The sequence below is a fragment of the uncultured Pseudoalteromonas sp. genome (assembly GCF_963922945.1).
Lineage (GTDB): Bacteria > Pseudomonadota > Gammaproteobacteria > Enterobacterales > Alteromonadaceae > Pseudoalteromonas.
The window spans coordinates 57672-98140 of record NZ_CAWUKC010000004.1; the positions used below are offsets into that span (position 1 = coordinate 57672).

Genomic DNA, 40469 nt, shown 5'->3' on the forward strand with positions numbered 1-40469 from the left:
TTATACCTCAATTTATGCTCAGAAAATCCCCTGTATATGCATTAAAATCTCTTTTAATATTCTCATTATTTTAGGCGAGATTTTATGACTGCATTAAACAACCAGAATTTACTGCAACTTCGTTTTATTAACCAAGCAAATATTGATTTAGTTAAGCCTTCTTTTGATAACCTACCTGCTAATCCTTATGCAGATGGTGAATTTCGTAAGCGTCGTTACTCGGTAATTAAGTTTCAAAATGGTGAGCTAAAACTTCAAGCTACCAAGGCGTTTGTTCAAGACGATTCAATTAATACTTTTCAAGGTAATGTTGAGCGTACTTATGAAAACTTAGAGCAAAGCTTACTTGAGTCTCAAGGTATGAAAAGCATTGTAAGTGAGTTTTGTGAGCTTACCGGTATTGATGAAGACCGCGATATTGAAATTCACCAATTTAGAATGCTAGCCATTGATAGTGATACGCCTGCGGCACCTGAAGGTGTTCATCAAGATGGCTTTGACCATGTATGTGTATGTGGTGTTTCTCACGAAAACCTTGAGGGCGGCGAACTGCTAGTATACGAAAACAAGCAAGCTGAACCATGTTTCAAGATGGAAATCAAAGACGGTATGTTTGCATTAATAAACGACCGTCAAGTTTGGCACAACGCCACACCAATGAATAAAGTCGATACTAGCAAGCCAGGTTACTTGGATTGCTTTGTACTTACATCTTAAGGAGTGGGTATGAACATAGCGCAATTACGTGAGCAGTTTCCTGCACTAACACAAACCGTTGATGGTAAATCGCCGGTATTTTTAGATGGCCCAGGTGGCTCTCAAGTGCCGCAGTCAGTGCTTAATGCAATGACTGCTTATTTAGGGCACTACAACTCCAACCTAGGTGGTGCGTTTTTTTCAAGTGATAAAACCGTAGAGCTAATGGCAAATTCGCGCCAAGCAGCAGCCGACTTACTGAACGCGCCAAGTGCACAAAATATTGTTTTTGGCCCAAATATGACCAGTCTGACCTTTAGCTTTAGCCGTGCTATTTCGCGCGATTGGCAAGCGGGTGATGAAATCATTGTGACTAACGCTGATCACTTCTCAAACGTATCATCTTGGCAGCAAGCCGCAGAAGATAAAGGCGTTAAAGTTAATACGGCTTTAATTAAAGAGTCTGATTGCAGCTTAGATATGGCGCAATTTGAAAGCTTGCTTAACAGCAACACTAAACTGGTTGCTGTTACGTATGCTTCAAACACCACTGGTTCTATAAACGATATAAAACGAATTGTAGAGCTAGCTCATACTGTAGGCGCTCTTGTTTATGTTGATGCCGTACATTATGCACCGCATGAGCTGGTTGACGTGCAAGCACTTGATTGCGACTTTTTAGCCTGCTCTGCATATAAGTTTTTTGGCCCACATTTAGGTATGGTTTATGGTAAACAGCAGCACCTTGAAGGGTTTACTCCTTATAAAGTAGAACCTGCTAAAGATGTAGCACCAGGTCGATGGGAAACAGGCACGCAAAGCTTCGAGGCCTTAGCTGGTTTTGTTGCCGCTGTTGATTACATTGCTGCAATTAGTGAGCTTGATGACAGTCACACTCGACGCGAAAAATTAAGCGTGGCTTTTACTAAGACCAAGCAGCATGAAATGGCGCTTAGTGAGTACTTTTTAACACGTTTAGTTAATTACCCGCGTATTAAGCTATTTGGCATTGATGATCTTGAGCGCTTAAACGAGCGTACGCCAACGTTTGCTCTAACCTTTGAAGGACTTGAACCTCGTGAGGTGTCTGAATTTTTAGGCAAACAGCACATTTGTGTGTGGGATGGTAACTTTTATGCTCAAGGTTTATGTGAGCAATTAGGCGTACTTGATAAGGGCGGTGTAGTGCGTATTGGTTGTATGCATTACAACACTACCGAAGAGCTAGATACGTTATTTGATTTGTTTGATGAGTTACTAGGTTAAAGTCATACCCATTCAGCACTTTAAAAGCCATAAGTAAAAAACTTATGGCTTTTTTATTGGCTGATTATTCAGGAGTTAGCCCTTAGGTGTACCGTATATTTGTTCAGCTCGGTTAAATAGCACCCATGAGGTTAATATATATTTATCGTTTGATACCGGCTTATTACCTCGATGGGTATGCGTAAAGTAGCCTGGGGCTATCACCATGGTGCCTTTTTGAGGCGCTATTTTACGTTTTTGATAGTAAAACTCTGTTTCGCCACCTTCCTCTACATCGTTTAAATAAAACATAAATAATAATACACGGTGCAGTGCTTCATTGTGTTGTAACTGTGGGTATACTTCACTATGCCAGTAAGGGTAGCCACCTTTATTTACTTCGTACTTTTGCGCCTGAATGTTCCCAAGTCTAAATATTTGCTGCACCAACACAGAGAGCTGTGGCTTGCCTACTTCATCAAAATTATCCTGCGTTAAATCCACCACATCACCTGTTTTTGGGTGGTAAACCTTTAAGCCAAATGCGCCAATTAACATAAAAAAGTGCGCTTCCACATAGTTAAAAACATGCTGTGCAGTGGTTTGCTGAATATGCTTTAATTGTTGGGCGTATTCTGGGTAACTGTTTAACTGTAGGTCGTGGCTGTCTTTCTTTTTTAAGTCCACACCACCGGAGGTTACTCCTTGTTTTACATACGGGCTGTTAGAAAATGTGGTAATAAAGTTATCGCAAAATTCATCGCTTAACGCGTTATCAATAACGTGGATAAAGTCCGTCATGATTTACCTTTTTATTTAGTTATTATTTGGATTTTTATGTTTATTGAAAAAGTGATGCCGCGCTTTAGCGAAACAGATGCACTCGGACACATCAACAATACCGTACTACCAGTATGGTTTGAAGCCGCACGTGTCCCTATTTTTAAATTTTTTACTCCCGATCTAAACCCACACGACTGGAAACTGATCATCGCTAAAATAGAAGCATCGTTTGTAGGGGAGTTATTTTATGGCCACGAAGTCACTGTCAAAACCTCTGTAGAGCATATAGGAAATAGCTCTTTTACCATTAAGCAAGAGGCGTGGCAGCAAGGTAAATGCTGTGTTGTGGGTAAAACGGTATTAGTGCGTTATAACTTTAAAAACAAAGCTAAGCAAAATTTAAGTGAGGCAGAAGTCGTAGCACTTAACGAGCACCTAATTTAACTAGGTGTATGTACTCCACGCAACGAGGAGCGGTTATGTAAACCACAAGCGACAGCTGTAAATTTTTATAGCTGTTTTTTTAACGTAATTTGATTGAGTTACGCTCCTCACTTATATACTATTTATATTATATATTGTTGCACCGCTATAACAGGTACTGTTGAGCAGGTAGTTTATGGAGAATGAATGTGGCATCTACAACTGGCAATAAACCGTTAGAGGTGATAACGCTTAGCGATGGTAAAAGCTTAACTGCAGAAATATTGCCATTTGGCGCTACTATCAAAAGCATAAAGTTTAATAACCAAGAGATGACGCTCGCAGTGAGCGACCCACAGTATTATTTAGAAAACCCATTTTATTTAGGTGCAACAGTCGGGCGTTACGCAAATCGTATTGAAAACGCACATTTTGTATTATCAGGCACAGAGTACCAACTTAAAGCAAATAATGGCCCAAATAGCTTACACGGCGGTGAAAAAGGCTTTAATAAAGTACTGTGGCAAGTCACTAAACAAAACAGTAATAAAGTGGAGCTTTATTATTGCGCGGCAGATGGTGAAGAAGGCTTTCCTGGCCAATTACACGTTTGGCAAACTATAACCGCTTGCAACGGTGAGCTTATACTTTCTTATAAAGCCAAAACCGATAAAGAAACCCTCGTTAACTTTACCAACCACTGCTATTTTAATCTTGAAGGCAGTGAGAGCATTAACGATCATGTGCTGCAAATAAACACCGCAAACTATTTACCTATAGATAGCAACAGTATACCGCTTGCTCATCATGAAGATGGCGCGGGCAGTTGTTTTGATTTTACTAACCCTAAGCGCGTTGGCGATGCACTTTACCAGCAGCATGCGCAGCTTGATGCTGGCAATGGGTTTGATCACTGCTATATTTTTAATGATAACAGCAGCTTAAAAACAATGGCTACATTAACCTCGCCACACACGGGTGTTAATTTAACTCTAAAAAGTACCCAGCCAGGCATGCAGTTATACACCGCAAACTTTGTAGGGGCGCCTTTTAAAGCACGTCAAGCACTGTGCTTAGAAGCGCAAAATTGGCCTAATGCTGCAAACAGAACCGACTTTCCAAAAGCTAATTTATTACCCGGTGAAGAATACAACCAGCAAATAATTTTTGCTTTTTCGCAATAACATACTAATTTCGCTGTTAAATTAAAGAAAACAAAAAGAAAATTATAAGTAACAAAAAGATAGCCATAATTAAGGAAAAGGTTGCACTTTTGCTCAATTTAAAGTATTTATATTATAAATAGTATTTGAAGCTATACACACCATACAACGACAAAATGACTACACACAATCAGGAGTTTTTAAAAAATGATAATTAACAATAAGTTATCGTTCAACAAGAAAACCGCGCTCAGTATTGCTATTACAGGTATATTGGCAAGCGGCCATGTTGCAGCTCAAGGCGCTGAAGGTGACACACCGACAGTAGATAAAGATGTTGAGGTTATCGCAGTAACGGGTATTCGCAGCAGCTTACGTTCATCAATGTTAGATAAAAAAGCTTCTAACGTTGTAACCGATGGGATTAAAGCAGAAGATCTTGGTAAATTTCCTGATTTAAACGTAGCAGAATCTTTGCAACGTATAACAGGTGTAGCCATTGACCGTAGTGGCGGTGAAGGGCAGGCAGTAACAATTCGTGGTTTTGGCCCACAATTTAATACCGTACTTGTAAATGGTCGTCAAATTGCGACAGACAGCGCAGGGCGTGAATTTAATTTTGATGTTCTAGCAGCAGATCAAATCACTGGTGCTGACATTTATAAAAGTAATAGTGCAACACTTCAAGAAGGCGGCATTGGTGGTACGGTTAACGTAACCACGGCTCGTCCTTTTGACTTTGGTGGTTTACATGTGATCGGTTCAGTTAAAGGTATGTACGAAAGCCTTTCTGAAGAAGTATCGCCATCGGCTTCATTTTTAGTAAGTAATACCTTTAATGATGACAAGCTCGGTGTGCTTTTTGCTATTACTAATCAGCAACGAAAACTGCAAAATAACCAAATTTTAACGGCTGGTTGGCGCGGTGGCCAAACAATTTCTAACCCTCAAGACGGCGTACTGTATGACAATGCATACATTCCGCGTAACTGGGACCAAGTTGTTGATGAGCAAGATCGTGAGCGTACCAATGCAAGCTTAGTACTACAATATGCGCCGTCTGACGATATCACTATTACTGTAGATGGTTTAATTTCAAAATTTGAGGTTGATTCGACGGTACGTGATTTAGCTTCTTGGTTTGAACCAGACCGCGTAGGTAGCGCAACAATCGACCCAGAAACAGGCACCTTACTTACCTTTACGCAAGAAGTAGGCTTAGGTAACGCCAGTGGCAACCCTGCAACCGACTTTGTATCACACACACGTAACTCGCGTGATGTAACTAACAAAGCTTATGGTGTTAACGTTGACTGGCAGGTCAATGAGTCATTAAAAGCAAAACTTGACGTATCTCGCTCAACAGCTGAAAACGACCGTGCTGGTAATGACCGCTTTAACGTAGTGGGTATTATTAACAGCTACAGCTTTGATGGCACCGGTAGCGTTCCTACCGTACAGCATGATGGCTTTGAAAATGGCTCACTGCCAGATGCAAACCTTGCGCGCCTACATTATAACGAAATTGGTAATCAGTTTACTGATGAAGATGAAATCACCGAGATTAAAGCCGATTTTGAATACGTGCCAGACAAAGGACCAGTGGATCGCATTAACTTTGGTGCGTATCGCCAAGAGCGTGAAAAATCAAGCTTCCAAATTTTTGGTAGCCAATGTCAATTTTGTGGTTACGGTACTGAAGCACCACTTGATGCAATTGATTTTGAAGCTTACTCAGCAAGTAACTACTTCCCAGGTTTAATCGATACATTTTATAGCTACGATGGCGACAAAATGCTTGATTACCTAGCTGCCCAAGGTTTCCCTGTAGAGCCAACATTACAAAATAACCGTTACACAATTAACGAAGATATCACTAGCCTGTACATGGACTTTACCATTGGTTTTGACCTAGCTGATATGCCAGTTACGGTTAACATGGGTGCACGTTACTCAGAAACAGATATCGAAGTAGCTGCAGTACAAAGCTTTATCAGTGATGTTATTCCTACCTCTGATGCAACCTTATTCCAAAACGTATTTGGTCCAGCAACAGATATTAAAGAAGGCACAAGTTACTCAAACTTACTTCCATCATTTAACGTTAAGCTTGAACTGCAAGACAACATGATTTTACGCTTTGCAGCGTACGACAGTATTACGCGTCCTACCATGTCTCAGCTCTCTCCTGCGACAACGTTTAACGAGCCGCGTCGTCAAAACCTAACAGCAAGTGGTGGTAACCCTGCTCTTAAGCCGTTCCAGTCTGAAAACTGGGATATCTCTTACGAGTGGTACTACAACGACGCTAACTTATTTAGCTTTGCCGTATTTAGTAAAGAAGTGGATGATTTCATTGTTACTTTAACAGGCGAAGAAACATACGACATGACCGACCGTACAGGTCCTGACTTTGCGTGTACAACCTGTACTGACCAAACCGATGCTGAGCTTAATGGTAGTTCAGAAATTTACACTGTGAGCCGCCCGCAAAATGGTGAGTCTGCAACGGTAACAGGTTACGAGATTGGTGTAACTCACATGTTTGAAAATGGCTTTGGCTTTATTGCTAATGCCACAGTAGTAGATAGCGACATTAGCGTAGGTTCTGATACTTCACAAACATTTGCACTTGAAGGCTTAGGTGATTCGCAAAACTTAGTATTGTTTTACGAGCAAGATCACTGGCAAGCACGTATTGCATTTAATAACCGCGAAGGCTTTTTACGTTTAGTTGATAACGGCTTTAATGGCGAGCCTGTGAACGTAGAAACTTACGGTCAATGGGATATCAGTGCAAGCTACGACATCAACGAAAACTTCACTATTTTTGCAGAAGGCATCAATATTACTGAAGAAGAGTTAGTGCAAACGGGCCGTTTTGCAAATCAAATCTACTCTGTAGAAGATAATGGCTCACGTTACGCGTTTGGTATTCGCGGCACGTTTTAATTGATAACAGAGGCAAACACTGCCTCTTAGTTTTCATTGCAGTGCATTATAACGACTGTTATTAATATACTCAGTCGCTATTTTGTACAACATGAGACTAATTTAAACAAATGCCCGAAAGGGCATTTGTTGTCTCACTGGTTATCAATAAAATACTCAAAGAGTAGTCCGTTATGAATAAAGCAGTAAAAACAATCGCCGTTATTGGCGGTGGCACAGCAGGCTGGTTGAGCGCTGCAATTATTGCCTCGTATCACCGAGGTAATAAGGGTGATGGCTTAAACGTGATGTTGGTAGAATCATCTGATATTCCAACAATTGGTGTAGGCGAGGGGACGTGGCCCACCATGAAAAACACGCTTCAGCAAATTGGTTTGCGTGAAGTCGATGTATTTAGAGCTTGTAATGCGACCTTTAAACAAGGCGGTAAATTTGTAAACTGGACACATGGCACCAACGATTTTTACTACCACCCCTTTACAGTGCCGCTAGGTTACGGCCGTATAGATTTAGCCCCTTATTTAGATAATGTTGAAAACTTTGCTCAGCAAGCTAACTTTCAACATGATATATGCGAAGCCAGTCTTGCTCCACGTGGTATTTCGCAAGGTGAATACCAAGCTAACTGTAATTATGCTTATCACTTAGATGCTGGTGCCTTTGCCGAGTTATTGAAACAGCATTGCAAGAGCAAGCTAGGTGTTGAGCATGTTATTGGTACTGTCGAGCATACCAAGCTTGATGAAAATGGTGCAATAGACACCCTTACCTTAAAAGATCAAACTCGTACCATAAACGCCGATTTATACATAGACTGCACAGGTTTTTCATCGCTGTTATTAGGCCAAGCCCTTGGCGTGCCATTTAAAAAAATGGATCACGTTTTATTTAACGACAGCGCCCTAGCGATGCAAGTCCCCTACGAAGACGGCGATGAATCGCTTGCCAGCCATACGATTGCCACCGCACAAAATGCCGGATGGATTTGGGATATTGGCTTAACACATCGCCGAGGTGTGGGGCATGTGTATTCAAGTAAATTTTTATCCGATGAAGAAGCAGAGCAAAACCTACGCAATTATTTAGGCGATGCTGCTAAAGATTTAACCGCCCGAAAAATAAGTTTTGAGTCAGGTTACAGAGAAAAGTTTTGGCACAAAAACTGTGTTGCAGTGGGGATGTCGGCAGGGTTTGTAGAGCCCCTTGAAGCAACCGCCATTATGTTGGTTGAGATTTCGTCTCGCTTTGTAGCAGAGCACATGCCAGCCGATACCCAAGTAATGCCCATTGTCGCTAAGCGTTTTAATGAGCAAATGGATTACCGCTGGCAGCGTATTATCGACTTTTTAAAGCTGCACTATATGCTTACTAAACGGCCTGAACCATATTGGCAAGCGCATGTGCAGCCTGAATCTATTCCACAAAGTTTACAAGAAGACTTATTACTTTGGGAGACTCGTGGCCCACTTATCCAAGATTTTCATGGTGCATTAGAGCTATTTCCTGCCGCCAGTTACCAGTATGTTTTATACGGTATGGGCTTTAAGCCCGATTTTTCTAAGCAAGCGTACTTGTATTCACACAATACACACGCTAACCAAATTATTGAACGTAACAGCCAGCTTACACAGCAGATGTTGCAAAACTTGCCGCCTCACCGCGCTTACATCGAGCAGTGGCTTGCGGCTAACCCAGTTTAAGGATGTGTAACTATGGCAATAAGTGAACTATCTAATACCCAACACCAAGCAATAAAAATTAACCCTAATGCGGGTGTTGAGTACGCAAAAACACAGCACTTAGTTAATTTACGAGCAAACGAAGTGGCAAAAGCAGCCTGCGATTTACCTATTTTTTTAGCGCGTAATGCGCATAACGGCAGCTACACCATTTCGGGCTTAACTAGCTTTAGTGCAGGGCAAAGTTTATTTGCTGATAACAATCAATGGCAAGCCTTGTATACGCCTGTATGTATACAAACCCAGCCACTCTATTTGCTCACTCGCGAAGCAAATAGCAGTGATTACTTTATTGCGATTGATGAGCAAAGCCCGGCTGTTAATACCCAGCAAGGCGAGTCGCTATTTGATGCCAAAGGCAACCCAAGCCTGTATTTAAGTGCGCAGCAAAAATTACTCGAAAGCGATTTAAAAAATGATTACCAAACGTATCAATTTACTCAAGAAATTGCCCGATTAGGGCTTATAAAAAACATAGATATTGTTTTGCAGTTTGAGCAAGGCGAGGCGCAAACTATTCAAGGTTTGAGCACCGTTGATGAAGACAAATTGCAAGCTTTAGACAGCGATACCATTGCTAATTTACACAAACAAGGTTACCTGAGTGTGCTTAACAGTATGCTTATTTCGTTGTTTCAGTTAAATGCGTTAGTAAAGCGTCATAACCTGCATCCTGAACTTATGCCTTTAAAGCAAATTAAGTTAGAACTAAGTCGAGATGCACACGCACTGTAAAGTGCAATTTATTATTTAGCCCACAAAGGCTAATACGTTCACATAGACAGACATTGCGTTTAACGCGCTGGAGACACACATGTCAGACAACATTTTGCAGTTGGTGGTTTTCTTCTTTGTAACCGCTTTAATTGGTGGACTTACATATTGGAAGTGCCGAGGCCAAAATCGTAATAGTGGTGATAATCAAACAAAAGAGTATTTTTTAGCGGGCGGTGGCCTTACTTGGATGTTTGTTGCAGGCTCAATTACGCTCACAAATTTGAGTACCGACCAGCTGGTGGGCATGAATGGCAATCAAATGGCCTTGCTTGTATGGTGGGAATTAGCAGCTATTTTAGGGCTTATTATTTTAGCCAAAGTCTTTATTCCGGTGTATTACAAATACAACTGTACTACCACGACAGAGCTGTTAGAAAAGCGCTATCAAAATAAGCATATTCGTGCAGTTATAGGCGGTTTATTCTTTTTAGGTAATGCGCTTATTTATATGCCTGCGGTAATTTACTCTGGTGCGTTATTTATGCAAACCATGTTCAAGGTCGATATTCCACTAATGTATATAGCGACTGCATTTGCTTTGGTAGGTGCAATTTATGCCTTTTTTGGTGGTTTACGCGCGGTTGCGGTATCAGATACTTATAACGGCTTACTTGTACTTGGCATGGCAATACTGGTGGTATTTTTAGCGCTCAACGCGATTGATTACGACTTTAGCGGTATTCCACAAGAGCGCTTAACGCTAATTGGCGATGCTGACTCGCCAATCCCTTGGCCTACGCTTTTAACCGGCATGATCTTTATTCAAATGTATTATTGGGGTACTAACCAAACTATTACTCAGCGCGCAATGGCCGCGCCTAATGTAAAAGAAGCACAAAAAGGGATATTTGCAGCAGCGGGTATTCGCTTTTTAATTGTACCGGCGATTGTAGTGCTACCTGGTATTATTTCGTACAAACTGTATGGCGACATTGGTGATGCAGCTTATGGCCGAATTGTAGGTGATGTAATGCCTGCCTGGTTAACGGGTGTGTTTGCCGCAGCAATGGCGGCGGCAGTGCTTTCTACTTATAACAGCTTATTAAACTCGGCGACGGCATTGTATGTGTGTGATATTCACGAGGCTTATTTTAATAAAGAGCCAAGTGTAGTTAAGCTAAGCGGTTACGTGACCTTGTTACTTACTAGCTTAACCTTGGTGCTTGTGCCAATTTATCAGCAAGCCGACAGCATTATTAACTTACTACAACAGTTAAACGGCTTATTAAGTATGCCTATATTCTCAATTTTTGTAGTGGGCTTATTGTTTAAAAATGTGGATGCGCGTGCAGGTATTGCTGCGGTAATTTTAGGTGTGGTTATGTATGGTATGCTGACATTTAAAAACTCGCCGCTTCACACTGAGCTGCACTATATTCACTTAATGCCGATTACACTTATAGTATGTGTGGCATTTGCGTTAATCGTTAATAAGGTGGTGTTCGGGTTAAATGCACAATGGTCGGGCAAATCGCCAGCCATTGAAGAAACGCCGCAGGTACACGCACCTAAATAACAAATTATAAAAAAGCTAAGCTTTTTTATAAAACCGTTAAAACTTAATAAAATCGGCCTAGGGTGACTTAGGCCGGTTTTTATTTATCTTGTCGTTTTTAGTGGAGCAGAGTTATCTCTATTTAATTGAGCTTAAGCAGCACAACATACAGGTTTTAAATACTATTATTCATAACGATATTAGCTCTTTGGTTTAAACCATAGAGTAATTACTGGTATAGCCAGTAATATAATTGACGAAATTGTAAGGCAAACACTATCTAAAAGTAATTTGTATGATATATACTATTATTTTAAACTCACTGGCTGCAATTTAACGCAGTAAGCTGCGAGTAAACACACATAATCTACTCGCGTATTAAACTCATCTTCATAAAGAGGACAGGAGAATCATGGCTGATATTAAACCATTCTTTCGATTAGACAGCGCAAACAGCACCGTTATTTTCGACTGCCAGAGCAAAACACCAGCGCTACTCTATTTCGGTAAGCGCTTGTCTGAGCAAACAACTGAAACTATGCTAACTCAGCTTGCGACTCGTCAGGAAGTAAAGTGTGCCGTGGTTGAAGAAGCACCTATTTCTCTTTCTCCGTTGCTTGGTGAAGGTTTTACTGGCGCACCTGGGTTAGAATTAAGCAACGACACAATTGCTTGGTCAGTTGGGCCAAAGCTTCAAGAAGTTCGCCAGCCTTGTGCGTCAACCCTTGAGTTTGTAAGCGTAGATGAGCTTCGCGGTATTGAAGTTGTGCATAGCATCACACTTGATAATGCTACAGACGTACTTAGTGCACACACTGTTTTAACTAATTTAAGTGACTCACCTCTTAGTGTTAACTTTTGTGCTGCACCAACATTCCAATTACCCGATAGCATGAACAAGTTAGTAAGCTTTGAAGGGCGTTGGTCAAACGAATTTCAGCGCCAGTCGGTTGATTTAGTATTAGGCAGCTTTGTACGCGAAAACCGCAAAGGTAAAACCTCGCACGATGTATTCCCTGGTTTGTTAGTTCACAGCGAAGGCGCAGGCGAGCAGCAAGGCGAGTGTTATGGCTTTCATTTAGGTTGGAGCGGTAACAACAAATTACGTGCCGAGCTACTACCAGAAGGGCGCCGTTATGTACAAATGGGTGAGTTATTATTACCAGGTGAGCTAACCCTTGCTGAAGGTCAAACGTACCAAAGCCCAAGTATTTATGGTTCATTTTCAAGTAATGGCTTTAGCGCATTATCACGCAATTTCCACCGTTTTGTAAAAGTAAACCTGTTAACTCGGGCACAGCGTGAGAAAACACGCCCAGTGCATTACAACACATGGGAAGGTATTTACTTTGACCATGATGTAGACACATTAAAACAGTTAGCCGACAAAGTGGCGCCTTTAGGTATTGAGCGCTTTGTACTTGATGATGGCTGGTTTAAAGGCCGCCGTGGTGATTACGCAGGCCTTGGTGATTGGACGGTAGATTACGAGATTTACCCAGATGGTTTATCGCCAGTGATCGACCATGTAAATAGCTTAGGTATGGAGTTTGGTATTTGGTTTGAACCAGAAATGGTAAACCCAGATAGCGATTTATACCGCGCTCACCCTGATTGGGTTTTAGGCTCAGAAAATAACGAACAACTAAGCTTTAGAAACCAGCTTGTGCTTGATTTAACACGTACCGAAGTGGTTGAGTATCTTTACAAAGCAGTTGACGATATTTTAGTAGAGTACCCAACTATTAAGTACATCAAATGGGATATGAACCGCGATATAAACCACGCTGGTAATTTCTCAGGTAAGCCGGCGGTACATCAACAAACATTAGCACTGTATCGTTTAATTGACCGTATTAAAGCGGCGCATCCTGGCCTTGAAATAGAAAGCTGTTCATCAGGCGGTGCTCGTGTTGATTACGGTGTGCTTGCGCACACAGACCGTGTATGGACGTCAGATTCTAACGATGCGTTAGATCGTCTTGAAATTCAACGAGGATGCTCATTTTTCTTCCCTTCATCAGTGATGGGTGCACACGTAGGCCCGCGTGATTGTCATATTACTGGTCGTAATGTAAGTATTGAAATGCGTGCAGCGGTATCAATGTTTGGCCACATGGGTATTGAAATGGACCCACGTGAGCTGACTGATCATGAGTATGAAGCACTTAAAGCAGCTATTGCACTGCACAAAGAACACCGTGAATTTATTCATGCTGCTGATTTATACCGCTTAGATAGCGACGGCTTATCAATTAACTTTGGCTTAGTTGATGAACAAAAATCAAAAGCGTTATTTGCATACAATAGTGTACGTGAAACACCGCGCACTGCACCTAATAAGCTTCGTTTTGTAGGATTAGATGCAGATGCACAGTACACGCTTAATTTAGTGTGGCCTGTTAAATTTGAAGAGTACCGCCCTTCATCAATTGCGGCTGTAAACGGTCAAACCTTTAGTGGTGAAGCGTTAATGGAATTTGGCCTGCAAATGCCTATTTCATTCCCGCAAACATCGCTGATCTTTGAGCTTAACAAAGCTTAAAATATAGCAAGCAGTAAAAAGGGAGCTAAGTAGCTCCCTTTTTTAATGGTGTTTTTTAAAGCGATTAATCGAGTTTAGACTCAATAAGTTCAAGCGCTTCTTCTAAAATAGTTTCCACCGCTTTTTTGGCGCGCTCTGGGTTGCGAGATTTTATCGTATTTAAAATATCAGCATGTTTTGCAACATCAGCCCCTGGTACGCCTTTTATATGGTTTGTATAACGAATACTCACGCGCAGCGCGGTGCTTATAAATTCAGTGAGCTGTACAAAAAAGCGGTTATTACTGGCCACTAAAATACTAGTATGAAACGCAATATCGGCTTCAAGTGGATCGTCTAAGCCTTGATCTGCATCGGCCATTCGGGCAAGTGCGCTGTCTATTTCAGCAAGTTGCTCTGCACTGGCATGTTCTGCCGCAAGGGCAGCGGCTTGAGGTTCTAGCGCGACACGTACCTGGGTAAACTCTTTTAATAAAGAAAGTGAGGGCTTGCTGCTCAAAATCCAGCGCAGTACATCGGTGTCGAACATATTCCAGCTGCTTTCTGGCAATACGCGAATGCCTTGCTTAGGGCGAGAAGATATTAACCCCTTTGCAGAAAGCATTTTTACCGCCTCTCGTGTTGCACTGCGGCTCACATCGTATTTTACGCACAAGTCTGCTTCTGAAGGCAAACCTTCATTAACAGGGTATACGCCACGCACAATCGCAAAGCCTAAATCATGAGTTAATTGTTGAGTTAAATTTTGACGAGGTTGGCTTTTCATTGAGCGTTATCCGAATGAGTGATTGCTTTATTATATATCATATATCATATTAATGTACGAAAGGATATGTTATAAACTTTGTTAAAAGCAAGCATTTTAACACAACTGTAACAGCAATCCTCTTTGACACAGCATTAAAAATAATGAGAGGCAATTTGTACTATGGAGAAACGCATTTGAATCAACACGCTTACTTCCCCAGCATTTCTGGCAAAGTTGTTTTTATTACCGGCGGTGCATCAGGCATTGGCCGTGCTATGGTCAAAGCATTTGCAGCTCAAAATGCCAAAATTGCCTTTATAGATATTAATAATGAGGCTGCACAATCTCTTATCGCCTCGCTGCCTAACGCTAAATTGTGGTTTAGACAGGTTGATGTTACCGACTCAACAGCTTTACAACAATCATTAGTTGATGCATGTGCAGAGCTTGGTGCCATTAATGTGTTAGTAAACAATGTAGCCAACGACCGTCGTCAAGCCAGTGAAGATGTGACGGTACAAGATTGGGATCAGTGTTTGCAAATTAACTTAAATCCAGCGTTTTTTGCCTCCCAAGTGGCTATGTCTTACATGAAAAGCGAAGGTGCTGGGAGTATTATTAATTTTAGCTCTATTAATGCCATTATGGGGCAGCCACAAATGGCGGGCTACGTAACAGCAAAAGCCGGTTTAATCGGGATGACAAAAGCACTGGCTCGTGATTATGGTGAGTTTGGCATAAGAGTTAATGCTATTTTACCTGGCTGGGTTGCCACCGAGCGCCAATTAGCTAGCTGGTTTACCGAAGAAGAGCAGGTGAAGTGGATGCAGGCTATGGCACTTAAAAAGTTAGTAACCCCTGAGGATGTTGCTAACTTGGCCCTTTTTTTAGCTGCCGACGAAAGCAGTATGATCACCGGTCAAGGCATTAAAATTGACGGTGGGAGGCTCTAAATTGCAGTACTCAAACCTTTATATTGCTGTAGATTGGGGAACAAGTCATCTACGTGCTTATTTATGCAGTACAAATGGCAATGGTGAGTTGTCATTAGTTGCACAGCGCGATGGTCCAGGGGTTATCAGAGACAAGCAAAACTTTGAGCATACGTTGATTGGCGTGGTTGCACCATGGACTAGTGAGTATGGGGTGTTACCCATTTATATGGCAGGTCAAATTACCTCAAGTATTGGTTGGAAAGAAACTCCATATTTAGCGTGCCCTATAAACCCAGAGCAGCTACTTGGTGGCGCAGTTAATTTTGATTGCGCGGGTAACAAAGTGAGTGCTTTACCTGGCACAAAATGCACCTTACAAAATAATTTATTTGATGTAATGCGTGGCGAAGAGCTGCAAATTTTAGGTTTTTTAAAGCACCAGCCAGCCTACCAGCACGGCACTGTGCTCATTTGTTTGCCCGGCACCCATACTAAATGGGTGCTGCTAAAAGAAGGTCAAATTATTTGTTTTAAAACAGCAATGACCGGTGAACTATACGACTTGCTTTGCCATCAAAGTGTCCTTATTCCTAATGACTGTGAAGCAGGGGAGTTTGACTGGTATGCATTTGAACAAGGTTGTGAGCTTACTTTAGGCAGTGATAGCGGCAATTTAGCGCATGGCATTTTTAGTGTGCGTACTCGCCAGCTTTCAAAAGAGCTCACGCCAGTGCAAGCAAAGGCGTATTTATCGGGCGTGTTAATTGGTAGTGATGTACGCGCTGCACGCCATGCTAGCGAATGGCAATTGGTGAATAATTCTAAAGTAGTGGTTATTGGCACAGAACAACTAAATAAGTGCTTTACCCATGCGTTAAATTGCATTGGTGTGCAATGTTTAGAGTTTGGTGTGAAAGAGGCTACGTTAAGTGGTTTTAACTATTTATTTAATAGTAATAAAACCAAGCAAAAATAAAAAAGCCCCCAATATTGAGTGTGCAATTATTGGGGGCTAGTTCTTAAATAAAGTAAGGGTTAAATTGGCTGCAAGCTGCTGTTAGGCCGTTTTAGCAGCTTTACTTTGCTCGATATAGTGATTAAGTGTTGCTACTTGCGCGTCATTAAAGCGAAGACCCAACTTACTTCTGCGCCATAAAATGTTATAGGCATCGCCAGCCCACTCTTCATTAAGCAAGTAATCTACTTCAGCAGCAAATAAGCCATGGCCAAAGTCTTGGCCTAAATCACTTAACTGAGTTGCACTACCTAAAATCAGCTTTGCACGAGTGCCGTAAGTGCGTACAAAACGTTTGAGAGTAATTTCTGGTAACCAACTGTACGCTGCTTTTAGTTCACTAGTGAGTGACTCTACTGAGCTAAAATCGCCACCTGGAAGGGGGCTATACTTAGTCCAAGCCTCACTCATTTGTGGATAAAACTCTTTAAGTTTGCTAACTGCAGCTTCAGCGAGTTTGCGGTAGGTAGTAATTTTACCCCCAAACACACTCAGTAATGGCGCATGTTTACCTTCGCTAGTAAGCTCTAGCTTGTAATCACGCGTAACTTTTTGCGCATTAACTGATTCGTCATCCAATAGCGGGCGTACACCCGAGAAGGTATGTACTATGTCTTCGCGCTTAATGTGGTTTTTAAAGTAGCTGTTAGTAATATCAATTAAGTAATCGATTTCTTCATCACTAATTTTAACATCTTGCGCTGCACCTTTGTGCTCAACATCGGTGGTGCCTACTAGCGAGTAGTCATCCTCAAAAGGGATAACAAACACAATGCGTTGGTCTTTATTTTGTAAAATATAAGCCTGTTTTTCATCGTGAATACGTGGCACCACTATATGACTGCCTTTAACAAGGCGGATATTTTGTGGTGATTTTTCAATGAGCGCTTCGTCAAATAGTTTTGCAACCCATGGGCCTGCAGCATTAACAATCCCTTTGGCTTTGATAGTATGTTGCGTCTTGCTTTGCTGTTGCTCAAGCGTTACCTGCCATTGGTTATCAATGCGCTTTGCACTGACACACTTGGTTTGCGTTGCAATGGTTGCACCTTTATCTTTAGCGGCTAGGGCATTTAAAATAACTAATCGTGAGTCATCAACCCAGCCATCTGAGTATTCAAAGCCTTTGGTAATAGAAGGTTCTAATACGCTATTTTCACCAAATTTAATGCTACGCGAGCCTGCGAGTGTTTCGCGCTTTGCTAGGTTATCGTACATAAACAGGCCAATGCGGATCATCCAAGCAGGGCGAAGATGTGATTGGTGCGGTAGTCTAAAGGTCAGCGGCCACATAATATGCGGGGCGTTTTTAAGTAGTACCTCGCGCTCTGCTAGTGCCTCTTTTACAAGCCTAAATTCGTAATGCTCAAGGTAGCGTAAACCGCCGTGGATCAGCTTAGAACTATTTGAAGACGTTGCACTGGCAAGGTCCGATTGTTCACACAATAAAACTTTTAAACCTCTGCCTGCTGCATCAGCTGCTATTCCAGTGCCGTTAACACCGCCACCGACGACGAGTAAGTCGTATTCGTTATCTGCTAATTCCACTGAGCTAACCTTTTTATTTGTAATATAAATAAGACATATAGCATCATAAAGCGCTGACTCCTATTTGACAATAGATAAACACGCTTTTTGATTGTTAATTTTTGATCCTGATCTTTTTAAAACATCCCGCGTATAACGCGCCTTGTAAGGCTTGTACGCTTTGGTTTTAAGTCGCTAATGCTAATTAGCGACTCCGTTACTTTACGCTTGTTCGCAATCGTCACTCGATAAACGAACTTGCGCTACACAGTGTCGCCATTTTGCGTATAAGTCATTGCGCTCATCTGCACTCATGGTTGGTTCAAAACGGCGGTCACAGGTCCACATGTCAGCTAATTGCTGCGTTGACTCATAAACACCACTTTGTAAACCAGCTAAGTATGCTACGCCTAACGAAGTTGTTTCGGTCACTGTTGGGCGCTCAACGGTTGCGCCTAAAATGTTTGATAAAAAGGTGAGTACCCAGTTATTTTTAACCATACCGCCATCTACACGTAACACGCTTGGACGTAGGCCGTCACACTCCATCGCTTTTTGTAAATCTTTGGTTTGATACCCAACTGATTGCAGCGCAGCAGCAACTATCGTGCTAATGCCTGAGTCGCGCGTTAAACCTAAAATGGCACCACGTGCGTTCGGGTCCCAATATGGTGCACCTAAACCTGTAAACGAAGGTACTAAAAATACCCCATGATCGAGCGGTACATCCTTTACTAAAGACTCGCTTTCGCCGGCATGGCTGAGTAGTTTTAGGCCTTCAACAATCCACTGCATCGTGGCGCCAGCCATAAAAATACTGCCTTCAATAGCGTAAGTTGGTTTGCCGTTTAATCTGTAAGCCACAGTGGTTAGTAAGCGGTTTTCAGAGGTAAGCGCTTTTTCGCCAGTATTAAGCATTAAAAAGCAGCCCGTACCGTAAGTGCTTTTAGCCATGCCTTGTTCAAAACAAGCGTGGCCAACAAGTGCAGCTTGCTGATCGCCGGCAATGCCACATACGCGTATTGGTGCGCCAAAAATATCGTCACTGGTCGAGCCAAATTCGTCGGCTGAGTCCATTACTTGTGGCAGCATAGACTCAGGAATTTCGAATAACTCGAGTAATTCTTGATCCCATTGCTGAGTATGAATATTAAATAACATAGTGCGCGATGCGTTTGTGGCATCGGTACGGTGCTCTTTGCCACCGGTTAAATGCCATAGCAAGTAAGTATCAACGGTGCCAAAGGCCAGTTCACCCGCAAGGGCTTGTTCGCGAGCGCCTTCAACATTATCTAAAATCCAGCGTATTTTAGTGGCCGAAAAGTAAGGGTCTAGTAGCAGGCCTGTTTTATCGCTGATGGTTTGGCAAAGCTCATCAGTGCTTAGGCTTTCGCAGTAATCACTGGTACGGCGGTCTTGCCAAACAATAGCGTTATAAATTGGTTTACCTGTTTTTTTGTTCCACACTAAGGTGGTTTCGCGCTGGTTAGTAATACCAATGGCAATAATTTCTTCAGGCTGTACGTTTTTATCTGCTAACACTTTGCGGCTGGTACTTAGCACGGTTTGCCAAATATCATTTGGGTCGTGTTCTACCCATCCATTTTGTGGAAAATGCTGTGAAAACTCTTGCTGCGCTGAGCCAAAAACGTCTGCATCTTTTGTAAACAAGATAGCCCGAGAGCTTGTGGTCCCTTGATCAATTGAAAGTATGTATTTTGACATGATATTTATGTTATTTATCTTATCTTATATATGACTAGATTGCCTTTAACTTACATTAATGGCAACGATTTTTTCTTAAAAAAGCCGTTTAAAAAATAACCGTGTTGGTTTTGTTTGCTAACTATTTAATAAACAGAAGCTTTATTACGGCATAACTTTAAGGGCGTACGTGGCTAACGATTAAGTTAGCCGCTAGGATTTCGTTTACTTGGTGTGTGACTTAGCTTGTTGCCAATCCATTCCTGTCGAAAAACGGTGATCAAACCCGTGCCATTGTGGCAGCGGTTTACCATCAACAATAGCTTGGTCGCCATTTTGAGGTAAATCTAGGTATTCACATCGACTAGTAATGCTTTTTACATGGCAGTCCATCATAGCAAGTACAAAGTGTTTGTTAGTCTCGTTTATTGTGCGCATTGACCATGATGGTTCGTAGTAATGGCCAATATCTATTTCACTGCTACTTTTTGCAATAGTGGGAGCGGGATGAGGTGCGATATTATGGCGAGCATTTTTGTAAGTAAGCATATACTTGTTGGTGCTGCCCGTTTGGTTATACAGGTTTTTAATGCCTTCATAACCGGATATATCATCTAAGCTACCCGCTACATAAAGCGAAGGCACTTTAATGTTTTGCATAGCGCTGACATTAAATAAATTATGCTGCCCGCCCCAAGGCGCAAAGGCCACCATGGCTTTGATGCGAGAGTCTACTTTTGGATTTTGATATTGCCCACCAGCGCAGCTATTGAGTAATTGTTGCACCTGTTTAATTTGTGCCGAATCTTTTATGCCGGTAAACATGGCAGTGGTTTGCTCATTAAACTCATAACAGCCACCAATTGTATTTACCGCGCCAAAACCACCCATTGAGTAGCCAATGATACCAGCGCTGTTGTCATCGACTTGCTTGCTGGCAAAGTGGTTTTGTTCGTTAAAATAATTAAGTACAAATTGCTGATCGCGTGAGCGATTTATCAGGGTACTAAAAAAGCCCGAAAACGGCGCATTTTTAAAATCAACATCGGCATTGGTTGAGTCTGTATGGTCTATGGCTGCCACTATGTACCCATGTGACGCTAAGTGCTCGCCCAAGTAATACATAATGGTGCGATAGCCCGTATAGCCGTGCGAAAGCACAATAACAGGGTAGTGCTCTTTATTATTAATAGTAACACCACGCATGGCATCGGCTTGTAAGGTAAATGATTTACCTGTGCGTGTGACATCAGTGTAGCTAGTCAGTGGTGCCTTTGCTGCGTTTGTTGCGGGATACCACACTTCTACTTTTAAAGGGCGATCTTTTTGAGTTTGTGTTGCTGGGTCAAACTGCGCTGGGTTAACTAAGTCAAGCGTTTGCACACCTACATTGTAACTACCTTTAGCGGCAAGCTCTGGTAATACTTCGCTGGTTAAAGGTGGGTAGAGTTGCTCTGGCGTTTTTTGATCTGCAAAGGCAGTACTTGCCGCTAAGCAACTACTGGCTAACAGCAAGGCTTTAGTAAGCGCCTTTAAAGTGTGTGTGGTTGTCATTGTGTATCCTTGTTGTGTGTATTTTTTATTATTAATCTAACTTATTGCTCTCTACGTTATCACTGTATTTAAGCTGCCACTGCGCCCGAAGCGTATCCATTATGTGCATTACCCGCAGGCTTGTGCTGAGCGGTAATACATTGCTTTGTGTTTGTTGTTGTAAAATACATTCGCTAACGTGAGCAATTTCAAATTTAAAGTTTTCATCGTCATTAAAGCTAAAATCAAACTGCTGCATTTGCTGGGCGTTTAAATGAAGCTCTAGTGACTGCGCACCGACAAATTCATCAATACGAATAAACCCGTGTTCACCTAAAATACACGCTTGAGTGGGGCCACTTTGTTGTAACGCGCTGCTTAGTTGTGCAAATTGGCCTTGACCGTAATTAATCAGGGTTACGCTTCGCTCATCTACACCGGTATTACTTTTATGAACTAGAGACTTAATTTGCTCAGGGGCTTTATTAAATACCACATCGGCAATCGATAGTGGGTAAATGCCTAAATCAAGCAATGCACCGCCCGCGCTTGCAGGGTTCATTAGTCGGTGTGAGTCAGCAAAGTTACCTGCTAGGCTAAAGTTGGCATTAACACTGTGTACTTTGCCTATTACACCTTCGCTTAGTAACTGCTGCAGTTTTACTATGGCAGGTAAAAAGCGCATCCATACACCTTCCATCAAAAAGCAGTTTTGTTGCTCGGCTAACTGGCTAAGAGTGGTGAGTTGCTGTGCATTAACGGTGATGGGTTTTTCGCTGAGTACATGCTTATTATTCATTAAGCATTGCGCTATGGTTTTAAAGTGTTGCTCGTGGGTATTGGCAATATAAATGGCATCAATGTGTGGGCATTGCATGAGGGCTTGATAGCTTTCATAGCCTTTAATGCAATAGTGTGTGGCAAACTCATTTGCGCGTTGCTCGCTAGTTGATGCAGCGCCAATAAGTTGAGCATTAGCACAATGCGCAATGCTCTTAGCAAAGGTGTGAGCTATATTGCCACACCCAATAATACCCCAGTTAACCTTTGCCATACTTATTCCTTAGTTTTATTTAAAAAGACGTAATTTGTAATCCTGAACCTGCTGAACATACGTAAATGTCGGCATTTAAGTTAAAGCGTTCAAAGTAGTGCTGCTCTACTGCTGCTTTAATAAGGGGTACTTCTGCATCACGGCATAAACACACAATCGCACCACCAAAGCCACCACCGGTCATACGCACTGCACCACGCTCGCCCATGGCTTCTTTACAAATTTCTACTAGGCCATCGGTCGCTGGTACGGTAACTTCAAAGTAATGTTTAAGCGACTGGTGCGATGCTGCCATTAACTCACGTAGTGTATCAATGTCGTTATTTTGCAGCGCTTTTGTTGCGGCAATTACACGCTCATTTTCGCTAATTACATGGTGTGCACGTTTGTATTCGTTTTCGCTGAGTGCGTCTTTTGCAGCTTCAAGCGTCGCCATGGTGGCTTTACGAAGCGTGGCTACGTTCATTTTTGCAGCTGCTTGCTCACAATCAACACGACGTTGGTTGTATTCGCTATCTACTAACTTACGTGGGTAGTTAGAGTTAACAATAACAATGTTTAAATCATCCGGTACTTTTACTGATTCAGTCGCTAGGTTTTCACAATCAATTAAAAGAGCGTGGCCGTTTTCGCCTTTTGCCGAAATCAGCTGATCCATAATGCCCGACTGGCAATGCATAAAGTCGTTTTCGGCTTCTTGGCCTAATAAAGCGATTTTTTCTTCGCTTAAACCAAGTTGTGCAATATGGTTAAACATACCACCAATGGCTACTTCTAATGCGGCTGATGACGATAAGCCACTGCCTTGTGGTAAGTTACTGTCAATCAGTAAATCGGCGCCGCGTAAAGTGTGGCCTGCACGCTTTAATACAAATGCCACGGCACGAATATAGTTGCCCCATTGCGATTGTCCTTCACTGATGTCTTCATCAACACTAAAGCTATCTTTTTCGCCTGGGTAATTTAACGAATGCACGGTAATTATGTTGTCGTCGCGCTCTTTAAACATCACTTGAGTACGAAACTCTAATGAGCATGGAAATACAAAGCCATCATTGTAATCAGTAAACTCGCCAATGAGGTTTACACGCCCAGGTGCTGCAGCAATACCTTGAGCAGGCGCACCGTACAGTGATAAAAATTGTTGTTGAAAATCGTTAAGCGTCATCTGTGTGTCCTGCTGTTTCTTTATAGTGTGTGGTACTGGCTGCTTGTAAAATAGAAGCAGCTGTTTCTGCGCTTAAATCGCGCTGGCTTTCGCCTAGCATTTCGTAGCCAACCATGTGTTTTTTCACAGTAGCAGAGCGAAGTAGCGGCGGGTAAAAATGAGCATGTAAACGCCAATGTTGCTCATCTGAGCCACGATTAGCGGGGGCATTGTGCCACCCCATAGAATACGGGAAGCTACAATTAAATACGTTGTCGTATTTAGTGGTTAATACTTTAAGCGCTTGTGCTAAAGCGTCTGTTTGTGCATCGTTCAGCTGGCTAAAGTTTTGAATGTTATCTTTAGTTACCAGTAGTGTTTCAAACGGCCATGCTGCCCAAAATGGCACTACAACAAGCCAGTGCTCGTTTTCAAATACGACGCGGGTTTTATCTGCTTGCTCTTTTTGCACGTAATCGGCAAGCATTGCGCTGCCATGCTTTTTATAATAAGCAAGCTGCTGGGTATCTTCGGCTTCTATTTCGGTTGATAAATGCGAGTGAGCCCATACTTGACCATGTGGGTGGGGCTGCGAGCAACCCATGATCTCGCCTTTATTTTCGAAAACCTGTACACACTCATAGTGCTGAGCAAGTTCTGTGTAGTTATCTTTCCAAGTTTTTACCACTTCGACCAGGGCATCGTGCTCAAGCTCAGGTAATGTTTTATTATGCTCAGGCGAAAAACAAATGACACGGCATTCGCCGCTTGCTTCATCGGCAATAAATAAATCGCTGTCTGAGGCTAAGCTTTGCGATTGCTCGCTTTCATTAGGTGTTAAAGCGCCAAAGTCATTTTTAAATACGTGGGTGTATTTGTAATCTGGATTGCTGTCGCCATTTGCACGGGTATTACCAGGGCAAAGTGGGCAGCTTTCATCGTGTTTGGGCAGTACGCTTTCGTTTACTGTTTCTGTTGCACCTAACCACGGGCGGTTATTACGATGTGGTGATACTAATACCCAGCGTCCCGTTAGCGGGTTTTTACGTCTGTGAGTACTTTCTAATAAAGCCATGTTAACTCTCCAACCCACTTGGGTAATTAGTTTGCCAGCGCCATGTATCGTTGGTCATGTCGCTAAGTGTTAATTCTGCATGCCAGTTAAGGGTGTTTTGTGCTTTTGTAGCATCAGCGTAATTACAGGCAATATCGCCTGCACGACGTGCTGCAATTTTATAAGGAATATCTTTATTGGCTGAGGCGCTAAATGCGTTGATCATATCAAGCACTGAATAACCTTGCCCTGTGCCTAGGTTGTAAGCATGAAATGCGGTATCTGTTTTATGTTGCATAAAAGCCGCTACATGGCCTTTAGCTAAATCTAAAACATGAATATAGTCGCGCACGCCGGTGCCATCTTTAGTGTCGTAGTCGTCACCAAAAATATTAACCAGTTCGCGTTTACCTACCGCAGTTTGAGCAATAAATGGCATTAAGTTATTTGGAATACCATTTGGGCTTTCGCCTAATAAACCGCTTGGGTGCGCACCTACTGGGTTAAAGTAACGAAGCGCAATGCCCATAAATTGGCTGTTGGCATTACATACATCTTGCATGGCTTGTTCAACCATCACTTTGCTCCAACCGTATGGGTTAGTAGCGCGTATAGGGTGTTTTTCATCAATAGGGAGGTAGTCTGGCTCGCCATACACCGTGGCTGATGAGCTAAATATAATATGGTTAACGCCTACTTCTTGGATACTTTGTAGCATGCTTAATGTGCCCGATACATTATTTTGATAATAACGAAGGGGTTGCTCGGTGGACTCGCCCACCGCTTTAAGTGCTGCAAAGTGAAATACCGCCTCTGCCTTGCTGTGTTTAAGGGCAAGCTTAAACTGCTGCTCGTCTTGAATGTCACCTAAAATAAACTCAAAACGGGTGCCAGTAATTTTTTCGAGTTGATCAAGCACACGAGGGCTTGCATTAGATAAGTTATCGTAAATAACAGGGGTTATGCCTGCTTCATGAAGTGCAATACATGTGTGGCTGCCTATGTAGCCCATGCCGCCTGTGACTAAAACTTTCATGTGTTTTCTCGAAATGTGTATTTATATGATAAATACTACTATTAAGGTAATTTAAAAACAATAGTAATGATTGCTCGGTATTTCAAATAAACGTTCAAAATTCGCCCAAGCAAAAGCACAGTGCTATGTCTACTTATATAAAGGCGCCTAGGTTTATCAATTAATTATATAAACTGATTCTACTAAGCGGCTAATTATTCGTTATTACAAGTGATGCTACTATTAAATACATAGCAATGAGCTGATGCGCGTGTAATTAATAATTAATGCAATGGCCTAAGTCTTAATAAAGAAGGATTGATCAACATGAAAAAAACAATTTTATTAACCGGTGCTACCGACGGTATAGGTTTAGAGACCGCTAAAATGCTACTAGCGCAAGGGCACACGGTATTATTACACGGGCGCAGTCAAGAGAAGTTAAACACCGTACAAGCAAGCTTAAACGCTGATTACCCGCAAGCAAGTACAGCGACCTACATTGCCGATTTAAGCGATATGGCGCAAGTAAACACCTTGGCTCAGTCAGTGTTAGCCGACTTACAAAACGCGAATAAAATACTTGATGTAGTTATTAATAACGCCGGTGTTTATAAATTGGCAAATATCACGACTGTAGATGGGTTAGATGCACGTTTTGCAGTTAATACATTTGCTCCTTATTTATTAACTAAGTTGCTCCTACCTGTGATGAACACACAATCGCGCGTGGTAAACGTATCGTCTGCTGCGCAATCAAGCGTTAACTTTGACTCGTTAGTGGGCAAAAAACCACTATCAGATAGTGCAGCCTACGCACAAAGTAAATTAGCTATTACTATGTGGTCGCGTCATTTAGGTTTAGCACTTAAAGGCAGTGGGCCATTAGTTGTTGCGGTAAACCCTAAGTCGTTACTAGGTAGTAAAATGGTAAAAGATGCCTATGGACTTGCTGGTGGCGACTTAAAACTAGGCGCTGATATTTTTTGCCGCGCCGCATTAAGTGACGAATTTAAAGATGCCACTGGCCTTTATTTCGATAACGATGCAGAGCGCTTTGCACCGCCACATCCAGATGCGCTCAACCCTGCTAAAAATCAGCAGTTAGTTGATACGTTAGATAGCCTGCTTGCTCAGCTAAATGCTGATAGCTAGTAGCAAAATAACGCGAAAAGATTTTACTCATGCCTTATAAGGCTTAGTTGTTTTTTATAAAGCCGATGTGTGCTTTAAATGTTTTACCCTTTGTTGATCGTCAAAGAGTTCACCTAACGGTGAACTCTTTTTTTGTGCAATATTACTCTTGCTGTAAACGCTCGTACAACCAATCTTTTAATTCTGAACGCTCATGCTTTAGTTGATTCATTTGCTCGTCGCTAATGGGTGCATCTTTAAGCTCTAAAGTGCGTATTTCTTTATCTAGCTTGTCATACTTATCTGCCTTTTTGGCAAACTCTGTGTCGTTTTTATTTAGCTCTGCAATGGTATTTAGGTGCTGTGGAAAGTCATTGGTCAGTGAGTGGTCTTCGCCTAACATAGTCGCTCCTTAGTAGGATAAATGAGTTATTTAAGTGAATTACTACCTTTTCATTTATTACTCTGGGGTTCACACAACCATAAATCAACCACAGCAAACCTAAATGGGTATAGCGCAACGACTGGCTAGGGTTTTGTTTAACGCTTACTTTTAAACAGTGATGGAGTGATTTTTAAACTCTATTATAAATATTTTTTTGAAACTGATTGCGTGATTAGCCTTATTATCATTTTTAAATGGTGTGTCTACAATGAAGCTTCATTACATAATTACTTATCAACAGATAACAGAGGCAATACCTATGAAAGCAATGACAATTAATAATTTTGGTGGCACTGAAGAGTTTGTAGCAGCTGAGGTTGCAAAACCACAAGTAACAGCAGGTAATGTGTTAGTTCGCATTGCTGCAACAAGCGTAAATACAATTGATATGATGATTCGTCAAATGGGTGCTGACCTACCTTTTGCTCCAAAGTTACCGGGCATTTTAGGGATGGACTTTGCAGGCACCGTTGAAGCTGTTGGCGAAGGTGTAACAGACTTTGCTGTAGGTGATGAAGTATATGGTTGTGCGGGGGGCCTTGGTGATTTACCGGGTGCACTTGCTGAATTTATTCTTGCTGATAAGCGCTTAATTGCTCACAAACCTAAAAATCTTAGCATGAAAGAAGCAGCCGCTATTCCACTAGTCGGTATTACAGCACTTGAAGGTTTAACGCGTGCAAGTGTAAGCGCAGGCCAAAAAGTATTAGTACACGGCGGCGCAGGTGGCGTAGGTCATTTAGCTGTGCAACTAGCTAAGCACTTTGGCGCAGATGTATACTCAACGGGCGGTAATGCTGAGCAACTAGCTCTTATTGAGAGCTTTGGTGCTACAGGCATAAACTTTAAAGATGAAACCGTAGAGCAGTACGTTGAAAAACACACAAACAATGTGGGCTTTGACATGGTATTTGACACAGTAGGTGGTGGTAACCTGACTAACTCATTTGCTGCAGCAAAGCTAAATGCACAGGTATCTACAACACTTTCTTTATTAGAATTAGATTTAAGCCCTGTACACTTTAAAGGGTTATCGTTAAACGTAATCTTTATGCTTATTCCAATGATCCATGATTTTAACCGTCAAGATCATGGTGACAAACTTACACAACTGGCGCAAATTGTTGAAGCAGGCGGAATGCGCCCTGTACTTGACGAGCAAGACTTTAGTTTAGAAGACGCTGCTAAAGCACATGACCGCTTAGCAAGTGGTCAAGCCATGGGTAAAGTTGTTATTTCGGTAGAGTAAATTATTAAGGCCGGTATCTTCGCCGGCCATATTCTTTTTGTTTTATGGTTAACGTTTGCGCACGCTTTTATAACCAAATATAAACAGTAGTACTTTTATTAATCGTATATAATTACGTTTTAAAATAACTTGTTAATATTTCAGGGCCGGAGCAAACGTTTATATGAAAATATTCACTAATAAATTTGCCAGTAAAGCTAAGCAGTTTTATGTCGGTATTGTGCTGGTGGGTTTAGTTCTATCTGCGATGGTGTACTATCAAGCAGAAACCATAAAGCGTACATCTTCAACTTTGATGGAGCAGCAAATTCCGGCGCTGCGCGACATTCGACTAATCGAAACTTACCTCGTAAAGCAAGAACGCTTATTATATGAGTATTACGCAACCAACAAGCGTGAGCTTTATTTAATCGATTTTTTAGAAAACCATGTACGCATACTTGCGCTGATAAAAAACTTAGATCACAACCACACCACATTAGCACTTGAGCGCAGCTTAAGTAGTGAGTTTAAACGTGGCTTAGACTTAGCGCTTAAATTACACGAAAACCTATCGAGCCCCAGTACTAGTTGGGATTTAGCCAGAGAACAACTAGAGCAGCTCACCGAGCTACAAGCTCAAGTGATGGGCCGACTAAGTGATGCAGAAACCGTTATTTCAAAGGCTGTTGATAGCGGCTACAAAGACACAGAGAGTAACCTGCACACCACAGTAAATATTGTGTTTTTGTTTACGTTTGCCATAGTGCTGGTAAGTATTTATACAGGCCGATACGCTTCTAAATTTATAAAGCTTAGTGCCCGTAACGAACGTTTAGCGCTATTTCCAACCCGTAACCCGAATCCAATTGTGAGTTTAAGCGCCTCCCTTGAGCTTAATTACGCTAACCCTGCCGCTATTGCTATGCATAAAGCATATGTAAGCGATAAAAATACCACACCTATTGCCTTATTAAGCCCCAATATAAAGCAGCAGCTAATGCAAACTAAGCAATCGGCTAATCATGTTGAGCGTTTTTATACACAGCTAGATAACCACTACCTCACTTATCAAGTGCATTGGCTACAAGAAATAGATGCCTTTGATATACACATACGCGATGTTACAGAACAATTTGAGGCAGAGCGCTCATTAGAGTATTTAGCCTTTCATCACCCATATTCAAAGCTGCCTAACCAGGCCAGTTTAGAAAAATACACTAATGAGCTGATTTCACTTGAGCAACCGTTTAGTTTAATGCTGATTGATGTCAGTCACTTTAAGCTATTGCTTGAGCAATATGGTTTATCGGGTGCTAATGAGTGTATAAATGCCTTTGCTATGCACTTATCGCGTAGCGCTAATAAATTTTCGCAGCAGGTTAAAAGTAAAAACAAACTGACCTTTTATCATATTGCCGATGCTAACTTTGTGGTTATTTACACCGAGCAAGATTGCTCAATAACCCTAGATGATTTGCTAAAAGGCGTACAAAGCCGCTTGAGCCAAGCTATTAATACACCGTACGGTGAAATGCGTATGAGCTTTAACTGCGGTGTAACACGATACCCTACCAGTAATAGCTATAAAACGCTGCTACTGCATGCCAACATAGCCTTAGAAGAGGCGGTAAAACGTAACATTCCATACGCTCATTTTAATACTGAGAGCGGCGCTAAACATGCCCAGCAACTACATATTGCTAGGCGTCTTAATACTGCCATTGAAAAACAGCAGTTTGAGCTGTACTTTCAGCCCAAAATGCACCTTAAATCGCAAACCGTAAACAGCTGCGAATGCTTAATTAGGTGGTTTGATGATGGGAAGTTTGTTTCTCCGGCGCAGTTTATTCCAATTGCGGAGCAAAGTGGATTTATATTGCCATTAGGCGAATGGATACTCGATAGTGCCTTTGCACAAGCTAAAAAGTGGCATCAGCAAAATTTAAATATACGCCTGGCTATTAATATATCGGCACGGCAATTTACACAGCAAAACTTTGTGCAAAGTATAAAACAAAGACTCACTCATTTTGACGTACCCGCACATTTAATTGAGTTAGAAATTACCGAAACCGCCATTATGGACGATGAAGAATTTGGCATTTCCGTACTACAAGCGCTGAGTGCATTGGGTATTAGCTTATCAATTGATGACTTTGGTACAGGTTATTCGTCGCTGGGTTACTTACAGCGTTTTCCGGTTAATAAATTAAAAATTGATCAGTCGTTTGTGCGCAATATGGCCACAGATAAACACGACCAAGCTTTAGTGTTGAGTATTTGCCAGCTCGCAAAAAACTTAGGGCTCGATATTATTGCCGAAGGGGTAGAGGAGCATGCCCAACTTGAAAAACTAAAAGAGTATAACTGCGACCTAATTCAAGGGTATTTATTAAGCCGACCAATCCCTGGCGAAGAGTTTGAGGCTTTTTTAGCTAAAGGCGTAAGTTTTTAAGGCGTTTTGCGCATGTATGTTGGGTAATTATTAGTGATAGAATAGGAGTGAAAGCGTCTACCGCTTAACGTACACGCCACCTATGTGAGCAAAGAGTACCCATTTTAAATAAGGTCGTTATGTAATGCTGTTGATGATCGACAACTACGATTCATTTACTTATAACTTAGTACAATATTTTCAGCGCTTAGACCAAGAAGTATTGGTAAAGCGTAATGACGAAATTTCTGTTGCGCAAATTAAGCAACTCAATCCTGAGCATATTGTTATATCGCCAGGCCCTTGTTCGCCTAATGAAGCGGGTGTATCTCTGAGCGTTGTAGAGCAGCTAAAAGGCATGTATCCTATTTTAGGTATTTGTTTAGGGCATCAAAGTATAGCGCAAGCACTTGGTGGCAAGGTGATTCGTGCTAAGCAAGTTATGCATGGTAAAACTTCGCCTATTGTTCATGCAAATAAAGGCGTATTTAGCGGTTTAAATAACCCGCTTACTGTATGCCGTTATCACTCGTTAATAGTCGAAAAAGACAGCTTGCCTAATGAACTCGCAATTACAGCATGGAGTCAAACCGAGCAAGGTGAATTTGACGAGATCATGGGGCTTTTACACACAGAGCTGGCTCTTGAAGGCGTGCAGTTTCATCCCGAGGCAATTTTAACTGAGCAAGGTCTAAAATTGCTTGCTAACTTTTTATCTCGCTTCTAACCTTACAGTAACCACCTAACGGTAACATTTACACTGAATGGACCTTATGACAGAACTTGCGTCGCAAAAGCGAATTGCCTCAATGCTTGACCAGCGTGCCCATGATTTACTGCTTGGTCATGCTTTTGCACATCAGCAAATAGGGTTTATTCACACGCTCGCAATTGATTATGGTGAGCCGATAAAGCAGCGTACGTTATTAGAGGTTGAAGTCGCTGCTCAACAAAAGCGCCAGCAAAACAGTACTGCCCACCATAAATACCGAGCACAAGCGAGCAAGCAGCTTCATAAAGTAATAGAAACAGCCATTTTTAAGCAACTAAAAGATATGGATGGTGTAATTAAAAACACCATAGGTATAGAAGACAACGTTGCCACTATGCTCGATATACTTGCGACTAAGTCGGTGTCTGTTAGGCGTTTAGAACCATTAGTCAATGATTCTAGCTGGCTAGGACGAGAATTAGTGTCGCTGGTAAACTTACCTTATTATCGCAAGCAGCGTAGTAAAACCACCTCAGTAAAAGTAGATAGCCCCGCACTTGCACTGCGCTACATTGGTCTTGATAACTTGCAGCTGGTTATTCCTACTTTTGCTGTGCGTCATTGGATGCCACACAGCACAGAGCCATTTCCACTATTAAAGCGCCGCCTGCGAGATGCCGCTATGGCCAATGCCATTGCTGCACAAAAAATTGCAGAGCTTAACGATGTAAACCCTATACATGCCTTTACGCTTGGTATGCTTATAGATTTAGGGCGTATAGCCTTAGTGCGTTTGTACTTAAAAACATTTGAGCAGGTTTGGCAACGAAAGGTGCAAATAGCGCGAGAAGCACAGCAAAAAGATTTACACACTGCCTTGATGGAGTTAAAACCCGACCCCTTATTTTTAACCACACTGTTGAGTAATAAGTCGCTTGAGCTTAGTGCTAAAGTGATCCGTAAAATGGCGTTTCAGTACTTGCCGTTTGATCACGTTATGGCGCAACTGGTTCATGGTGTTGAGCGAAGTAATGATGTTTTTCCGATGAGTGAAGTCATGCTAAAGGCACGATGCTATTCGCAGTACTTAAACCTAAAACAACATCAACTTATCGAAGATGATGAGATGCACACTTGGTTTTCGTATCATGGCTTCACTAAAAATGAGTTAAAAACCCTCGAAACAAGCAATTTTACCAACCTCGCTATTCAAATTGACTAAAAAGCAGCTTATTAACTGGGCCTTTTACCGGTAATTTGCCACTGGTGGCGCTAAATTTTCTTTATTTATTGAATTTTTTGTTAATTTTTTTGCGACTATTCATTCATTAACATCTCCTCAAACACACCTTCCTTTAGGTGCTTGATGTAAGGCGTGACTCGCTGCGCAGGCGCACACGTCTTAAATAACGGTATTTATTTTCTATGCAAATAGTTATTCACTATCTATGAAATAATATCCCAAGGCCTTAATTTTAAAGGCCTGCATGAAAGTTTTTAACGAGACAGCATCACAAATATCTGAAATAATGAGCGCCTGAAAATTGAACCACAAGACAGTTTTACGCTCAATCTTTTGCTATTTAGCGCGTAAATATCTTGGTTACATTTATAACCAAACACCTATTTTATGTTTTGTGTTGCTCACAATTAAGAGGAAAAAAAATGACAGTCAATCGCGAATTATTTGATCACGTAATGGTTCCTAACTACGCCCCTTCTAGTGTTATTCCTGTTCGAGGCGAAGGCTCTCGTGTATGGGATCAACAAGGTAAAGAGTTTATCGACTTTGCCGGTGGTATTGCTGTTAACTGTCTTGGCCATTGCCACCCTGCATTAGTAGGTGCATTAAAAGAGCAAGGCGAAAAAATTTGGCACTTATCAAATGTAATGACTAACGAGCCAGCGCTTCGTTTAGCTAAAAAAATGGTTGATGCAACTTTTGCCGAAAAAGTTTACTTTGCAAACTCAGGTGCAGAAGCAAACGAAGCCGCGCTTAAATTAGCACGCCGTTTTGCACTTGATAAATTTGGCGCTGAAAAATCACAAATTATCTCATTTAACAAAGGCTTTCACGGTCGTACGTTCTTTACCGTAACCGTAGGTGGTCAAGCTGCATACTCAGATGGTTTTGGCCCTAAACCAGGCGACATCGTACATTGTGATTACAATGACCTAGCTGCATTTGAAGCGCTAATTAGTGACAAAACATGTGCCGTAATGATGGAACCACTGCAAGGTGAAGGCGGTATTATTTCGCCAACTGATGAATTTGTTCAAGGCGTTCGTGAGCTATGTACTAAACACAATGCACTGCTTATTTTCGATGAAGTACAAACAGGTGTAGGCCGCACGGGTGAGCTATACGCTTACCAAGGCCTTAATGTAGTGCCTGATATTTTAACATCAGCTAAAGCACTTGGCGGCGGTTTCCCAATTGGTGCCATGCTTACTACAACTGAAATCGCACAGCATTTAAAAGTAGGGACTCATGGTTCTACTTACGGTGGTAACCCACTGGCATGTGCAGTAGCCGAAGCCGCATTTGATACTGTAAATACCCCTGAAGTACTGGCTGGCGTAAAAGAAAAAGCAGCATTATTTAACGAGCTACTTGCAGCGGTAAATGAAAAATACAACGTGTTTAGCGAAATCCGTGGCCAAGGTTTATTAATTGGTGCAGCGGTTAACGAGCAATACAAAGGCCGTGCGAAAGAGTTTTTAGTAGCCGGTACTGAACAAGGGCTTATGTCGCTTGTAGCGGGTGCTGATGTTGTTCGCTTTACGCCGTCGTTAGTGATCACCGAAGCAGATATTCGCGAAGGTATGGCGCGTTTTGAAAAAGCAGTAGCAAGCGTAGTAAACGCTTAAGCGCCTCACACCATCTTAAAGGGCAAGCCAGCTTGCCCTGCATATTCTATTTACCGTTATTGATAAGGGAGCAAGCGGACTCATGATGATCCTTCGCCCAATCCAGCAAAATGATTACGCAGCGTTATTAAAAATTGCCCACGAATCGGGTCATGGTTTTACGTCTTTGCCGTTAAACGAAGAGTTACTGCAAAAGAAAATTGACCACTCTGTAAGCTCATTTGCTAAACAAACGTCACACCCTGGTGACGAAGGCTACCTGTTTGTTCTTGAAGATACCGAAACCGGTGAAGTAGTGGGTACTTCAGCGATTGAAGCTGCAGTAGGGCTTGATGATGCGTTCTATCATTACCATTTAAGTAAAGTAATTCATTCATCACGCACACTCGATGTTTACAAAGCGGTTGATATATTGACCCTTTGTAACGACTACACCGGTGCGACAGAACTATGTACCTTATTTTTGAAAGATGGCTATCGTAAAAACTGTAACGGTAAGCTACTTTCAAAAGCGCGCTTTATGTTTATAAAACAACATGAGCAGCGCTTTGCACAAACAGTAATAGCAGAAATGCGCGGCGTGTCTGATGAAAATGGCAAAAGCCCATTCTGGCAGTGGCTAGAAGAGCACTTTTTCTCAATGGACTTTCCAACCGCCGATTACCTAACAGGGATAGGGCAAAAAGTGTTTATTGCTGAACTGATGCCAAAGTACCCAATTTATGTAAACTTGCTAAGCAAAGATGCACAAGCGGTGATTGGTAAAGTACACGACAACACACGCCCAGCGATTGAGCTATTAAAAAATGAAGGTTTTACCTTTAATGGCTACGTTGATATTTTTGATGCGGGCCCAACAGTAGAAGCAAAAGTGGATAATATTGCCACTATTCGTAATGCGAAAGACTTTAAAGTAGAAATCGGCGATGTACCTGGCGATACCATGGTATTGCTTGCTAATGGCAAGCTAGAAGATTACCGTGCAACAGTTGCAGCGCTTAGCTTTGATGAGCGCGCAAACTCTCTTGTTTTATCGCAGCAAATAGCCGATGCCCTACAGCTACAATCAGGCGACACCGTTAGCGCAACCCCAGTTTAATTTAGGAGAAAGTATAATGACTCATCCTGCACAATTTATTAATGGCCAGTGGTCACAAGGCCAAGGTACAGAATTTAATTCAGTAAACCCTGCGAATAACGAGGTTATTTGGCAGGCATCTTCAGCTACTGCAGAGCAAGTAGATAGCGCGGTTAATGCAGCGCGCGAAGCATTTTACAGCTGGGCTGATAAAAGCTTTAACGAACGCTTAGAGATAGTTAAAACCTTTGCTGCAACACTTAAAGAGCACAGCGAAGAGCTGGCTGTGGCAATTGCTCAAGAAACCGGTAAGCCACTGTGGGAAACGCGCACAGAAGCAGGCGCTATGGTGGGTAAAATTGCCATTTCTGAAAAAGCATTTTTAGAGCGCACTGGCGATGTAGAAAACGCTATGCCAGTAGGGCGTGCGATGATCCGCCATAAACCACATGGTGTAGTTGCCGTATTTGGCCCATATAACTTCCCTGGGCACTTACCAAATGGCCACATTGTGCCAGCGCTTTTAGCTGGTAACACAGTGGTATTTAAGCCATCTGAGCTTACGCCAATGGTGGCAGAGCTTACGCTTAAATTATGGGAAAAAGCGGGTTTACCTGCAGGTGTAATTAACCTTGTGCAGGGTGAAGTAGAAACAGGTAAAGCCCTTGCTGCGCATAAAGGCATAGATGGATTATTCTTTACTGGTTCTTCGCGCACAGGTCATATTTTGCATGAGCAGTTTGCAGGTCAACCGGGTAAAATTTTAGCGCTTGAAATGGGTGGCAATAACCCACTTATTATTAAAGATGTGGCTGATACTAAAGCAGTGGTGCACGATATTATTCAATCGGCGTTTATTTCAAGCGGCCAACGTTGTACGTGTGCACGTAAAGTATTTTTACCTAAAGGCCAACAAGGCGATGACATTTTAGCAAGCCTTATTACGGCGACTAAAGCGATTAAAGTAGGCTACTACGATGATGAAGAACAGCCATTTATGGGCTCTATGATCTCATCTGCGGCTGCTGCAGGCATGGTAAAAGCGCAAAACGAGCTTGTTGAGCTTGGCGGTGAAGTACTAGTAGAGCTTAAGCACACAGCCAATACTGGTTTTGTAACTCCGGGTATTATTGAGTGTTCAGCAATTAGCGATTTTCCAGATGAAGAGCACTTTGGTCCATTATTAAAAGTGTTCCGCTTTGATGACTTTGACCACGCAATTGATAAAGCAAACGACACCAGCTTTGGTTTATCAGCAGGTTTATTAAGCGACAGTGAAGCCGACTACAATCACTTTTTACGCCGTATTCGTGCTGGTATTGTTAACTGGAACCGCCCAATTACAGGCGCATCAAGCGCTGCCCCCTTTGGTGGTATTGGCGCATCGGGCAATCACAGAGCAAGTGCGTATTACGCAGCTGACTACTGTGCATACCCTGTAGCATCGGTAGAGCTTGAAAAAGTGACCATGCCAGCAACATTAAGCCCAGGCTTAAAAATAGATTAATTACTAGTCTATTTTTAGTTATAAAGAATGAGAAAAGCAGCTTAGGCTGCTTTTTTTGTACTGGTATCGCGCAAAGCTAGTAATTAGCAGCACTTTCTGCTTAAATCTATGCAATTAGTTATTTAAAGGTGAAAATCACAATGGTTTTAGACAGGCAAGGGTACGATGATTTGATCATGTATCTAACTCAAAATTTAGCGTTATTTGAGAAGCCAGGCGAAATCAAACCCGGTGCGCCCACAGTTATGGAGCTCATAGAAGACGTAATAGCGCAAAATGTGATGTTAATTTGTGAGCAACACACCAGCTTAAATACCGAACAACGTAGCCAAATAGTGCGCGAGGTTGATGGTATTGTTTACGACTTACAAGAGGTGCTTAGTAGCATAACCTCACAACCTGTGACTGTAGAGCAGCATGCTTTTATAGATGAGTTTGCAGGGCTTATTAAAAACCTATTTGATAACGCGGTTACACAAACCTCTTAAGGTTACCCGTTAACACAGCGCAGTAGAACCTAATGACTGCGCTCCTATTACTTCTCGCCTTATTAATAACACCACTAAATTTAATCTCAGCGTTCACGTATCGTTGCAGATTGTTATACAATCAATGAAAACTATTTAGAGATATACACATGCAAGCAAATGTAAAATGGGTTGAAGGTGATACCTTTATTGGCCGTTCTAATTCTAATCACAATGTCGTTTTTGATGCGGGTAGCGACAGTGCTGCACCTAGCCCTATGGAAATGGTATTGATGTCGGTTGGTTGCTGCTCATCGGTTGACGTAGTTAGTATTTTAAAAAAAGCTAAGCAAGACTTTTCAGACGTGCAAGTGCAACTAAGCTCAGAGCGCGCCGAAACGGCGCCTCGTGTCTTTACTAAAATTAATTTACACTTTGTGGTTACAGGCAATAATGTGTCGGAAAAACACCTAGCGCGTGCGGTTTCACTTTCTGCAGAAAAGTATTGCTCAGTTGCTTTAATGCTTGATAAAACAGTGAAAATTACCCACAGCCACGAAGTTGTGCAAGAACAGGTAAAATAACGCTTTTTCCGTGAGGAAAATTCGTATAAAATCCGCGAACTTTTCATTCTGCAGGTGCAGATTTCACTAATTTATAGGTTGGTTTATCATGAACAAACCCTTCGATAAACTTAAACTTCATGGCTTTAATAATTTAACCAAAAGTTTAAGCTTTAGTATTTACGACATTTGCTACGCAAAGACCGAGCAACAGCGTAAAGAATATATTGAATATATCGACGAGCAGTACAGTGCAGATAGACTAACCGACATATTAGGTGATGTTGTAGATATCATTGGCGCTAACATTCTAAATGTGGCGCGCCAAGACTATGAACCACAAGGCGCAAGTGTGACTATTCTTGTATCGGAAGAGCCGGTAGAAGAGCAGCAAAATTATGACGCCGATGAAGCACCAGGTCCATTACCGGATTCTGTTGTAGCGCACCTAGATAAAAGCCACATTTGTGTACATACCTACCCAGAAGCGCACCCTGATGATGGTATTTGTACATTCCGTGCTGATATTGAAGTCTCTACCTGTGGCATTATTTCGCCACTTAAAGCGTTAAACTTTTTAATTCATAGCCTTGAGTCAGACGTAGTTACGATTGACTACCGTGTGCGTGGTTTTACCCGCGACGTAAACGGGGTTAAACACTACATTGATCATGCAATTAACTCGATTCAAAACTTCATGACAGAAGATACCAAAGAAGCGTACCAAATGATGGACGTTAACGTGTATCAAGAAAACCTGTTCCACACCAAAATGATGTTGAAAGAAACCGATTTAAATACTTATTTATTCGGCCTGTCTACCGATGAGCTGTCGGATGAAGAAGAAGAAGAAATTCGCTCTAAACTAACCCGCGAAATGCAGGAAATATTCTACGGTCGTAACCTACCCGACGCAGAATAAACAGTTTAAAAAGCAATGTAGTTGTATTAAAAATGGCGCTCAATGAGCGCCATTTTTAATGGGTGTTCTATTTATTAATTAATCATGCTGTAAATAAGCGCACATACGGCCAGTGAGCCCACAGCAAGTATAAACAAGGTACTTAAGCGGTTGCGGTATTTACTCAGCGCAGGCACTTTGTATACGGCAATCATTGGCATAATAAATAAAATCATCGCAATGATAGGGCCAGAGAGCTGATCCATCATGTCTAAAATGCTTGGGTTTTTAACCGCGCAAAACCAAATAGCAAAAAACATAATGAGTACGCCAATTTTGTCGGCTACTTTTGCACTTAAGCTTGTTTGCTTAGTCACCAAACCGGTAAAGCTTTCGCGAGCCCCTAAAAAGTGCCCTAAAAACGATGAGGTAATCGCAATAAAGGCAACCAGTGGGCCAAGCGTGGCAATAAACGAATTACTGGTGATGTTAGCAAGGTAAGATAAAATCGATACGTTAGCCGCTTTAGCAGCAGCCATTTGCTCGCTAGTAAGCGAAAGCACGCACGAAAACACAAACAGCAGTACAAATACAATAAGCAGTAAGCTAGTGCGCTTTAAAATAGCTTCAGCCTTATTAGTGGCCTGATTGCCATAATGCCCACGCTGTACGTTTACAAAGCTTGAAATAGCCGCCGCATGACTAAACGAAAACACGATAATAGGAATAGATAACCACAGCGTTTTAGTAAAGCTGCCCGCCTCAGGTAGGCTCATATCAGGTATTTGCCAGCTAGGGATTAAATAGAGCGATAAGCAAAATAAAATCCCTACCAGTGGGTAAACCAAAATAGCGAACGCGCGAAGCATTAAGCGCTCGCCGCCCATCATTAGGCTAATCATACCGGCAACTAATACACCCGAAAGCAACACGCGAGAAGGTGACTCAAGGCCCATTTGGTTCACCATAAAGCTATCAACGGTATTGGTTAAGCCTACGCCGTAAATAAGCAAAATGGGAAATATAGACAAAAAGTATAATAAAGAGATTAACCGACCTGCGGTTACACCAAAGTGCTCCTCAACTACATCGGTAAAGTCAGAATCTTTATTTTTAGACGACAACACAAAGCGGGCCAAGCCGCGGTGTGCTAAAAAGGTCATAGGAAAGGCTAAGCTTGCTAGAATAATCAGCGGCCAAAACCCGCCTATACCAATATTGATAGGTAAAAATAAAATGCCCGCGCCCACTGCGGTACCAAAAAGGCTTAAAGTCCACTGCGTATCGTGCAGGTTCCATTTAGAAGTTGGTGTGTGTTTACCTGTTGTTGATGCATTTGAAAGCGTTGCATCTTGTGATGGTGTCATGTGTGCTCATCCATTATTTAAATAATAATCGCGCGCAAGAATATAGTTTTTAGCTAAAACTTTCATGTTTTGAGGCGTTTTGTAGACTAATTAATTAGACGCCGTAGCAGCAAAAGTGTCATGAATACGAAACAGCGCTGTAAAAATAAACAAATACCTCAACCAGCACAGTTGTAGGTTGGGTAGAGCGAAGCGAAACCCAACACGCC

Annotated in this window: 33 protein-coding genes; 22 read left to right on the forward strand and 11 right to left on the reverse strand. The window is 41.9% G+C overall.

Annotated elements, in window-relative coordinates:
* Positions 1 to 84 precede the first annotated feature (84 nt).
* Together AABI99_RS01705 and AABI99_RS01710 are read left to right on the forward strand one after the other, a co-directional pair.
* Positions 85 to 717 (forward strand): 2OG-Fe dioxygenase family protein, encoded by a 633-nt coding sequence (locus tag AABI99_RS01705; protein WP_338362914.1) that lies wholly within the window; start codon positions 85 to 87, stop codon positions 715 to 717.
* 9 nt (positions 718 to 726) lie between these two features.
* On the forward strand, positions 727 to 1962 hold the full coding sequence (locus AABI99_RS01710) for a cysteine desulfurase-like protein (protein ID WP_338362915.1): 1236 nt from the start codon (positions 727 to 729) through the stop codon (positions 1960 to 1962).
* 75 nt (positions 1963 to 2037) lie between these two features.
* On the opposite strand, the gene AABI99_RS01715 is transcribed toward AABI99_RS01710, so the two are convergent.
* Positions 2038 to 2742, reverse strand: a complete 705-nt coding sequence (locus AABI99_RS01715; protein WP_338362916.1) for a 2OG-Fe(II) oxygenase — start codon at positions 2740 to 2742, stop codon at positions 2038 to 2040.
* A gap of 36 nt (positions 2743 to 2778) precedes the next feature.
* Here AABI99_RS01715 and AABI99_RS01720 point away from each other — a divergent pair, with 36 nt between their 5' ends.
* From AABI99_RS01720 to AABI99_RS01750, 7 genes are all read left to right on the forward strand, one after another.
* A complete protein-coding gene (locus tag AABI99_RS01720) occupies positions 2779 to 3168 on the forward strand; it encodes a thioesterase family protein (RefSeq protein WP_138541508.1) in 390 nt (129 codons plus the stop codon).
* A gap of 182 nt (positions 3169 to 3350) precedes the next feature.
* A complete protein-coding gene (locus AABI99_RS01725; RefSeq protein ID WP_338362920.1) occupies positions 3351 to 4331 on the forward strand; it encodes an aldose epimerase family protein in 981 nt (326 codons plus the stop codon).
* Between the two features lie 186 nt (positions 4332 to 4517).
* Positions 4518 to 7262: a TonB-dependent receptor gene (locus AABI99_RS01730; protein ID WP_338362922.1), complete on the forward strand. Its 2745-nt coding sequence runs from the start codon at positions 4518 to 4520 to the stop codon at positions 7260 to 7262.
* 173 nt (positions 7263 to 7435) lie between these two features.
* The gene (locus AABI99_RS01735) at positions 7436 to 8962 is read left to right on the forward strand and encodes a tryptophan halogenase family protein (protein ID WP_338362923.1); all 1527 of its coding nucleotides are present in this window, start codon (positions 7436 to 7438) and stop codon (positions 8960 to 8962) included.
* A gap of 12 nt (positions 8963 to 8974) precedes the next feature.
* Positions 8975 to 9736, forward strand: a complete 762-nt coding sequence (locus AABI99_RS01740) for a SapC family protein (RefSeq protein ID WP_338362924.1) — start codon at positions 8975 to 8977, stop codon at positions 9734 to 9736.
* A gap of 79 nt (positions 9737 to 9815) precedes the next feature.
* Positions 9816 to 11294 (forward strand): SLC5 family protein, encoded by a 1479-nt coding sequence (locus AABI99_RS01745; RefSeq protein ID WP_338362925.1) that lies wholly within the window; start codon positions 9816 to 9818, stop codon positions 11292 to 11294.
* Between the two features lie 391 nt (positions 11295 to 11685).
* The gene (locus tag AABI99_RS01750) at positions 11686 to 13818 is read left to right on the forward strand and encodes an alpha-galactosidase (protein ID WP_338362926.1); all 2133 of its coding nucleotides are present in this window, start codon (positions 11686 to 11688) and stop codon (positions 13816 to 13818) included.
* Between the two features lie 64 nt (positions 13819 to 13882).
* Here AABI99_RS01750 and AABI99_RS01755 read toward each other — a convergent pair whose 3' ends face one another.
* Positions 13883 to 14584: a FadR/GntR family transcriptional regulator gene (locus tag AABI99_RS01755; RefSeq protein ID WP_338362928.1), complete on the reverse strand. Its 702-nt coding sequence runs from the start codon at positions 14582 to 14584 to the stop codon at positions 13883 to 13885.
* Between the two features lie 176 nt (positions 14585 to 14760).
* Here AABI99_RS01755 and AABI99_RS01760 point away from each other — a divergent pair, with 176 nt between their 5' ends.
* The gene (locus tag AABI99_RS01760) at positions 14761 to 15519 is read left to right on the forward strand and encodes an SDR family NAD(P)-dependent oxidoreductase (protein ID WP_338362929.1); all 759 of its coding nucleotides are present in this window, start codon (positions 14761 to 14763) and stop codon (positions 15517 to 15519) included.
* A 1-nt stretch (position 15520) separates the two neighbouring features.
* On the forward strand, positions 15521 to 16477 hold the full coding sequence (locus AABI99_RS01765; protein WP_338362930.1) for a 2-dehydro-3-deoxygalactonokinase: 957 nt from the start codon (positions 15521 to 15523) through the stop codon (positions 16475 to 16477).
* Between the two features lie 81 nt (positions 16478 to 16558).
* On the opposite strand, the gene glpD is transcribed toward AABI99_RS01765, so the two are convergent.
* The 7 genes from glpD to galE all read right to left on the reverse strand — a co-directional run bounded on the left by glpD (position 16559) and on the right by galE (position 25571).
* Positions 16559 to 18064, reverse strand: coding sequence for a glycerol-3-phosphate dehydrogenase (gene glpD, locus AABI99_RS01770; RefSeq protein ID WP_338362931.1), 1506 nt, complete (start codon positions 18062 to 18064; stop codon positions 16559 to 16561).
* A 201-nt stretch (positions 18065 to 18265) separates the two neighbouring features.
* Positions 18266 to 19768: a glycerol kinase GlpK gene (glpK, locus tag AABI99_RS01775; protein WP_338362933.1), complete on the reverse strand. Its 1503-nt coding sequence runs from the start codon at positions 19766 to 19768 to the stop codon at positions 18266 to 18268.
* Positions 19769 to 19972: 204 nt separating this feature from the next.
* Complete coding sequence (locus AABI99_RS01780) at positions 19973 to 21301, reverse strand: dienelactone hydrolase family protein (RefSeq protein ID WP_338362934.1); 1329 nt, start codon at positions 21299 to 21301, stop codon at positions 19973 to 19975.
* 31 nt (positions 21302 to 21332) lie between these two features.
* A complete protein-coding gene (locus tag AABI99_RS01785; protein WP_338362936.1) occupies positions 21333 to 22334 on the reverse strand; it encodes a Gfo/Idh/MocA family oxidoreductase in 1002 nt (333 codons plus the stop codon).
* A gap of 19 nt (positions 22335 to 22353) precedes the next feature.
* Positions 22354 to 23502 carry a galactokinase gene (galK, locus tag AABI99_RS01790; RefSeq protein ID WP_338362938.1) on the reverse strand — a complete coding sequence of 383 codons (1149 nt, stop codon included), beginning with the start codon at positions 23500 to 23502 and terminating at the stop codon, positions 22354 to 22356.
* Positions 23492 to 24556, reverse strand: a complete 1065-nt coding sequence (locus AABI99_RS01795; RefSeq protein WP_338362939.1) for a UDP-glucose--hexose-1-phosphate uridylyltransferase — start codon at positions 24554 to 24556, stop codon at positions 23492 to 23494. The genes galK and AABI99_RS01795 overlap by 11 nt, the downstream gene beginning before the upstream one ends.
* Before the next feature lies 1 nt (position 24557).
* Entirely contained in the window at positions 24558 to 25571 is a 1014-nt protein-coding gene (gene galE / locus AABI99_RS01800) for a UDP-glucose 4-epimerase GalE (RefSeq protein WP_338362940.1), read from the reverse strand.
* Between the two features lie 306 nt (positions 25572 to 25877).
* Here galE and AABI99_RS01805 point away from each other — a divergent pair, with 306 nt between their 5' ends.
* The gene (locus AABI99_RS01805; RefSeq protein WP_338362941.1) at positions 25878 to 26705 is read left to right on the forward strand and encodes an SDR family NAD(P)-dependent oxidoreductase; all 828 of its coding nucleotides are present in this window, start codon (positions 25878 to 25880) and stop codon (positions 26703 to 26705) included.
* 142 nt (positions 26706 to 26847) lie between these two features.
* Here AABI99_RS01805 and AABI99_RS01810 read toward each other — a convergent pair whose 3' ends face one another.
* Positions 26848 to 27087, reverse strand: coding sequence for a YdcH family protein (locus AABI99_RS01810; RefSeq protein WP_338362942.1), 240 nt, complete (start codon positions 27085 to 27087; stop codon positions 26848 to 26850).
* A gap of 301 nt (positions 27088 to 27388) precedes the next feature.
* Here AABI99_RS01810 and AABI99_RS01815 point away from each other — a divergent pair, with 301 nt between their 5' ends.
* The 10 genes from AABI99_RS01815 to speD all read left to right on the forward strand — a co-directional run bounded on the left by AABI99_RS01815 (position 27389) and on the right by speD (position 38914).
* Complete coding sequence (locus AABI99_RS01815) at positions 27389 to 28378, forward strand: zinc-dependent alcohol dehydrogenase family protein (RefSeq protein ID WP_338362943.1); 990 nt, start codon at positions 27389 to 27391, stop codon at positions 28376 to 28378.
* Between the two features lie 163 nt (positions 28379 to 28541).
* On the forward strand, positions 28542 to 30815 hold the full coding sequence (locus AABI99_RS01820) for a bifunctional diguanylate cyclase/phosphodiesterase (RefSeq protein ID WP_338362944.1): 2274 nt from the start codon (positions 28542 to 28544) through the stop codon (positions 30813 to 30815).
* 124 nt (positions 30816 to 30939) lie between these two features.
* The gene (locus AABI99_RS01825) at positions 30940 to 31521 is read left to right on the forward strand and encodes an aminodeoxychorismate/anthranilate synthase component II (RefSeq protein WP_338362945.1); all 582 of its coding nucleotides are present in this window, start codon (positions 30940 to 30942) and stop codon (positions 31519 to 31521) included.
* Between the two features lie 46 nt (positions 31522 to 31567).
* Positions 31568 to 32728 (forward strand): HDOD domain-containing protein, encoded by a 1161-nt coding sequence (locus tag AABI99_RS01830; RefSeq protein WP_338362946.1) that lies wholly within the window; start codon positions 31568 to 31570, stop codon positions 32726 to 32728.
* Positions 32729 to 33171: 443 nt separating this feature from the next.
* On the forward strand, positions 33172 to 34377 hold the full coding sequence (locus AABI99_RS01835) for an aspartate aminotransferase family protein (RefSeq protein ID WP_338362947.1): 1206 nt from the start codon (positions 33172 to 33174) through the stop codon (positions 34375 to 34377).
* Between the two features lie 82 nt (positions 34378 to 34459).
* Positions 34460 to 35476 carry an arginine N-succinyltransferase gene (gene astA, locus AABI99_RS01840; RefSeq protein ID WP_338362948.1) on the forward strand — a complete coding sequence of 339 codons (1017 nt, stop codon included), beginning with the start codon at positions 34460 to 34462 and terminating at the stop codon, positions 35474 to 35476.
* A 16-nt stretch (positions 35477 to 35492) separates the two neighbouring features.
* Entirely contained in the window at positions 35493 to 36962 is a 1470-nt protein-coding gene (gene astD / locus AABI99_RS01845) for a succinylglutamate-semialdehyde dehydrogenase (RefSeq protein ID WP_338362949.1), read from the forward strand.
* A gap of 140 nt (positions 36963 to 37102) precedes the next feature.
* Positions 37103 to 37450, forward strand: a complete 348-nt coding sequence (locus AABI99_RS01850; protein ID WP_338362951.1) for a DUF3802 family protein — start codon at positions 37103 to 37105, stop codon at positions 37448 to 37450.
* A gap of 149 nt (positions 37451 to 37599) precedes the next feature.
* Positions 37600 to 38013, forward strand: coding sequence for an OsmC family protein (locus AABI99_RS01855; RefSeq protein ID WP_338362953.1), 414 nt, complete (start codon positions 37600 to 37602; stop codon positions 38011 to 38013).
* Between the two features lie 88 nt (positions 38014 to 38101).
* On the forward strand, positions 38102 to 38914 hold the full coding sequence (gene speD / locus AABI99_RS01860) for an adenosylmethionine decarboxylase (RefSeq protein WP_004588193.1): 813 nt from the start codon (positions 38102 to 38104) through the stop codon (positions 38912 to 38914).
* Between the two features lie 74 nt (positions 38915 to 38988).
* Here the strand turns inward: speD and AABI99_RS01865 are convergent, their stop codons facing one another.
* Positions 38989 to 40260, reverse strand: coding sequence for an aromatic amino acid transport family protein (locus AABI99_RS01865; RefSeq protein ID WP_338362959.1), 1272 nt, complete (start codon positions 40258 to 40260; stop codon positions 38989 to 38991).
* Positions 40261 to 40469 lie beyond the last annotated feature (209 nt).

What these genes read in the sequence shown, in the direction of transcription:
- AABI99_RS01855 (WP_338362953.1), top strand. Translation starts at nt 37,600, where the DNA reads ATGCAAGCAAATGTAAAATGGGTTGAAGGTGATACCTTTATTGGCCGT.
- AABI99_RS01820 (WP_338362944.1), top strand. Translation starts at nt 28,542, where the DNA reads ATGAAAATATTCACTAATAAATTTGCCAGTAAAGCTAAGCAGTTTTAT.
- AABI99_RS01750 (WP_338362926.1), top strand. Translation starts at nt 11,686, where the DNA reads ATGGCTGATATTAAACCATTCTTTCGATTAGACAGCGCAAACAGCACC.
- speD (WP_004588193.1), top strand. Translation starts at nt 38,102, where the DNA reads ATGAACAAACCCTTCGATAAACTTAAACTTCATGGCTTTAATAATTTA.
- AABI99_RS01805 (WP_338362941.1), top strand. Translation starts at nt 25,878, where the DNA reads ATGAAAAAAACAATTTTATTAACCGGTGCTACCGACGGTATAGGTTTA.
- AABI99_RS01850 (WP_338362951.1), top strand. Translation starts at nt 37,103, where the DNA reads ATGGTTTTAGACAGGCAAGGGTACGATGATTTGATCATGTATCTAACT.
- AABI99_RS01810 (WP_338362942.1), bottom strand. Translation starts at nt 27,087, where the DNA reads ATGTTAGGCGAAGACCACTCACTGACCAATGACTTTCCACAGCACCTA.
- AABI99_RS01785 (WP_338362936.1), bottom strand. Translation starts at nt 22,334, where the DNA reads ATGGCAAAGGTTAACTGGGGTATTATTGGGTGTGGCAATATAGCTCAC.
- AABI99_RS01865 (WP_338362959.1), bottom strand. Translation starts at nt 40,260, where the DNA reads ATGACACCATCACAAGATGCAACGCTTTCAAATGCATCAACAACAGGT.
- AABI99_RS01705 (WP_338362914.1), top strand. Translation starts at nt 85, where the DNA reads ATGACTGCATTAAACAACCAGAATTTACTGCAACTTCGTTTTATTAAC.
- AABI99_RS01745 (WP_338362925.1), top strand. Translation starts at nt 9,816, where the DNA reads ATGTCAGACAACATTTTGCAGTTGGTGGTTTTCTTCTTTGTAACCGCT.
- AABI99_RS01730 (WP_338362922.1), top strand. Translation starts at nt 4,518, where the DNA reads ATGATAATTAACAATAAGTTATCGTTCAACAAGAAAACCGCGCTCAGT.
- AABI99_RS01835 (WP_338362947.1), top strand. Translation starts at nt 33,172, where the DNA reads ATGACAGTCAATCGCGAATTATTTGATCACGTAATGGTTCCTAACTAC.
- AABI99_RS01755 (WP_338362928.1), bottom strand. Translation starts at nt 14,584, where the DNA reads ATGAAAAGCCAACCTCGTCAAAATTTAACTCAACAATTAACTCATGAT.
- AABI99_RS01830 (WP_338362946.1), top strand. Translation starts at nt 31,568, where the DNA reads ATGACAGAACTTGCGTCGCAAAAGCGAATTGCCTCAATGCTTGACCAG.
- AABI99_RS01735 (WP_338362923.1), top strand. Translation starts at nt 7,436, where the DNA reads ATGAATAAAGCAGTAAAAACAATCGCCGTTATTGGCGGTGGCACAGCA.
- astA (WP_338362948.1), top strand. Translation starts at nt 34,460, where the DNA reads ATGATGATCCTTCGCCCAATCCAGCAAAATGATTACGCAGCGTTATTA.
- AABI99_RS01720 (WP_138541508.1), top strand. Translation starts at nt 2,779, where the DNA reads ATGTTTATTGAAAAAGTGATGCCGCGCTTTAGCGAAACAGATGCACTC.
- AABI99_RS01815 (WP_338362943.1), top strand. Translation starts at nt 27,389, where the DNA reads ATGAAAGCAATGACAATTAATAATTTTGGTGGCACTGAAGAGTTTGTA.
- AABI99_RS01780 (WP_338362934.1), bottom strand. Translation starts at nt 21,301, where the DNA reads ATGACAACCACACACACTTTAAAGGCGCTTACTAAAGCCTTGCTGTTA.
- galK (WP_338362938.1), bottom strand. Translation starts at nt 23,502, where the DNA reads ATGACGCTTAACGATTTTCAACAACAATTTTTATCACTGTACGGTGCG.
- AABI99_RS01715 (WP_338362916.1), bottom strand. Translation starts at nt 2,742, where the DNA reads ATGACGGACTTTATCCACGTTATTGATAACGCGTTAAGCGATGAATTT.
- AABI99_RS01825 (WP_338362945.1), top strand. Translation starts at nt 30,940, where the DNA reads ATGCTGTTGATGATCGACAACTACGATTCATTTACTTATAACTTAGTA.
- glpK (WP_338362933.1), bottom strand. Translation starts at nt 19,768, where the DNA reads ATGTCAAAATACATACTTTCAATTGATCAAGGGACCACAAGCTCTCGG.
- AABI99_RS01710 (WP_338362915.1), top strand. Translation starts at nt 727, where the DNA reads ATGAACATAGCGCAATTACGTGAGCAGTTTCCTGCACTAACACAAACC.
- AABI99_RS01725 (WP_338362920.1), top strand. Translation starts at nt 3,351, where the DNA reads ATGAATGTGGCATCTACAACTGGCAATAAACCGTTAGAGGTGATAACG.
- galE (WP_338362940.1), bottom strand. Translation starts at nt 25,571, where the DNA reads ATGAAAGTTTTAGTCACAGGCGGCATGGGCTACATAGGCAGCCACACA.
- astD (WP_338362949.1), top strand. Translation starts at nt 35,493, where the DNA reads ATGACTCATCCTGCACAATTTATTAATGGCCAGTGGTCACAAGGCCAA.
- AABI99_RS01795 (WP_338362939.1), bottom strand. Translation starts at nt 24,556, where the DNA reads ATGGCTTTATTAGAAAGTACTCACAGACGTAAAAACCCGCTAACGGGA.
- AABI99_RS01740 (WP_338362924.1), top strand. Translation starts at nt 8,975, where the DNA reads ATGGCAATAAGTGAACTATCTAATACCCAACACCAAGCAATAAAAATT.